The sequence below is a fragment of the Pseudovibrio sp. Ad46 genome, assembly GCF_001623065.1.
GTDB lineage: Bacteria > Pseudomonadota > Alphaproteobacteria > Rhizobiales > Stappiaceae > Pseudovibrio.
This window is the reverse complement of record NZ_LMCG01000046.1, coordinates 343682-386327: the sequence shown is the minus strand read 5'-3', so window position 1 is coordinate 386327 and position 42646 is coordinate 343682. Positions and strand designations below refer to the sequence as shown.

28 protein-coding genes are annotated in these 42646 nt (G+C 50.7%); 9 read left to right on the top strand and 19 right to left on the bottom strand.

The features are described from left to right. The 4 genes from PsAD46_RS12875 to PsAD46_RS12860 all read right to left on the bottom strand — a co-directional run. On the bottom strand, window positions 1-1052 hold a 1052-nt coding region (locus tag PsAD46_RS12875; protein WP_063307050.1), incomplete at its 3' end, for a Gfo/Idh/MocA family oxidoreductase. Next, on the bottom strand, window positions 1052-1834 hold the full coding sequence (locus PsAD46_RS12870) for a ThuA domain-containing protein (RefSeq protein ID WP_057461049.1): 783 nt from the start codon (window positions 1832-1834) through the stop codon (window positions 1052-1054). The genes PsAD46_RS12875 and PsAD46_RS12870, both read right to left, overlap by 1 nt. Window positions 1835-2160: 326 nt before the next feature. After that, on the bottom strand, window positions 2161-4668 hold the full coding sequence (locus PsAD46_RS12865; RefSeq protein ID WP_063293503.1) for a glycoside hydrolase family 95 protein: 2508 nt from the start codon (window positions 4666-4668) through the stop codon (window positions 2161-2163). A gap of 11 nt (window positions 4669-4679) precedes the next feature. Then, window positions 4680-5708, bottom strand: a complete 1029-nt coding sequence (locus PsAD46_RS12860) for a LacI family DNA-binding transcriptional regulator (RefSeq protein WP_063293504.1) — start codon at window positions 5706-5708, stop codon at window positions 4680-4682. Window positions 5709-6101: 393 nt separating this feature from the next. Here PsAD46_RS12860 and PsAD46_RS12855 point away from each other — a divergent pair, with 393 nt between their 5' ends. The 6 genes from PsAD46_RS12855 (at window position 6102) to PsAD46_RS12830 (ending at window position 14712) form a co-directional block, all read left to right on the top strand. Continuing rightward, complete coding sequence (locus tag PsAD46_RS12855; RefSeq protein WP_057461052.1) at window positions 6102-8057, top strand: ABC transporter substrate-binding protein; 1956 nt, start codon at window positions 6102-6104, stop codon at window positions 8055-8057. Between the two features lie 72 nt (window positions 8058-8129). Beyond that, window positions 8130-9134: an ABC transporter permease gene (locus tag PsAD46_RS12850; RefSeq protein WP_063293506.1), complete on the top strand. Its 1005-nt coding sequence runs from the start codon at window positions 8130-8132 to the stop codon at window positions 9132-9134. Next, window positions 9134-10258, top strand: coding sequence for an ABC transporter permease (locus tag PsAD46_RS12845; protein WP_063307049.1), 1125 nt, complete (start codon window positions 9134-9136; stop codon window positions 10256-10258). The genes PsAD46_RS12850 and PsAD46_RS12845 overlap by 1 nt, the downstream gene beginning before the upstream one ends. An 11-nt stretch (window positions 10259-10269) precedes the next feature. After that, window positions 10270-12372 (top strand): ABC transporter ATP-binding protein, encoded by a 2103-nt coding sequence (locus PsAD46_RS12840; RefSeq protein WP_063293508.1) that lies wholly within the window; start codon window positions 10270-10272, stop codon window positions 12370-12372. Between the two features lie 5 nt (window positions 12373-12377). Beyond that, on the top strand, window positions 12378-13439 hold the full coding sequence (locus PsAD46_RS12835) for a LacI family DNA-binding transcriptional regulator (RefSeq protein ID WP_063293509.1): 1062 nt from the start codon (window positions 12378-12380) through the stop codon (window positions 13437-13439). 43 nt (window positions 13440-13482) lie between these two features. Next, complete coding sequence (locus tag PsAD46_RS12830) at window positions 13483-14712, top strand: HAD hydrolase-like protein (RefSeq protein WP_063307069.1); 1230 nt, start codon at window positions 13483-13485, stop codon at window positions 14710-14712. Between the two features lie 106 nt (window positions 14713-14818). On the opposite strand, the gene PsAD46_RS12825 is transcribed toward PsAD46_RS12830, so the two are convergent. From PsAD46_RS12825 to PsAD46_RS12810, 4 genes are all read right to left on the bottom strand, one after another. Next, the gene (locus PsAD46_RS12825; RefSeq protein WP_063307068.1) at window positions 14819-16201 is read right to left on the bottom strand and encodes an FAD-dependent oxidoreductase; all 1383 of its coding nucleotides are present in this window, start codon (window positions 16199-16201) and stop codon (window positions 14819-14821) included. A 224-nt stretch (window positions 16202-16425) separates the two neighbouring features. After that, on the bottom strand, window positions 16426-17385 hold the full coding sequence (locus PsAD46_RS12820; RefSeq protein WP_063307048.1) for an ADP-ribosylglycohydrolase family protein: 960 nt from the start codon (window positions 17383-17385) through the stop codon (window positions 16426-16428). A gap of 147 nt (window positions 17386-17532) precedes the next feature. Next, the gene (locus PsAD46_RS12815; RefSeq protein WP_063307047.1) at window positions 17533-18045 is read right to left on the bottom strand and encodes a GNAT family N-acetyltransferase; all 513 of its coding nucleotides are present in this window, start codon (window positions 18043-18045) and stop codon (window positions 17533-17535) included. A gap of 93 nt (window positions 18046-18138) precedes the next feature. Further along, entirely contained in the window at window positions 18139-19587 is a 1449-nt protein-coding gene (locus tag PsAD46_RS12810; protein WP_208981816.1) for a cytochrome P450, read from the bottom strand. Window positions 19588-19769: 182 nt separating this feature from the next. On the opposite strand from PsAD46_RS12810, the gene PsAD46_RS12805 reads away from it, so the two are divergent. Further along, window positions 19770-20039, top strand: coding sequence for a DUF2798 domain-containing protein (locus tag PsAD46_RS12805; protein ID WP_057461061.1), 270 nt, complete (start codon window positions 19770-19772; stop codon window positions 20037-20039). A gap of 214 nt (window positions 20040-20253) precedes the next feature. Continuing rightward, on the top strand, window positions 20254-21186 hold the full coding sequence (locus PsAD46_RS12800) for a DMT family transporter (protein ID WP_063293512.1): 933 nt from the start codon (window positions 20254-20256) through the stop codon (window positions 21184-21186). Window positions 21187-21210: 24 nt separating this feature from the next. On the opposite strand, the gene PsAD46_RS12795 is transcribed toward PsAD46_RS12800, so the two are convergent. The 7 genes from PsAD46_RS12795 to PsAD46_RS12765 form a co-directional block, all read right to left on the bottom strand. Further along, window positions 21211-21957: a formyltransferase family protein gene (locus PsAD46_RS12795; protein WP_063307045.1), complete on the bottom strand. Its 747-nt coding sequence runs from the start codon at window positions 21955-21957 to the stop codon at window positions 21211-21213. 33 nt (window positions 21958-21990) lie between these two features. Further along, window positions 21991-23289, bottom strand: coding sequence for a capsular biosynthesis protein (locus tag PsAD46_RS12790; RefSeq protein WP_063307044.1), 1299 nt, complete (start codon window positions 23287-23289; stop codon window positions 21991-21993). Then, window positions 23286-24590 carry a capsular biosynthesis protein gene (locus tag PsAD46_RS12785; protein ID WP_063307043.1) on the bottom strand — a complete coding sequence of 435 codons (1305 nt, stop codon included), beginning with the start codon at window positions 24588-24590 and terminating at the stop codon, window positions 23286-23288. Before PsAD46_RS12785 ends, PsAD46_RS12790 begins: the two co-directional genes overlap by 4 nt. A 15-nt stretch (window positions 24591-24605) precedes the next feature. Continuing rightward, window positions 24606-25262 carry an ABC transporter ATP-binding protein gene (locus PsAD46_RS12780; protein WP_063293516.1) on the bottom strand — a complete coding sequence of 219 codons (657 nt, stop codon included), beginning with the start codon at window positions 25260-25262 and terminating at the stop codon, window positions 24606-24608. After that, window positions 25262-26029 (bottom strand): ABC transporter permease, encoded by a 768-nt coding sequence (locus PsAD46_RS12775; RefSeq protein WP_063293517.1) that lies wholly within the window; start codon window positions 26027-26029, stop codon window positions 25262-25264. The genes PsAD46_RS12780 and PsAD46_RS12775 overlap by 1 nt, the downstream gene beginning before the upstream one ends. A 9-nt stretch (window positions 26030-26038) precedes the next feature. Then, on the bottom strand, window positions 26039-27418 hold the full coding sequence (locus tag PsAD46_RS12770) for a hypothetical protein (protein WP_063293518.1): 1380 nt from the start codon (window positions 27416-27418) through the stop codon (window positions 26039-26041). Between the two features lie 173 nt (window positions 27419-27591). Continuing rightward, window positions 27592-28773, bottom strand: a complete 1182-nt coding sequence (locus PsAD46_RS12765; protein ID WP_063293519.1) for a polysaccharide biosynthesis/export family protein — start codon at window positions 28771-28773, stop codon at window positions 27592-27594. A 60-nt stretch (window positions 28774-28833) separates the two neighbouring features. Between PsAD46_RS12765 and PsAD46_RS12760 the strand changes: the two genes are divergently transcribed. Beyond that, complete coding sequence (locus PsAD46_RS12760; protein ID WP_208981815.1) at window positions 28834-29784, top strand: SDR family NAD(P)-dependent oxidoreductase; 951 nt, start codon at window positions 28834-28836, stop codon at window positions 29782-29784. Between the two features lie 19 nt (window positions 29785-29803). On the opposite strand, the gene PsAD46_RS12755 is transcribed toward PsAD46_RS12760, so the two are convergent. From PsAD46_RS12755 to hmgA, 4 genes are all read right to left on the bottom strand, one after another. Further along, window positions 29804-31165 (bottom strand): aminotransferase class I/II-fold pyridoxal phosphate-dependent enzyme, encoded by a 1362-nt coding sequence (locus PsAD46_RS12755; RefSeq protein ID WP_063287687.1) that lies wholly within the window; start codon window positions 31163-31165, stop codon window positions 29804-29806. Then, entirely contained in the window at window positions 31165-38760 is a 7596-nt protein-coding gene (locus PsAD46_RS12750; protein WP_244273207.1) for a type I polyketide synthase, read from the bottom strand. The genes PsAD46_RS12755 and PsAD46_RS12750 overlap by 1 nt, the downstream gene beginning before the upstream one ends. A 335-nt stretch (window positions 38761-39095) precedes the next feature. Beyond that, window positions 39096-40622 carry a Fic family protein gene (locus PsAD46_RS12745; protein ID WP_063307042.1) on the bottom strand — a complete coding sequence of 509 codons (1527 nt, stop codon included), beginning with the start codon at window positions 40620-40622 and terminating at the stop codon, window positions 39096-39098. Between the two features lie 113 nt (window positions 40623-40735). Beyond that, window positions 40736-42100: a homogentisate 1,2-dioxygenase gene (hmgA, locus tag PsAD46_RS12740; RefSeq protein ID WP_063307041.1), complete on the bottom strand. Its 1365-nt coding sequence runs from the start codon at window positions 42098-42100 to the stop codon at window positions 40736-40738. Window positions 42101-42646 lie beyond the last annotated feature (546 nt).

The following is a 42646-nucleotide window of genomic DNA, read 5'->3' as shown; positions in this document are numbered from 1 at the left end:
GCGGTTATCGGGATATCCCGATAACCGCCGGCCGTGCTGCTTTCAACGGCGAGGTCAAGGACTTGCTGAAGATTCGCTGCATGGCGGAAGGTTGGGTGGCCATTCACACCAGATTGCACGGCCTCTGCAAATTTACGGTAGTTGTTTGGTGTTGGAGCAAGCTCAATCTGCTCCCATTCAGCCTTCTCAAGGTTTGGGCCTGAACAGACGAACAACTCACCCAGACCACCCGTGTTGGTGACTTTTATGCCGCCCTTGGTACCATGAACCTGAAGGTGCAGGTCGTTCATATGCCCGGAAGCAAAACGGCTGGCATGAACAACACCAACAGCGCCAGATGTGGTTTCTGCCATCATGGTGAAGCTGTCATTGGCATCCAGTTTGTACTCTCCAATCTGATTGCCCGGTGCTTTGTCAAAGGTCTTCAGGTGGCAGGAGATAGACTGGTACGGCGCGCCAATCGCAAACCCGGCAAAGTCGAGAATGTGAATGCCGACGTCCCCCAAAACGCCCAGTGACCCGTGCGCTTCAGAAAGGCGCCAGAGCCATTTCTCTTCTTTGTCCCAATGACCCCATGCAGGTTGGGTCAGCCAGCTTTGCAGATAAGAGGCCTCGAAATGGCGAACTTCACCAATTTCACCTGCTGCAATCAGCTCATGAGCTTTCTGAAGGGCTGACACGTCGCGATAAGACAGGTTGACCATGTTGATCAGACCGGCTTTTTCGGCTGCAGTTGCCATTTCGTCAGCATCGGCAAAATTGCTTGCCAGTGGCTTTTCGCAGAAGACGTGTTTGCCACCTGCCAGAAGCGGCATTGTGGTTGGGTGGTGGACAGCATCAGGCGTGACGTTTGCTACCGCATCAAATTCGCCCCATGCAAGAGCGTCTTCCAGTGAGGTGAAGCGTTTGGCGATGTTGTGTTCATCACAGAAGGCTGTAAGGCGTTCTTCATTACGGTCAACGCCGCCAACGATTTCAACACCGTCGATTTCACCGAACTTGTTGGCATGGCTGTTTGCCATGCCGCCGGTTCCTACAATAACGAGACGCATCAACGATACCCTTCCTCGCCTGCTTCGTGCAGGCGTGGTCCGCGTTCTTCAATTTTCTCTGGTGCTTCATCTACTGGCACATTTGGAGCCGCATTCGGATCAGCAATGCGCGGTTGCGGGTTGTAGGCCCACTTCACGCCGTTGGCGATGACGCGCTGTACGGTTTCGTTGTGGTATGTTGGATAGGTCTCATGGCCTGGGCGGAAATAGAAAATATTGCCTGCACCGCGCTTGTAAGTCAGGCCGGAACGGAAGACTTCACCGCCCTGGAACCAGCTGATGAAGACAGTTTCCAGCGGCTCTGGCACACCAAATGGCTCGCCATACATTTCTTCGTTTTCCAGCTCAAAGCTGTCTGGAATGCCTGCAGTGATTGGGTGGTTGCGGGATGTAACCCAAAGCCGCTCACGCTCGCCAGCTTCGCGCCATGTCAGGTTACAAGGTGCGCCCATCAAACGCTTGAACGGTTTTGCAAAGTGCGCAGAGTGGAGAAAAATCATGCCCATGCCAGACCAGACACGTTCACATACACGTTCAACGATTTCGTCAGAAACGTCTCCGTGCGCTGCGTGGCCCCACCAGATCAGAACATCTGTGTCTGCAAGACGTTCTTCGGTCAGGCCGTGCTCTGGATCTTGCAAAGTTGCGGAGGTTGCAGAAATTTCTGGATCATTGTTCAAAGCAGCAGCAATGTGATTGTGCATCCCATCAGGATAGATGTCGGCAACAACTTTGTTTTTTTGCTCGTGGACGTTTTCGCCCCAGACAATGGTCTTAATCATTGGCGTATTCCGATAGATGTGGAGTGTCTTGCCTGAGGGCCAGACAAAACGGAGATATGGAAAGGGCCTTCCCCATTGCGAGAAAGACTGCGGACTTGTTCATTTTTGTAGGTGCGATGCTATCGCGTCTTGGGACCGCAGAACGCGGTTGACTTCAACTCTGCTTCAACCTTGGTATGAAATGCCAATGAAATATCAAGAAATTCACCGAAACATTTGTTGCAGTGCAACCGATTTACTGCGAACTGTAGAATCCGTCTAAGTAACGCGAAGTTCTCAGTCGAATTCTACAATTAGTCACTTCATTTTCTAGCAGGTTTTACGGACTAGGAGACCTGTAGGGCTTCGTTAAAGGCCAGTGCCAACGTTTCTCCCGCGACAGTTTTTTGTGTCGCCACATAAAGTTGTAGGGTCTGATCAAAGGTTGATCCCCCAAATGAGGTCTCACAAAGCACAGTCAGGTCGCCTCCCTGATGGCTGGTGACTTGGGCCTGAGTGGGCTTGTTATCTTCCCAGATAAGATCGACCTCAAAACCACCACGCGCACGCAGACCACGAACTTTTCCTTTCGGCCACGCGCTTGGCAAAGCAGGCAAGAGCTGAATGCCGTTGTGGGTCGTGTTCATCAGCATCTCGGCAACGCCGCGTGTGTAACCAAAATTGCCATCGATCTGAAATGGCGGATGCGCGATCATGAGGTTACCATAAAGGCCGCCGTCTTCACTCTTCGGCGCTTCATTCTCCACGCGGTTGAACATGTTATGGATGATCTTGTATGCATGGTCTCCGTCACCAACACGGGCCCAGAGGCAAATCTTCCACCCCATGCTCCACCCGGTTGCCAGATCTCCGCGGATCTCAAGAGCGCGCACGGAAGCTTTCAGTAATTCTGGTGTGTCTTTGCCGATTTGATCACAAGGGAACAAGCCATAGAGGTGAGACAAGTGGCGATGCGTTGGCATGAACTCTTTGAAATCCTGAGACCATTCCAGCACCTGACCTTGTGCTCCGATCTGGTAAGGCAACAACCGTGCAGCCTTTGTCTCTAATGTCTCTGCAAGAACGTCATCAAGTCCCAGTAGTCGGGCTGCAGCGGCGGTGTTGGTGAAGGTCTCCCGAATAATGGCGCAGTCCATGGTGCTGCCCTGATCGACTGTAATGACGTGCCCATCCTCATCCAGATACCGGTTTTCCGGACTGGTGCTGACCTTCGGCACCAGATAACCCTCCTTGTTCTCGCACAGCCACCATTCGTAAAATGCCGTTGCAGATTTCATCAGAGGGTAAGCGCGGTTCTTGAGGAATTCTTTGTCGCCAGTGTAAAGAAAGTGCTCCCACATATGAGAGAGCAACCAGCCCGCCGCCATGGGCCAGAATGCTGAGGCTGGGTCACACGGAGAGGGCACACTGTCACGCCAGATGGTGGTGTTGTGGAATGCACACCATCCAGGAGCATTGAACATTGTCTTGGCCGTGCGTGCTCCTGAGACTGCCAGTTCCTCGATCAGCATGAAGAGCGGCTCATGCAATTCGGAAAGACCTGTGATCACGGCTGGCCAGTAGTTCATCTCCAGATTGATGTTCATCGTATAATTGGAGGACCACTGCGGTCGGCGCAGGTTGTTCCAGATGCCTTGCAGGTTTGGCGGCTGACTGCCTGAACGAGAAGACGCAATCAACAAATAGCGGCCATACTGGAACTGCAACACGGCAAGGGCTGGATCGCCTTTGTCCTGAAACTGCTCTAACCGCGTGCTGGTTGGCAGATCGGGAATGGGATCATTGCCCAGTTTGAGCGATACACGGTCAAACAGCTTCAACACATCATCCATGTGTTTTTGCAGCATGCCCTCATAAGGAATAGAGCCTGCAGCTTCCAGTGCCTCTCTTACGATAAGAGCCGGATCTTTTCCTTCACGGCTAGGGCTTTTGTCCGGTCCGTTGAAGCTGGTTGCCATCGCAATGCGAAGGGTAACGGTTGTTGCGCCTTCCACATGCAGTTCACCGCGTTCTGGCCGGATACTCCCGCCTTCCAACTCAACAGAAAGGCCTGCCTCAAAATACGTGCCTTCCCCCAGGCCATCTTCGCTGTAAACAATACCGCCGCGATGTCCGTCCTGCTCATTCTCAGCAAAGGGACGGAGTTTGCCGTCTGCGCCAAAAATCTCGGGATTCCGGGCCTGTTCCTGATCATTCTCGATGCGCTCAATCACACGGCTGCTGGTAAAGGCGGGAGCTTGGCCGCGAAGATGTAAGCGCGTGTTATCAGCTTCCTGCGTAGTACGGCATGTCGGGTGCGGGCTGTCATAACGCAGACTGAGGGCGAGTGTGCCCGGCTTGTCTGTTGTCAGGCGAACGACAATGACATTATCCGGATAGCTGGCAAAGGTGGTGCGCTCGTATTTCACGCCGCCTTGCTCATAGCTCTCATGATGCAAAGAATGACGAATATCCAGCGCGCGGCAGTAGTTTGATGTTGCACCTTGGTCTTTCATTGTGATGAATAGATTGCCGACTGGTTGGTAGGCTTGCCCTTGCCGTCCTGTCCAGTTCTTGCGCACGAACTCTTGCGCTTCAAAGAGCTTTCCGTCTCTCAAAAGCTTTTCTGCATGCGCAATTTGATTTGCTATTTCCGGCACCGGATAAATACGAGTTGGTTCACCCGAATAAAGCGTATCTTCGTTGAGGTGAATACGGGTGTTTATTGGGCTGCCATAGGCCATCGCGCCAAGACGGCCATTTCCGAGTGGTAAGGCCTCGTTCCAGTGGGCAGCAGGTGTATCGTACCAGAGCGTATGAGCGGGATCAGCGTTTGGAAAAAAATCTGTAATCACGATGAAATGTCCTAGGAAGTACGGGCGGGTCCGGTGCTGTCGCGAACCTTCAAAATGTTGGATATAGAAACGGAGCGAGGTGGGATTGTGGGGTCTTCAATGATGGAAAGCAGCAATTTCCCCGTCGCTTCTCCAAGCGCATCAATGGGTTGGGAAACCGTAGTCAGGCGGGGGTGCATGGATGAGGCGACATAACTGTCGTCATAGCCAATGATCGAAAGATCCGAGGGGACAGACAGGTTCATCTCCTGAGCTGCATGAAGAGCTCCGGCTGCGAGTAGGTCAGTTGTCCCGAAAATTGCAGTGATGTCGGGCGAAGTCTTTAGCAGTGCACGCGTTGCTTCAAATCCAAAGGCGACCTGATCTTTCGCATTGTCCCGTCTGATGTGAAGCTCAACGGGCTCTGGAAACTGAGCTATTGCGCGCTGAACGGCTGCCAAGCGCAAATCATGGGGGCCTTCTGTGTGCCATGGCTCAAACGGCAGCAACATGCCTATGGACCGGTGGCCCAGTTTGAGCAAGTGCTGGATAGCGATGTGCCCACCCTGCACATTGTTGAGATTGGCATGAAACTGCAGCGGATCGACAGGATAGCTTTCCACCAGCACGCAGGCCACATTCGCCTGTTCAAGACGATGGATAAGAGAAGGGATGTGCGAGGTATCTTTAAATGGTCGCAGCAGAATACCGCCAACGCGCATGTCAAGCAGAAATTCAATCTGCTCCTTTTCCATTGCCCGCTCACCATAGGTGTTGCTCATAATCGTAGTAAAGCCATGATTGAAGAGCGTATCTTCCGTAGCATCTGCGAATATTGAGCTGAAATGTGTGCTGTGGTCAGTCTGTAAAATACCGACGATGCGGGTCTCTTTTTGCCGCAAACTGCTTGCCATCTTGTTGGGCCGATAATCCAACTCAAGAATGGCTTGCTGAACTTTTTCGCGGGTTTTGGCATTCACTGGGCCAGTGTTGTTGATGACCCGCGACACCGTGGCCGTGGATACGCCTGCTACCTCAGCTACACGACGAATATCTGTCATGCCAAAAAAGTCCTCGTGAAAATATATTATTATGTAACACTCATAAGAGCGTGGGAGCGGGTCTCTATGAATCAGAGTTTCATAAAACAGTCATGTAAAAATACGACCAAAAACATGTAAACGTTACACTTTGATGTTTCATGGCTGTGATTTATGGGTTTATACTAATTTTCGGGGCGTAACAAGTGAAATTGAAACTCACAACTGTTGCAATTCTGCGAATAATATAGATCACCTAGGGGTGTCGGTATGGGAGGAGACCTGCTGGCAAGCTTCAATATAAGACGCCGATTCGTCATATGAGTGTCATGTGTAGAAGCAAAAAAGTGAAAAGGATTACAGTGATTCCGATTGCTGGTAGTCTTTACACAAAGCTTGCGGAGGAATTTTGCAATGAGTTTGAAACGTAGTCGGCAGATGGTGTTTGGCGGAGCAGTCAGCGCGCTGGCCTTTGTGGCAGCCACAGCAGCAGCTTCTGCCAATCAATGTTCAGTGTATCATCAGGCACCACTTCTGGATCAGATGTCCGGCCTGCCAGCCGTCGCGGATCGCCTGCCGGTTAATCCACTCGTTGTTGAAGGGATTGAGGGTATCGGCACCTATGGCGGTGAGATGACCGATGTATATGCCGGGTCCCGTATCGGTGACTATCGTCGTTATGGATATGACCCGCTAGTGCGCTGGAGTCCGGATGGTTCCGAGGTTCTGCCTAACATCGCTGAGAGCTGGGACATCTCGGCGGATGCGACCACCTACACCTTCAAACTGCGCGAAGGCCTGAAATGGTCTGATGGCAAGCCGTTTTCTGCAAAGGACATCCAGTTCTGGTGGGATCACATTGAAACCAACCGCGAGATCAACCCCAAGGGTCCTCGCAAGATGTTCATCGTCAATGGTGAAGAAGCGAAAGTCGAAGCGCTGGACGACACGACAGTGCGCTTCTCTTGGAGCCAGCCAAACGGTGTCTTTATGCTGGACATGGCTTCACCCTACGGTCAACGTGTCGTCCAGTTTGCTGAGCATTACGTCAAAGACTTCATGAAAGACCTGAACCCGGACGGCGTTGCCAAGATGATGGCAGATGCAGGTGAAGCTGACTTCGGAAAATGGTGGCTTGGCCGCATTGGAACCTACGGTAAAAATGCTGAGCACAACGATCCCAACCGCCCAACCATGCTGGCATGGCGTCCGACTGAAGCGGTTCTGGGCAAAGAGCGTTTCACCTTTGAGCGCAACCCGTATTACTGGAAAGTCGATAGCTCCTGTAACCAGCTGCCTTACATCGACAAACGCACATGGGTACTGGCGAAAGATCCGGAAGTTGCGCTGCTGAAGACTGTTCAGGGTGAGATCGACATCTCTCCGCGCAACATCTCAACGCCGCCAAACCGCTCTGTCTTCTTCGATAATAAAGAGCGGGGTGACTACCGTCTCGTGACGGCAAACAGCTGTAACTACAACAATGCGCAGTTCATGTTCGCCATGAACCATCCTGATCCGGTCAAGGCGCAGGTGTTCCAAAGCAAAGACTTCCGTATCGGTCTCTCTCTTGCAATGGACCGGGACCTGATCATTGATGCCGTGTATCTGGGGCAAGGGGAGCCATATCAGGTCAGCCCGCGTCCTGAATCGCCGTATTACAACGATCAGCTGGCGCGTCAGTACACTGAGTTCGATCCTGATCTGGCAGCAGAGCATCTCGATAAGATCCTGCCAATGGGCCCGGACGGTAAACGTGTTGGTCCTGATGGCAAGCCATTCAAGTTCATTATTCATGTGAACGAAGGCTTCCGCCCGGACTGGGTGGATATGATGCAGATCATCGCGAAAGACTGGCAGGAGCAGGGTCTTGAGGTTGTGGTGAGTGTGGCCAGTGATGAGATCCACATGGCCACATTGGGTCGTGCTGACAAAGAGATCACCATCTGGGTAGGTGAGAATGGTTGCGGCCAGTTCCCGCTGGTGAACCTTGAGCGCCTGACCAACTTCAAAGAGCATGGCAACTGGGAAGGCTGGGATGCATGGCATGACCTGAAAAAGGATGCCAACGCAACCGTTCGTGAAGGTGTTGTACCAACAGAGCCGCCTGCCGGCGTGAAGCGCATGTATGAAATTACTGACCTGGTACCAACCAAGGTGGGTGATGAGCAAACGGCACTGATGGAAGAGTTTATGCAGCTTTCTGCAGACAACTTCCTGTCCATGGGTATTGCGTTGCCGGGCGGTGGTTTCCGCTCCATCAGCAACAAACTGCGCAATGTGCCTGACACGCTGTTGGAAGGCTGGCTGTATCCGGGTCCTGCACCTGTAAACTTCTCCAGCTTCTACATCGATCCTTCCAAGAAGTAATCGATCGCCCGAACCAATCTGCCTCTCCCTGTGTGGAGGGGCAGAGCCTTGCAACTAGGATATCTGCTTTAAATGGGAATGTTTGTTGTCAAACGGGTCCTGCTGATGATCCCAACCTTGCTCGCGATTTCGCTCGTCGCGTTTTTGGTGATCACGCTGCCACCTGGAGACTATATTGACCGACTGGTTTTGGAAGCATCGCTGGATGGAGATTACATCACTGCTGCTGAAGCCGAAGGTCTGCGGAAGATATATGGATTGGATAAATCCGTTCTGGCTCAGTACTTTGACTGGGTCTGGAAAATGGTAGTGCATGGAGACCTCGGGCGCTCTTTCAGTTATGAGTTGCCGGTTGAAGAACTGATCTGGGACCGTCTGGGCATGACGACGCTGCTTTCGATTTGCTCCATGGTCTTCATCTGGACTGTCGCCATTCCCGTTGGCATTTTCTCCGCTGTTCGCAAATATTCCCTCGGTGACTATGTCGCCACCTTCCTCGGTTTTATCGGCCTTGCTGTGCCAAATTTTCTGTTGGCGCTTGTGCTGATGTATGTTTCGTTCCGCTATTTTGGTCAAAATGTCGGTGGGCTGTTCTCACCGGATTACGTCAATGCGCCGTGGTCCTTTGCTCGTGTCGGTGATTTGATGGCCCATATCTGGATTCCCATGATCGTTTTAGGGACTGCTGGAACTGCAAGCGTGATCCGCACCATCAGGGCAAACTTGCTGGACGAATTGCACCGTCCCTATGTGGTCACCGCCCGCGCCAAAGGCATGCCGGAGCACTGGGTGCTCACCAAGTATCCGGTTCGTCATGCGTTAAACCCGTTCGTGTCCAGTCTCAACGAGCTGTTTGTGCAGATCGTGTCTGGCTCCACCATTGTTTCCATTGTGCTTGGTTTGCAAACCACAGGTCCGTTGTTGTTTGATGCGTTGCGTCAGGAGGATATGTACCTGGCTGCTGCTCTTATCATGTTCCTCAGTTTCCTGACTGTGATTGGAACTTTGTTCTCCGACATTCTACTTGCCTGGCTTGATCCGCGTATCCGTCGTCAGTTCAACAATGGGGGGCTGTAATGAGCGCTACTGATTTCGCTGGTGCACCAACAAGTTCACGCGCTTATGAGGGCCAGTGGCGCTTGATGTGGCGCCGATTCCGCAAACATAAACTCGGCATGCTGGGTGGCATCATCACGCTGTTGATCTATCTGATCGCCGTGTTCGTGGAGTTCCTAGCACCGCATGACCCCAATGATTTCAGCGTGCGCAACACCTATGCACCGCCGCAGAGCATTCATTGGTTGCTGGAGACAAAGGACGGCACAGTGTTTCAGCCGCATGTGTTGGGATACCGCTCCAAGATTGACTACAACTCAGGTCGCCGTACCTTTGTTGAAGACCCGCGCCGTGTTGTGAAGCTGGGCTTTTTCGTCAAAGGTAAGCCTTACAATTTGCTTGGCTTCATTCCTGCTGAGCGCCGTTTGTTTGGTCCGGTCAAGAAACGTGATCGCATGTCTTTGCTGGGAGCGGACCGTCTTGGCCGCGATGTGTTGAGCCGCACCATCCACGGCACGCGCGTATCCATGACCATCGGTCTTGTAGGCGTAGCCTTGAGCCTCGTGCTGGGCGTGCTGATCGGCGGTCTTTCCGGCTATTTCGGTGGTTGGGTGGATACGGTCACGCAGCGTGTTGTTGAGTTCCTGCAGTCTTTGCCAAGTATCCCGCTCTGGATCGGCCTCGCCGCTGCAATTCCGCCAGATACTCCGCCTTTACAGACCTACTTGCTGATCACGGTTATTCTGTCGATCATCGGTTGGACAGGGTTGGCCCGCGTGGTGCGCGGCAAGTTTATCTCTCTTAAATCGGAGGACTTCGTAAAAGCCGCTCGTTTGGACGGATGTTCTGTTCCGCGTGTTCTGGTAGGCCATATGGTACCAAGTTTCATCAGTCATATCATTGCGGTGGTGACGCTTGCCATTCCGGGCATGATTGTTGCTGAAACGTCTTTGTCCTTCCTGGGGATTGGCCTGCGCCAGCCTGTGGTCAGCTGGGGTGTTCTGCTGCAGGAAGCGCAGAACATCCGCTCTATTGCTAATGCACCATGGCTGTTCTGGCCGGGCGTGATGGTCGTGATTGCTGTGCTTGCACTCAACTTCTTTGGTGACGGTTTGCGTGATGCTGCCGACCCGTATTCCAAGTGAGGATTGAAACCATGAAACCCATGATTAACGTCACGGATCTCAGTGTTTCCTTCTCAGGAGATGATGGGAAAGTAACCGCGCTGGACAACATCAGTTTTTCCATTCCCGAGGGAAAAACGGTGTGTCTGGTGGGGGAGTCCGGCTGCGGCAAGTCCGTCACCGCAAAGGCGCTGCTGCGTATTCTGGATAACCACGCTGCCATTGAAAGCGGCAGCATAGAATACCAGCGTGCGAGTGGTGATCTGCTTGATCTTGCCCGAGGTCCTGCAAAAGCAAAGCATATTCGTGCCATTCAAGGCAATGAGATCTCCATGATTTATCAGGAGCCGATGACATCGCTGTCTCCGCTCTACACCATTGGTAACCAGATTGTAGAAGTGCTGCGCTGGCATACGAACCTGAGCAAGGAAGAAGCCAAGTTTCAGGCGATTGAGATGTTGCGGCTGGTGGGCATTCCCTCTGCTGCTGACCGGTTCGACAGCTACACCTTTGAACTGTCCGGCGGTATGCGCCAACGTGCCATGATTGCAATGGCCCTGATCTGTAACCCACGCCTTCTTATTGCAGATGAGCCAACGACTGCGCTGGATGTGACCACGCAGGCTATTATTCTGGACCTGATGCGTGATCTGCAGAAGACCCGCAATATGTCCATGTTGTTCATCACCCATGATCTGGGGGTGGTGGCAGATATCGCCGATGAAGTGGTCATCATGTATCTGGGCAATGTGGTGGAGCAGGGGCCTGTTGAGCAGATTCTCACCAACCCGCAACACCCTTATACAAAAGGTCTTTTGGCCTCCCTGCCTCACACAGATGGCAAGCGTCGTGCGCGCCTCAATGCCATTCCGGGCGTTGTGCCAAGCCTTCAGAACCGGCCCAGGGGCTGTCCATTTCAAGAGCGTTGTGACCACTTTGTCACCGGTCTTTGTAATGAAAAACTACCAGAACTGACTACGATCAGTGGGGTGCAAAGCGTCCGCTGTCACGGGTTTGGGGCACAGGCAGAACTTGTCCCACTACATGCGTCGACCTCCCAAGTTGATGACTGCCTGCATGTCTCAAACCCGGTAGACCGCACAGCTGCGCCAATCCTTGAGCTACAGAACGTGAGCAAACACTTCCCGATCCGCTCAGGCTTCTTCAACCGACAGACAGGAACAGTGCGCTCGCTGAATGATGTGTCGCTCAACATCTGGCGCGGCGAAACTCTTGGTCTTGTTGGAGAATCTGGCTGCGGCAAGTCCACACTGGGCCAGACAATTATCGGCCTGCACAAGGCAACCACGGGCAAGGTGGTGTTCCGTCCAAACGAGGAAGACGTTGAGCTGACTGGCAAAACGGACAGTCAGTTGCGTCCATACTGGGCGGATATTCGGATGGTGTTTCAGGACCCGAACTCCTCACTCAACCCTCGCATGGCGGTTTATGATATCATTGCTGAAGTGCTGCGGGTTGGACAGGAGCTGAAGAGCTCAAAGGACATTGAGCATCGTGTGCTTGAGGTGCTTGATAAAATTGGCTTCTCAAAAGAGTTCCTCAAACGCTACCCGCATGCTTTCAGTGGTGGTCAGCGTCAACGTATTGGTATTGCACGTGCTTTGGCTCCTTATCCGAAGGTGATCATTGCGGATGAAGCGGTTTCCGCACTGGATGTTTCCGTACAGGCGCAGATCCTCAACCTGCTGAAAGACCTCCAGGAAGAGCTGAACCTCACCTACCTGTTCATCAGTCATGATCTCAGTGTTGTCGCCCATATCAGTGACCGTGTTGCTGTGATGTATGCAGGGCGGATTGTGGAGCTGGCAGATACGGAGACGATCTTCAACGCGTCAAGGCATCCTTATACCGAAGCGTTGATGAGTGCGATTCTGGAACCGGTGCCGAATGCCCACGCGGATGACACGCGCATCCGTCTGGAAGGCAATGTACCGGACCCGGCCAACTTGCCAAAGGGATGCCCATTCGCGCCGAGATGTCGTTATGCCACAAGCATTTGCGAGAGTTCTGATCCTTCGCTTGGTGAGATCAGCACGGACCATCTGCTTGCTTGCCATCATCCCGATGTGGTGCAAAATACACCAGTAGACCAGCTTGAAGCGATGGCGGGATAGCACTGATGGCAAGTATCCGGGATGTAGCAGAAAAAGCAGGTGTTTCAACGGCAACCGTCTCTCGTGTGTTGAACAAGGATGAGCGAGTAAAGGATGAAACCCGCGCAAAGATTCAGGCTGTCATTGATGAGTTGGGGTATCGCCCCAACCGTCTGGCAACCTCTTTGCGTCGGCAGGATTCCAATCTCGTGGCGTTGTTCTTGGAGAACCAGAAATCCCCGTTCGCAACCATGCTTTATGCCTCCATTGAGAAGACGCTGCATGATGAAGGCTTCAAGGTCCTCTCCTGCTGCACACGGGGAGAAGCGGAGCGGGAGCGCAAGTACACCCAGACCATGATCGAGATGCAGGTGGCGGGGGCAATCGTCCGCCCCTCCAACTCAGCAGCCGAAACGTTGAAGAACGTTAAGCGTTTGCAAGCCAACGATATTCCGACGGTCTACGTGGATATTCTTCCCGGTCGTCGTTCTGAATCCTTTGTGGTTTGTGACAACACGGAAGGGGGACGGATTGGCATGCGCTATCTGGTGGCGTTGGGGCATAAACATATCGGCGTGCTCGCGACCAAAGCCGATCATGATCCGCGCCGCGAGAGCGTTGGCAACCTACGTATGCGCGGCATACTGGAAGTTGCTCGCGAGTATCAGATTGAGAAGTCTGTCTACCTGCCAGAGCCTAATGAGCGTAAGCGTTATGATCTGGGGTATGCAACTGCCAATGAATTGCTGGATCAAAACCCTGAGATTACAGCGCTTTTTGCGATTACGGATACTGCAGCCATTGGTGCAATGCATGCGTGCTTTGACCGTGGTTTGCGTGTGCCAGAGGACATTTCCATTCTCGGGTATGATGGCATCCCGATCAGCAGCATCACCTCACCGCAGCTTTCTACTATCCAGCAACCGATTGCTGAAATGGGCGCGTCTGCCGCCCGCTATATCATTGAAAAGATACGTAATCCTTCCAGTAAGCGTCTGCACGAGACCAAGCCGGTTGAGCTGAAACAGCGGCGTTCCGTTTCCCATCCCCGTAAGGGATCTCTTCCTCTTTCTAAAGGTGCTGCGTAAGGCGCCAACTTTCTTGCAGGACAAGAAGAACAAGGAGTTTCAATTGAACATTTCCGCAGCCCCTCTGTCTTTTTCTGAGGCAACATCGGCAGATATTGCAGAGCTGGTGAAGCAGCATGCGCCTGTTATTCGGTTTGACGACAAAGAACCTTTCCTCCCGTCAGCACTGGGCTATACGCTTTACGATCAGGACGGTGTTTCCGTCTCAAGTGCCCAGAAAATAAAACTAAACGGCGCTGCACTTGCCATTGAGTACGCCATCTGGTGGGACTGGGATATCCAACACCTGTATGAGCTGGAGTACATCTGGGTTTACCTCAGCGAAGCTGGTGAGGTGATGCGTGTTGAAGGCAGTGCGCATGGCTGTGCGGGAGAATTGAGCACCTGGAACCATCAGGTGCCGCTGCAAGAAGGGCGGGTAACTCTTTATTCTGAACCGGGAAAACACGCTTTTGCAGCGAGTTCTGAAGCGCTGCGGGCGAACTTTGCGGTGATTTGCATCTGCTGTGGTGAGCGGGCGGGATCAGGCACCATTCTTGTGCAGGATATGTTTGCCGCAGAGCTGGCTGACTTGAAGCCTTATGATCATCATGTCGCTCGTAAGTATATGGAATCTAAGGCGTTCAAACCGTCTTATCATTTCGATCAAATCTTCGATCTGCGCTCTGTTGAGATGATGCCCTGGGAAGAGTTGAAGGCTTCTGTTCCGTCTCGGGTTCGCTCTGTTTTGGCGCAGTTGCGAAAAGAGGCGAAGGGCGTGAAGGCTGTGTTCCTCGACAGCGGGGATACTTTGATCGACGAAGGCTCTCAGATTTTCGTGGAAGGGGAATTAGTGCTCTCCGCAGAGCCGATCCCGGGAGGGGACAAGCTGGTGGACTGGCTCAAGGAGCGCGGCTACATGGTTGCACTGGTTGCAGATGGTCTGGTGGAGAGCTTCGAGAACGTCCATAAGGCTATGGATTTCTGGCATAAATTCGATGCACGGTCGATCTCTGAAGCCGTTGGTTGCCACAAGCCTGATCCGCGTATGTTCCTTGAAGCTGTTAAGCTACTGGGACTGGAAGAAACGGACCATGCAGGCTGTGTCATGGTGGGGAATAACCTTGAGCGCGATGTGGCAGGGGCCAACCGCTTAGGGATGAAATCTGTCTGGATCAACTGGACACCGCGCTATCCGACAGAGCCGGCGAATGCGGATGAAGAGCCGGATTACACAATTGGCCTTCCGCACCAGCTTCTGGATGTGCTCGAGGAGATCGACGCGAAGGCGTAAGGCACTGTATTAACATAGTAATTCTTGAAAAAGATGAAGCCGCAGGATTACTCTCCTGCGGCTTTTTCAGTGTGTAGACTCAGGATTGCCAGAAAACAGTATTCCTCTACATCATTGTTTCCATTGCGATTTTTGCGGCCTTCTTACCGCTTAGGTGAGCGCCGTGAACGGTTCCGTGGTACTGGAAATTTGTGTGTTCTCCGGCCAAGGTCAGGCACCTGCTGACAGGTTCGGATAACACGTTGAAATCATAGGGATTACAGCCAACTTTGGCGTAGGAGAAAGCACCTTTTGTGTAAGGATCCTGCGACCAGCGGGTTGCGATGTAGTGGCGGGGATCAGGCGTTTCCCAACCGAACATGGTGCGCACGGCTTTCATAGCATCTTCAAGCATATAGTCGTGATCCATGGTCTCTATCATGCGGGAATAGTTACCGAAGCTCAGTGCGGTGAGTACGTTTGCGTCGATAAAGGGCTTATGATTGAGGAAATAATTCCAGCGACCTTGAGTTTGCGTCATTAAGCCAAAATACTGTGTGTTTTCAGGCCAGTGGAGCTCGTCAAATTTCATAGCTACTTTTGTGACATCTCCCATACCAACGCGTTCAATTGCGTTCCTATGTATTTCGGGCAGGGGCGGAATGAACTCGATGTCCTGCGCCTTGAGCACGCCGAGTGGCACCGTAACAATCACGAAATCACTCTCAAAAATTTCCTTGTCCGTTTGGACAAAGACACCAGCGCGATCATGGTACGCGATGCGGCGCACAGGTTTGCGGGTGAGTATTGCGATCCCATGAGTGAGAGGTTCCAAAAGCCTGTCGTACCCGTCTACCAAAACCACATCTTCACCGTGGAACATGTCATCCTGATTAAAGTACATGGCAGAAAGCTCGTTGACCGGACTGCCCGTATCAAACTCGGTGTAAGCGGATGTCATCCATTTGAAGACCGGGTCACGAGACATTTTCGGCGCCATATGCTCCAGCGCCTCGGAAAGGGGCATATCTTTTGTCATGCCGGAGCCAATCAGATCCAACATCTGCCGGTGCTCCTGTCCCATCTCGGAGATCATCTGATTAGAAATTTTCTTGCCTCTGTGGTTGAAGACGGCAAAGTTGGAGTCTTTTGTAACAAAGGTTTTTTGGCCGGATTGCTCCGCAAGTTTCATGATCGGATTGTCTTCTGGCCCATGGATCCAACCGGCCCCTTCCTCGATGGGAACACCGAGCGCCCGGTTGGTGCGGATGCGGCCGCCAATCTTGTTGCTCGCCTCCAGCACCAGCACAGTGTAGCCAGAATCCATCAGCTCGCGGGCCGCTGTCAGGCCCGCAATGCCTGCGCCAATAATGATCACACTCTTGCCGCTGGATGAAACGTTTGGCTTGTTGAGGTTCAGATCAAACAGACCGGCAACAACGACGGAAGAGGCTGAAGTTTTAAGGAAATTCCTGCGGTTAAGGCTGTTATTGCGGGGGCGAAAGACCATTGGAAACACTTTGGTTTGAAAGAGGTGCGCCTGCAACCTTGAGGTGTTTTATCGCAACCCACAAGGGAAACTCAGGGACAGCCCTAACAAACCGAGAAAGCGTTTTGGGACATTCAAGCAGCTAAAAACACACTGCGTTCATACGAATACGCGCAGCATGCATAAATATTCGATGCTGCACTTATTCCACCCAAAAGACCGGAGACGATCTTCGGATTTTGTCCCTAGTTATGCCCGGTTAAGTCGCAACATTCCTGCCAGAGCTCTGCATTGTTCCGGACCTTCAAAATCCATGAAAGTGGAATGCCTTTGTCGGTATTCAGGCCATGTACTGCGCCAAGAACTGCACCGATCAAAATGGAACGGCCAGCGCTGTCTCCACCTGCCAGAATGTTGGCTTCAATCGCTTCACGATAAGAACCTGTGTTCTTGAGGATGTGGAAGCTCAGCGGCACGCCCATGCCAAGGTGACAAGCACGACCCGTGCTCTCACCGTATGCCACGGGGTCCGTTTCTGATGCGGAAAGAGCAGCCAAAAGCTTCTCCTGAATATCAGGATGGGCGGCATCAGCTGCAGCGGACAAGGCGCTTTGCAAGTCTTCACCGTTCACAACACGGTCCAGAAGATCGGCAAACATAAAGCCGTAAGCGACGGATTCTTCATTGTCATTTGTGGAACGGATAACCGCTTCCACCTGATCCTGCATCTGCTCGCTCTGCTCATAGGCGAACAGCACTGCCGGAATTTTGGAGAGTGCAGGGAGCTGATCATCATCTACGCCAGAAGGGGCGAGCTTCTCATTAGCAATGTTTTCCAGCGTGCCCCGTGTTGGGCGGTCAATATAGCCGTTATAGGTGCCACCAGCGCCGAAGTGAGCCGTAAAGGCCTGCTGAAACTCTTCCATCTTCAGGTGTTTGTCGTGAGCCAGCAGATGCTTCAGCACCAGATGCAGGTTTTCACCGTATTGGGTGAACTGGCCGTCCTGCCGATTGGCATGAGCGAAGTAAGCTGGCACGCCCTCAAAGTAAGATGGGGTCAACGGCACGAAAGCAGCAGAGTCATCGTGCTCCTGCGTGACATGATGGATGCGGTCAACATCATAGAGCCAGTGCAGACCCAGCGAGGCGGCGTCCGCAACAAATGCACCAAGAAGGCTATGGGCCTTAAACGCTTGCTGACTCATACAATTCTCCATTCCGATAGGATCGGGTTCAATCATCACTAAAATTTTGATGAGATAATAGGGAGAGGCTCGCCCGTCGAAAAGCCCCTTCAACCCATTGTGATTGATGTTGGCAATGCTCTGCTACGCTTTTGCACCAGCTGTTGGCTAGGTGGTGGAGGCCAGTGCGCTTTGGGTGGAGAAGTGGAGGAAGGTCATCTCTGTTCCTTGATAGTCACCGGAGCGGGTCGTGTGGCTAGCCTGGGTCAGATCAGAGATTGTTTTTGTCCAGAATGCCAGTGCTCCAGTATTTTGGGGCAGCACGCGCACTTGCCAGTCTCCCGGATGCTGTTTCAGGCAGGCTTTCAGGGCCGCTTGTCCCAAGCCTTGTCGTGTGAACTTTCCAAGCACGAAGAACTGGCCCATGTCGATCAGCGTGGTGTCATAGGGATACTGTCGCACCAGCGCAAAACCTGCGATCTCGCCAGCCTGCATTATGAAATAGGGATGATGGGCAGCCTCGCGGAAGTAAGCAAGCACGATGTTCTCATCAAACTCAAACCCACCCGCTGCAGAAACCGGCCAGTGCATGTATTTGGACATGTCATAGAGGTAGAGCTGAAACATATTTTTCAGCACAGGCACATCCGCCAATACCATCGGTTTCAACTCAACAGACATAACCACCCTCACATGTCAGAGCTACTCAGCAGAGCAATGCATTAGCACTGAATGAGGACTGGCGTCGAGCGGTTGTGATGTTGGAATGCCCGACTAAGTGCGGAGTGGTGTGACTTTGCAGACGATGGGGCGGGTGGGTTCGAGGAAGAGGACACCTTCCGGCTCTACTTTGTCGGCGTTGAGGATGTCTATGTCGAACCGGGTAACGAGGTTTGCCAGAATGAGCGTGCCTTGAAGAATGGCGGAGCTTGCGCCGGTGCACATGCGCAGGCCGCGTCCAAAGGGCAGGAAGCTTTTCATGATGATGTGCTGATCTTTGCGCATATAGCGTTCAGGATCAAACCGATCCGGATTGAACCAGTACTGCTGATGTCGGTGCACAATCCATGGGGACACAGTAATCTGCGCGCCTTCCTGCAAGTCCAGTTTTCCCAGTTTGATTGGTCTGCTGGCGCGACGGGTCAGGTGCGGGATAGGCGGGTAGAGCCGCAGGATCTCGCGGAAGACATTGCGGGTGTACCTGAGGCGTGAAAGCTGTTCGAACTGAATGTCGTCCTGCCCACCCACTTTGCTGACCTCTTCGCGGATCTTTTGCTTGGCCTCAGGGCATTGGGAGAGCACAAAGAACGCCCACATCAAAGCTGCGGCAGCCAGCTCCTGACTGTTCAGGATTGTGGTGACGTGGTCCACGATTTGCTTGCGAGTGAAGGGGATATTGGTTTCTGGAGAACGGGCAATGAGAAACTTATGTAAGAAGCTGTGATGGGAAAAGCTGTTGTGCTGGATATTGCCATCAATCAGCATACTGACCAGATATCGCAGTTGCTGGGCCGCATACATGGCTGTTTGGGGCAGCTTGGGCAGCTGCCAGGCAACACCTTGTTCTGCCGTCTCACGGATCACCTGTGAGATGCGTTTCTCAAAGTCACGGGCATGGGAGTTGATCTCGTTGAACACATCTGTCGGCAGTTCGTTAGAAAACAGCATTCTGTAAGCGATGTCTGCATTCAGGCGTCTGAGCAGCAAAGACAGGTCAATCACCCGGTTTTCATTTTGAATTTCTTCGCAATAATCCTCAAACCGATTGATTGAGTTCTGGATGTGCTCAAAATTCACCTGCTGGGTGCGCATGGTGCCGATGGGCCGGATCATATCGCGCTGGTCTACACACCGGTTGTTGCTCGTCACAATCGGATGATCGCCCAGCAACGGGCGCAGCAACTCAATCATCCCCTCGGCTTTGACGAAGATCTCGGGTTTCTCTTCAAAAATAACGGAGATGAGGTCCGGGTCGTTGATCAGGTAATTGGGTTGCTCTGCCGTGGAAATATCAACGATATCTGCTTTGTAAAGTTCTTCCGGGAGGTGCCTCAGGAGGTTTGTCTCAACGCCATCAAAGTCCCCCGTGCCTTCAGTGTATGGGTGAGGTGCCGGAGGGCGATATAAGCTGTTGTTTGTATCCATAGAGCCTGACTCGATTGCATCATGATGGTCACATCGAGGGTCCTCGCGGGAAATGACCCGATCCGCGAGTGTAGGCATTGCCGCTTTAATAATTCGCTGAATTTAATGTCGGATCATACTGAAAATACAATGCAATTACTGGTGGTTTTGGTGAGATGATGAAACCACGGCTCTGCATAACTGCCATGCGCTACGGTATCTTGACAGTTTGACTTGATTTCATATAGTTTGACCTCAAACAAAAAAATAGAGATAAGTGCATGAATGTTTCCCCACGGACCTATGGCTACCTGCTGCGTATCAGCATTTCATTCTTCATGAGCATTATGATGTCATTTGCCATGTTGGTGCTGAACCTCGGGTTTGTCGAAAACTTTATGGCGCTGTGGTTCAAGTCGTTTTCTGTCGCCTTCGCGCTTGCTGTTGTTATCAGTTCGCTGGTCTTTCCCCTGGTGATCGCCCTGCTGTCGAAGCTTGTGAAAGTATGTGACGAGCCTGCCGACCTGCAGGAAGTGACGGAAGGCTGCTAAGCTCCGTTTTTCAAATAACAAAGCACCTGACCTAACTGTGATGCAAAAAGGAGTGTCCCTTGCTTTTTGCATTTGCTTTGTGATGCATCACAGTATACGTGCAGTATTGATGTCGATTGGCATCCAAGAATTCTTTTCAGCACATTTCCTCCCACTGTATTCGCTTTCTGGTTCGCCTCAGTAAGCGGATTTGTGCTGCTAACAAGGACACAAAATGGCTCAGCTCCTCGGCAAGCGAAACATGGGTATCGCGCTTACAATCCTGTCTACGCTCATCTTCGCGATGCAGGATGCGATCACCAAGCAGCTCGTGTCAGACCATCCGGTCTGGTTCATCATGATGGTGCGCTTTTGGGTTTTGCTGGTGATTGCGGTTGGCTGGGCCATGATCAGTGAACAAGGGCTCTATAATGTGGTGCGCACCAAACGTCCGGTGCTTCAGATTATTCGTGGCCTTCTGCTATTTGCTGAAATCTGCCTGATCACCTTCGCCTTCAGCATGCTGGGACTAGCCGATGTAACGGCAATTTTTCAGGCCCATCCATTGATCGTGACAGGGCTTGCGGCTCTCTTCCTTGGCGAGACGGTTGGCTGGCGCCGCATTCTGGCAATGTTCTGCGGTATGGCAGGCTTGCTGGTGATGCTGCAGCCGGACGGCAACATCGGCGGTTGGGGCGCTGTGGTGGCGCTGGCTGCCTCGGTCAGCTTTGCGCTGTATCAGTTGTTTACCCGTGTTGCGAGCCAGGATGACAGCGCGCTCACGTCATTTCTCTATGTTGGCATCGTGGGCACAGTTCTCTCCACCATCATCGGCTCTCAACACATGATGGCGTTTGATGAGGTGGAATGGGCGCTGCTGCTCGGCATTTGCGCAACGGGGACCTCCGCACACTTCCTGCTGATGAAGGCACTTTCGCTGGCACAGGCAAGCGACATTCAGCCGTTCAACTATCTTCAGCTGGTCTGGTCGATCCCAATTGGGTTCCTTGTGTTCTCCGACCTGCCAATCTGGAGCACCATTCTTGGTGCAATCATCGTGGTGGGTGCAGGTCTGTTCTCGCTGTCTCGCCAGCGTATCCGTGCGGCTGAGAAGGAAACGGGAGTTGAACCTGAGACCTCAGAGGAAGTGGCTGCGCGCGCCGACTAACGTGTCGCGTGCCTTCCGTGCGGTTTAAAGCCGGTTGCCGCGGGCCATAAACCTCAGAACATCGCCATTGGTGGGCCAGCTGCGATACCGCGGTGCCCGGTCATCCGGTGCTGGTGGGCAGTCGTTCTTGCTGAGAAAGTGGGAGGCGACGAGCTTCCCTGTCTTGCGGAACAGGTCAAGGTTGGTGCGAAAGAGCGTTCTCTTTTCTGGCACCACAGTCGTTTCCGCCAGCACTTTACCCGCATCAATCTTTTGAATGCTCTCATGCAGGCTGAGGGTGAAAGCCTGTTCATTCTCCAAAATTGCATGAAAGACCGGATCCGGCCCTTTGTAGATCGGCAGTTTACCGGGATGGATGTTGTAGGTCCTGCCAGAAAACCGCTCGTAAAATGCCGCGTTCAAAATCTGCCCCAGATGAACCGTCAGGATCAAATCCGGCTTACAACGCTCGATAAAGTCGAGAGTCTGAGGCGCGCTGGCGTCATTCGTTGGTAAAACAGGACATTGCAGGCTATGAGCCCAGGTCCGCATGCTCTTCCATTTGGGAACATGTGGCATCCGGTAGGCCGGCTTTGTCACGGCGCCCAGGTATCCCGCATAAAGCGGACCGGAGCGGAGCATCAGGTCTTTATAAGCCCGCCAGTCATTGCGCTTGCCAGATACGGCGGTGCACTTCAAAAGGCCGCAGATCTTGATTTCCGGATATGCCAGCAAAGAATGTAAAGCAGCATCAGTGTAAACGCTGGCGTTGGAAACAAGACAGATCTGCATGCGTACTCCCCAATTGCATAAAGTGGTCGTCAACTACATAAAGTAATCGTAGGTGACGCCCATTTTCCGTGCTTTTTCCATCCTTGGCGGCTCTACCCGTTTCAGGCGTTGCTCTGCGTAGGAGGTGGAGAGGATCTTTTCTGCTGTCCCCTTTGCTGCAGCTTCCAGGCCAGCCGCATTGTAAAGCGACCCGCGCACCTGAATGGTGGTTTTCAACGCATCGATAAACTTGCGGAACACATCTGGCTCCGGCGGTGTTGCTGAGCGCCAGAACGTCTCCCAATCGCCCTGATGCGTCAGGCCGTCCATATCGTAAATTGTTGGCAGAATGCAGCAGGTCGGCACACCATATTCAAGCGCTTCAATGCCGGCAGAGCTATTGATAGTCAGCATACCAAGGGATGGTTCAGCAAGTGCTTTGATCGTCTGCCCATGAATGAGCTGCGTGCGTTCTTCAACACCATGTTTCCGGCTGGCCTCAACAATTGCTCGAGACAGCTCTTTGAAGCGATATTCAAGCGGATGGCTCTTGAGCAGCAGCAATGTCCCCTTAGGCGCATTGCGGGCAAAAGAGGCGATGACCTTCTCAATGGCCTCATAAATGCTGGCAAAGGGAGAGTGATCCCGGATCTGAAAATCTCCATTCAGCTGCAAGGCAAAGAGATAATAAGGTGTGTCGCTTTGCTTCAACTGGTCCCAGATAACATCCGCTTCCTGCTTTCGGCGCTTGGCCTGAAGCCGAGCCTTGAGCCAGCCACCATAAACCTGCACACGAGATTCCGTGCGGTGATTGTGGTAATGCGGAAACTTGCGGGCATGAACTGCGTTGTAGAATGTGAAGCCGAGCTCTTGCAGCACAATCTGCTTATAGCTGCCCGGATAAAGGACGGTGGACGTGTCATCCGCCTGCTGTGTCTCCAGCGCCATCAGGTCCTGCTTGTTCTGCGGGAAATGCGAAAGCGCAGAACAGCCACCATACTCGACCGTCATCCAATCCGGACGCAGATAGCCAAGCTCGGTTGCAATTATTGTCACATCCAAACGCTTTGCAACGCCGATGGCGACTTTATGGTAGTAGCGCCGGTCCCCATGAAGCAGAATATCAGTGACCCCGTGCGCAACAATCAAGGCTTCCAGAAAAAGAGCCCAGTTCTCAGCAGGCTCAGAAAAATGGATAGTTTCAGTCTGCTCCCAGTCATGGACATCACTGCCGCAAAAATGGACCTTAAGCGTCCTCGCGCCCAGCTTCTCCAAATGGTGTGCAGTGCGGGCATAGTATTTGGAAAGTGGACCTTGCAGCAGCAAGATGCAGCGCTTGTTTTCTGAAGTCATTTGTCACTCCAGTAACAATTTTCCGGGATGGGAACGCCAGCAGCTTTGGCTTGCGCCAGACGCGGCGGCGTTTCAACAAACGCACCATGTCCGTTGACGCCATCATCCATCATACGTTTCACAAACTCTTGCGCTGCGATCTTCCGACCTTCGGGATTAAAAAAGCTTCCATGCACTTGAATGGTATGCCCCATAAGCTTTTCCAGGTCGTGATAAAGGTCAGCATCCGGTAGAGCTGGTTCCCTCCAAAAATCATCCAGAGACCGCTGGTCCGTCAATCCGGCAATATCATAGACAGCAATACCCATGGCTTTCACTGGTACGCCGCTTTTCAGTGCTTCCATACCAACCGTACTGTTCACCAGCACGCACCCACGCGAATGCCTAAGCAACTGATTTAGATTGCCGCCATCAATAATGATTGTGCGCTCCAAACAACCGAATTCCGCAGCAATCTCGCGAATGACTTTCGGCCAGTTCTCAACGTTGTTGTCAAACGGATGAAGCTTGAACACCAGTTTGCTTGCAGCTGACGCGCTTTGCGAAAACGTGCTGTAAAGCTCGCGAATGAAACCGGACAGATGCTTGTAGTGGGAGTGATGCCTGATCTGATAATCGCCCTGCATTTGCATAGGGACGACAAAATACTCGGCCTGCTCTTTTATGAGCGTGTTGATTGCTTCTTCCGCTTCCTGTCCAAGCCGCTTCTGGCGCATCAAGCGCGGAATATAGCTGAAATAGTCCCTGAACGGATGATAGTAGCGATCTCGCTGATAAAACGGGAATAGATACGGGAAGAAGATCGGAATCAGGTTGCAGATGACCTCATTGGTCGCTTCCTGCAAAAACGCATGCGGAAAACGGCTTGTAGCTGCCAGTTCCGGCAAGTCAGCGGCGCTTTGTCTAATCTGCGCCGGATCATTCGGAAAGTGAGAGTACACTCCCATGCCACCGCGCTCAAGCGTGATCCAATCCGGGCGCATATAACCAAACTCATAGGCAAACGTGTTGATGCCCCGTTGCATAGCAACATCATGCGCTACCCGGTGATATGGTCGCCGATCTGCATAGTACAGAATGTCCGTGATGCCATTCTCATCAATCAGCTGCTCCAACCTGTTTTGCCAGTTCTTCAACTGCCCCCAATAAGATTTCGCGCCCAACCCAATGCGAAAATACCAGTCACTGAGAGAAAAATTAACGATGGTGTACTTGATCTTGCGAGCTTCAAACTCTTCAACAAGCGCCCGACAAAAGGCAGAAGGGTGGGATTGTAAAATAAGAACTGATCGAACTGACATAGTGCCTATACTCAACTACTTAAGCTGATTTTTGCGATGCTGAGCAAGCGCTTCGTTAACAGAATCATACATAGTCAATTCGCCTTCATGCAGCAGACAGGCGGTATCGCAGAGCTTTTTGATTGTCGCTTCTGAGTGCGAGATCATGATGATGTTGGCATGTTTGAGCTTTGTCTCAAAAACTTTATCACATTTTCTTTTGAACCGAGCGTCGCCAACAGCAGTAATCTCATCAATCAGATAGCAATTGAAATTGATGGCCATGCTAACACCAAAAGCGAGGCGTGCTTTCATACCACTGGAATATGTTTGAATGGGTAATGCCATAGACGGGCCAAGTTCAGAGAAATCCTCTACAAACTCAATCATACGCTCAGTGTCTTCGCCATACATTCGAGCAACGAAGCGAACGTTTTCAATGCCTGTCATCTTCCCTGCGAAGCCGCCTCCAAAGCCAAGAGGCCAGGAAACCTTTGCGTTTCTTTTAATCTTGCCGCTATCAGGTAGCTCTGCTCCAGCAATTAACCTCATTAATGTTGATTTACCAGCTCCGTTATGACCGAGAATACCAATATTTCGTCCTCTTGGAAAATTCGTTGTCAGACCACTTAAGACAACCTTTTCGATACCCTTCAACCGATAAGTTTTTCGAACGTTTTGAAATTCAATCATTAGAAGGACTTCTTTCGATACAAGCGTTCTCCAAAAAAGCCAAGCAGAAGTAGAATTATGACGCAAGTCAAAAGATAAGATTTGCTTAGGATTACACTGTTATAATTTCCATAGTATCCTTCCCTAAACCATTCGATCCCATGCAGTATTGGATTCCATGAAAGCATTTTGACAATATGATCCGGGAAATCACTCGGGACATAAAAAATACCTGAAAGAAAGAAGAGTGGTCTGCTGATGATCGATTCTAATTGCTTCCAAGTTGGCCATAATCTGAAAAGAACTGCATTAGTAGTTCCAGCTCCAAGGCCTAAGAGGGAAAGTGTTAGGAAAGCTGTTGCGCATTGCTCAATATATTTAGGTAACTGAGCATCGACACCTAAAATGATTAGTGAAAAAAAGACCGAAATAATCATAATGTAAGTGAGTGTAATGAGAATATACTTGGAAATTATAATATCAGTCTCATTTATAAGTGGGTAACTCAGAAGGCCTCTACTAGAGGTCACTGCTGTCATTAAAGAGCTAGCTAGTTTTGAGTACGTTTGAAATGGTAAAATTCCGGTTGCGAAAAACAACGCAAAACTGGTTCCAAATGCTGGTGATCTTCCTACGCTGGAAAAAATCAGGACTAGCACTAGCGTACTCAAAGCAGGGTTAACGATTGCCCAGAAGTAGCCAAGTTGTGTATTGCCAAAAGCGGTCCTAGTTTCACGCAATACTAATGCGCCAATGACACGTACTTGAATTTTTAAAACACTGTCCATAGAAACCAACTACTTGAGGTGGTCACGAATAGAGTAAACTATGACTGTACCAAGTGACCAAATAGCGGCTAATACAAGGAACAAAATGAAAGAGTTGATTAGACGTCGAGGGTAAATCGCTTCTTGAGGTTTTGAAGGTGGATTAAAGACCGCAAGATATCTTTGCTGTCGATCCGCTTCTGCTCTCGAACGTTCTAACCCAGCCAGCGCAGCAGTATAAGCCTGTTGAGCAAATTCTTGTTCTACTACTAACTCTTCATAATTCGCCAACAGAGCAGATAGAGAAGATAATCGATCTTTACTTTTCGAGGAAGGCTGAATATGAGCTGGACCCCGACCGCTGATTTCGTCTCGCTTGCTAAGAATTTGCTGTATTAATACTTCTTCTTGTTTGCGCAATTGGCGAATTGTCGGAGAACTCTCATCTATTGTTCCTACGAGGGTAGCAAGACGCGATCTAGTATCTAATAATTGTTTTTCTAGACCTGCGATTAGTTCTATTTGTACTTCCGCATTCTTTGTTGGATCGATAGAGCTTTCTGCGCTGCGAAAATCCTTCATTCTCATGCGAATAATCTTTAGCCGTAACTCGGAGCGATGAACTTCTTCTTCGGCAAACCTGACTGCATCTTTTCTAGCGTTTTGAGAAAGCGTATTCACTAACTCTGATCCATAAGTTAGGACATGAGTAGCAATATCTTCGGCCATCTCCGGAGTAAATGCCTGTACTTCTACTTCAATAATGCTAGATGTATTATTAAAACTGGTCGAAATCATTCCCTGCCAATAAGCTACTAATTCCTCTATTGAAATATCAGCGCCTAGCTGATAGATGAAATCTACATTTTCTTCACCAAAATGATCAATTACACCAAGATCTCTATTAAGACGTTCGACAACCTCTCTGCCTTGCAAATAGTCCATCAAGATAAATGAATCAGTAGTTGTTGTACCAACGCTAGCAAGTCCGGTGAGTGCGCCAAGAAAATCGCCTCCGGCAGAGGTGCCGTCCATTCCACGAACAGAAAAGCCAATGGTGGAAGAGTATCTATCAGACGCAATCAACAAAAAGTAAGTTGCGCCTAATATGGTGGGCAAAATAACCATTAGTGCAAAAGAAACTGCTAGTAATTTGCGACGTAAATGCTGCGGCCTTAGTCCCCGAAAGTTGAACAAATTATCAGTTTCAACTAGCTTCAGCGGATTGGGTGTATCTATTGGCAGAGGAACAACCGACGCAACTTTCTTAGATAAAGATTTACCTTTAGTACGAGATGCAGCAGATTTTACTTTAGTTAATTTTTGTTCCTGCTTGCTCGTCTTATCATCTGAAACACTCGTCGATACAGGACGAATTGCGGCCACTTTTGCAGTTGTCCCTTTTTCCATGTTGAGTCTTCACCTTTTAAAACGTGCAGGTTGTCGTCTGGCATGCGCCTGCTTTACTTATCAGAATTAATATTAGCAACCGAGCGAATCATACCACGGTAATCTGAATTGAGAAGGGTGTTTCCTACTTGATACAAATTTAAGATATCATATCTGTTTCAATGCCCTTGCACTTAAAATGAACTTGCTGTTTTCCCAATAGCTAACGTTCCACTTAATATCTTAATAAACTTACTTAATTCAGCACCATATGCGTTTGAAACATAAACAACGTCTTTATCCCGAAGAGAAAAAAGCTGCCCTTTGAAGTAGGATCGTGCATCTCTCATGTTCAAACGATAAATCACAGGAACCTTGCCCGAGCTCGTTCCAAGGTACTCAGACCTCAACTGTGAGATAACTTGTGGATCTTCATAGCGGAAAACAAAGAGACCCTGAGAATTTGCTGCATTCTGATCTAAACCACCGATACGGCCTAATGCTTCGACGAGTGAAACATTGGATGCTTGAATCGGGTGCTCGCCTACCTTAGGCACGGCCCCAAAAGCTGTAAAGGTTTGGGGATCATGTGTAACGAAAATTCTATCTCCTGGTCGAACATAGACATTTTCGTCTGTCGTCTGGAAAACAGTGCTGAGCAGTTGCTTTGCTTGACGTCCGTTGCGCGAAATCGACACATAGCTCTCAGTGGCAGGAGATGCGTTACCGCCTGCGTTTGCGACAACGTCGAGCAAACGCTTGCCGCTTAGATCCAAGGGATATTGACCTGGTTTCTTAACCGCACCATTCACTGTGACCAAACTGCTAGCATTTTGCTTTAATGTAACAATAACCTGTGGGTTAGTAGCTTTGCGATCAAGCGCAACCTGGAGCGCTTCTTGAAGCCGCTCGACAGATTTTCCACGCGCATTTACCTTCCCCACATACGGAATGGTGATTGCACCGCTTTGGTTGACCATGAATGGGCCAAGCTCGACACCGCCAGCTTGTCCATTCGGTGTGAATAAACGGTCGTTGCCCTGCTCCCAAACGACGACTGAAACAGTGTCACCAACGCCAACGATATGCTTTGGCGCCCACTTTCCGCCTGTGAAGACTTTTGACAAGCCATTCGGGTGATAGGCTGAAAGTACTGATACAACCGAATCATCAAGATCAATGAGATGATAGTCAAAGGGTTCCGTGCGTCGATCAGAAGAGGCTGCCTGGATCTCTGAAGACACTGGACCAGCTGAAGGTAGCGCAGCGCAGCCGGACAAAACGCCCAAGACTGGAACAATGACGGCAATGGATTTTATGAAACCTGAAGTTACTTGAGCTGACCGCACCTCAGTCGAATTGGAAAATAAATTCATAAAACGTCTATCCACTTTACCGCCGGATCAAAATACACCTGTCAAAAACATCCAGCTTGAATGAAGAGATTAATATCTCAAATTGAGATAGAATTCAAATTTAGTAATGGAAGCGAGCGCAACTACCTGTTGTTTTCTTTGGAGAAAGTTGGACTTCTGATGAAGTCTGGAGAATCTAGGTTGCACGTTAACTATCTGTTTGCCAAAACATATGAAATACGCGTTGTTTGGAGCCCCTTTATTATGTTTTCTCCGAGATCGATTCTCATCACAGGTGCCAGCTCCGGGTTGGGGAGGGCTTTGGCTATTTCTTATGCAGGTGAAGGCGTAACTCTTTGCTTGACTGGGAGAAATGAGGAGCGGCTGTTTGAGACTGTGCGTGAGGTTGAGCGAGCAGGGGGCATTGTGTTCTGGAAAGCGCTTGATGTTTGTGATGCGGTGGCTCTTCAAAACTGGGTTGAAGAGTTAGAGCGGCACATGCCTCTCGACTTGGTCATCTCTAATGCAGGTATCACAGGGTCACATGAGGTTGATGGCGCTGTCGAGACGGCTGAGACAGCACATGCTCAGATTGCGACTAACTTAGGGGGAGCTGTCAATGTTTTGACAGCGGTAGCACCATTTATGCAGCAGCGTAAAAGCGGTCGAATTGCGTTGATCAGCTCGTTGGCAGGAATGCAGCCGATATCCGATGGGCCTGCCTATGGGGCCTCAAAAGCTGGCGTGATCGCGTATGGTGAAGCGATGCGGGACCACCTTTATAAGTGGGGGGTGTCGGTATCTGTGATTTGTCCGGGATATATTCTGACGCCGATGGCCGATCAATTTAAAAGCTGGCGGCCTTATGAATACACGGCAGAGGAAGCTGCTTCTTCAATAATGAAAGCGATTGCACGGAAAAAGGCGTTTTACGCGTTCCCATGGCAACTGGCGCTGAGTATTCGTATCGGAAAGCTGCTGCCCTGGAAACTGCGCAGATTGGCAAATCAGCGCTTTAATTATCAGCGCTGATTTAATTTCATATCACTAATTAAGCAGACATAACCTGTTGAATTGAAATAGGATTACTATCGTAATTCGCTATTTCTTCGTTCACCAGTTCGATCGCCAGATCTAATTGCTCTTCAGTATGTTCTGACGTGATGAAGAAGCGCAGACGAGCTGATTTTTCTGGAACTGCCGGATAGATAATTGGCAATACATTGAGCCCGCGATCGAGTAAACGCGCAGCCAAAACAGTCGCCTTTAATGAATCGCCCATCATGATCGGAACAACTGCACAGCCTTGGCTGACACCAGTATCAAGACCTGCAGTCTGAGCCTTCTCAAGGAAATATTGCCCGTTTGATTGAGCTGCCTGTACCCGGTGAGGCTCTGCTTCGAGGAGGCGAATGGCTTCACAAACCGCTGCTGCGATTGGTGGGGCAATGCCGACACTGAACACGAAACCTGAGGCTGTGAGTTTGAGATAGTCAACCAAATCACTGCAGCCAGCGATGTAACCGCCGCACCCAGCTAATGTTTTGGAGAACGTGCCCATCCAGATATCAACATCTCTCGGGTCAACCTTAAAGTGCTCGGCGAGGCCGCGGCCTGTCTCTCCGAGAATGCCGATGGAGTGTGCCTCATCGACCATGAGCCAGGCACCGTATTTCTTTTTAATCTCAATCAGACGTGGAAGATCCGGGTAGTCCCCGTCCATTGAATAAACGCCTTCAACCACGATCAGTGTACGCGGGTGTTTATGGGCGCGCAGCTCCAGAATGTTTTCCAGTGCCTCGAAATTGTTATGGGGGAAGGATTGCCGAACAGCACCAGAAAGCTTTGCGCCTGTGACGATGCTGTTGTGAATGTAGCTGTCATGAATGATCAGATCATCCGGCTGCATCAACTGGCCAATGCTGGTGACGTTTGTTGCATGGCCACTGACAAAAGCAACAGAACTTTGAACGCCGTGCATCCGAGCAATGAGCTTTTCAAGCTCGGTATGGATTACACGCTCGCCAGCAACAACCCGGCTGGCACTGGCTGAAATGCCATAGTGGTCGACGGCTGTTTTGGCAGCTTCCTGGACCTTTTCATGCCCATTCAATCCGAGATAATCGTAGGAGGAGAAATTAAGGTAAGTTTCTCCGTCAATCAGTGTCGTTGCCCCTGCGCGTGCGTCATGCGCACGGAAAAAGGGATTGTTGATCTGCAACAGATCCGCCGCTGCTTTCTGAAGACGAATTTCCTTAAACCCCGGAAGGTCAGCAAATTTCGGAGCTATTGCTTTATCAGCTTGAGGTTTGGCAGCCTTCTGCTTTGGAAGCGCAGACTTCGAGCGCCTGACAGCGCTCAAAGCATTCAACCGGTCGTCTTTGCTTAGTTTTTTCTTGTCTGATTTGGCCATTAGTTCAAAAGTCTTGCTGTTTTGTCCTGATGAGTATCTAGGATTTCGCGCACAGTTGATTTTTGAGCGTCATCCAGATCATCGGAAAGGTGTTGGCTGGCCAGAACGTTGTGAGAGCCATCCTCAGCAGAAGCCTCTCCACCTTCGCGTTTGCGAAGCTTCTGTAGGATCTGCGCAGCAAAGTCATCCAAACACGTTCCGCCCGAAATAGATACCAGCGGAATCTCCAGATTGAAGCGTTTCTGAATTCCCATTCTCAGTTCAAGCCCCATCAAGGAGTCCATTCCAAACTCCGCAAGTGGGCGTTGATGAGAAATGTCCTCTGCTGGTAGGCGCAGGATGCGGCCAATTTCACCGGCAAGAATATGAGCGACAATCTCTTTGGCCTCTGTATCCGACTTGCCTTCAATGAGAGACAGAATATCGGTCGCACTGTCGCTGTCTCCATCCGTATCGCTGCGGCCAACGATTTCGCGGAAGAGCGGCTTGCTCAACAATGATAAAGATTGATGAGCTGCTGCCCATGCAAAACGGCCAATATGAACCACTGCACCTGGTGCGGACCCATCATCCTGCTCCATGGCAAGCTTGAGAATATCCAGACCCTCACGAGCCTTAATGGTTGCTTCACCCAGATGCCTGGAAAGCTTGTCGGAAACCTCAGCATTTCTGGCAAGGAAGCCCACATCGCCGATGGCACCCCAGCCGACAGCAATTGCAGGTTTGCCAGCTTTACGGCGGGCTCTTGCAAGTCCTTCGAGATATCCGTTGGCAGCGACGTAATGAGACTGGCCAGGGTTCCCGATCAGGGTGGTTGCAGAGGAGAACAGGATAAACTGGTCCAACTCGTCCTGACGTGTCAGCTCATCCAGCAGACTTGCACCTTGAATTTTTGGCTCAAGCACCTTGCGGAACCGCTTCTCGTCCAGCTGTTGGATAATGCCATCATCCAACACCATCGCAGCATGGGTGATGCTCTTGAGTGGTGCGGACTGGCGCAGTTCGCTCAGCAAGCCGTGAACAGCTGTTCTATCTGTGACATCGCAGCTCACCGCGGAGACAGTTACGCCTTTTTCCGCCAAGGTCTCAAACAGTTTTTCGTGTTGCTCGCTCACCTTTGCAGACCGGCTTGTGAGTGTAATACGCCGTGCGCCATTATCAGCCAACCAGCGGCAGATTTCCAAGCCAAAGCCACCAAGACCGCCGATCACCACATGATGACCATCCTGAGCAAATTTGAGAGAGGTACGCTCTTGCGGAACTTTAACTTCTTCAGGTTTTGGTGGCGTGATCAGGATCTTGCCGATGTGCCCGGACCGTTGCATGAGCCGGAAGGCATCCTGAACATTGCGACCCTCAAACACGCGGTGAGGCAATGGCGTGAAAGTACCGTCTTTGATCAGCTCAAAGACATCTTCAATGAGCTTGCGTGCCAGATCACTATCATGCAGCAGGATCTGATCCAGATCGATCCCAAAGTAAGAGACATTGCGACGGAACGGGCGCAAACCGATCTTGGTGTTTGCGTAATAGTCTCGTTTGCCAAGCTCAAGGAACCGGCCAAACGGGCGTACAATATTGATGCTTGCTTCCATCGCTTCGCCTGCAAGCGAGTTCAAGACTGAATGTACGCCTTTTCCATCAGTAAGTTCCATGACCTTGTCAGGGAACTGCAAACTGCGAGAATCAAGAATATGATCGGCACCGAGCAGACGAAGGATCTCTCGTTTTTCTTCAGACCCAGCGGTGGCAATGACCTTAGCGCCCACATGCTTTGCAATTTGTAGTGCTGCAAGACCAACGCCGCCTGCGCCACCGTGAATGAGAACCCATTGATCTTCTTTGAGTTCACCAAGATGGATGAGCGAGTAATAAGCAGTCAGGAATGCAACTGGATAAGTCGCAGCAGAGACAAGATCCTGACTTTGGTCCAGTTTCGCCACCGCAAATTTAGGACAGGTGACATAGGAAGAGTATCCACCAGACGTAAACGCAACTACTTTGTCACCAACGGACAGGTCGCCAGCATTCTCACCAGTACGTGTAACAGTACCTGAAATTTCCAAGCCAAGATTAGGCCCGCCATAACCGTCCTCAAGTGCTTCTTCTGGAAGCATGCCCAAAGTCCACATAACATCACGGAAGTTCAAACCAGTCGCGGCGACTTTAATCTCAACATGGTCCTCAGATGGCTCAGTACGTTGCTGTCCACGCCAGTTCAGATGGTTGAGAGAACCTGCCTCTGAGAAGTTTAGTTCAACATTCTCTGCAGGTTTCCAGGTGGATTGACCAAACCCGGATTTAACACGTGAAACTACTCGGCTTTTTTGCGGCTGATGGAGTTCATTCTCCATATTCTGATATAGAACGGCCTCCAATATGTCGAAGGCAATGCCTTCGGCACCTTTTTCAATGCAAACATCAAGGGTAAGAGGTGTCAGTTCCGGAGCCTCATTGCCAAGAACCCGTGCAAACGTCCAGGCGGCACTTTGTGCGGGAGCTTCGAGTTCAGCGTTATGACCGCTGCCACCTGGAGCAACAAGTGCGAGTTGACCGGCTAAACCTGGATAAGCCTTTACGAGGCCAACACAAGTTGCACAGCGCTTCATGACTTGGTCTACAGGGGCATCACCGGCCTCTGCCAGACCATACAGATGGATGATGGTTTTGAGTTCAGCATCAAGGAAAGCAGAACCAGCAAGCGCGGACTTCCAACCGCTGGCTTCATTTAGGTCGAACTGCCCACTATCTGCATCCAGAAGCTTGATATTACAGGCTACTAATCTCTCATCACTCTGCATAGCCTTCGCAATTTCCTGCTCCAGCTTTGAGTTACCTGCCAGAATGACCATGGCCTTGCTCTCAGGCAAATCGGCCTTTGGATCAAGCTGCTGACTTACGTCTACAGGTTTTGCAGTCGCATTCAGCAGAACAATTGACGCTCCTTCTTTGAGTGCCTCAATTGCGATCGGAGCATTAAATGATGTTGAGGTAAACTGATTCAGCCAGTCATTGCTTGTTTTCAGCGGACCGACTGGATACTCGTCGGAAATTGAGCTGGCAAACCAATCTTCAGACAGACCAAAGGCTACATCATGGAAGACATCTGAAAGCGGTTCGATCGCAAGGAACTGTCCGCCTTCTGTCAGTGATTGCCCGAGCTTTTCGAAAAGGTTTGCTTCGCTCTGACATGCTTCGTGAAGAAGACCTGATGATACAATTACATCGAATGGTCCCTGTTCTAACGCAGCATCCCAAGTGTGATTACTATCCAGATTGCTCGTATCAAATACAGTGATGTTAGGTTCATCCAAAACACTGGCAGACAAACGCGCGGCGCTTTTGTGATTGCTGTCAGCGATCGAAACTTTTGTTACTTGGCTAGGGAGTATCTGCTGAATATCTTTTGCCAGATTCAGCCCTGAACCGCTTAGATCCAGTACATGAAGCGGTGTGTCTGTGTCCCAGGTTGCAAGCGCGGCTCTGAGCCATTCAGAGATGCTTTGGCTGCGTATTTGTGCTTCCGGAGAGGAGTACCAGTATTGCTCGAGCATCGCACTGGAATGCTCAAAATCATTGCCCTCAAAACTATCAAGATCAAGGCTATCGAGAACGAATTTGCGTGTGGTTGCAAGAATGGTTGCAGCGGCGATGTCTTGCGGGCTTTCTTCCAGCACACTCTCAACCAGAAGATCGAAATCAGGAAGCTCAAAATCGCTATTCAATTCAAAGCGATTTACCCCGCATTCCGTCGCTGCTCCAGCTTCCTGAAGGATCGTCAAAAGAGTGACGAAATACCGACGATGATTATTTGGTAAGTCCTCAACCGAAACAGTCTGTTCGCCATCCGCAAACTTTGAGATAATATCAAAGGCTGTTCGTTGTGCCGCCGCATTTAGTAGCAGATAAGCTTCACGCTCAGCTTCATCTTCAACAGTACGGAACTTTTCAGCAACGTAGTCTTCAATTGCCGGGAAGTTATGGTTGAGTTTTGCAACTGTGGTCGCTGGGTTTCGCTGCAGCTCTGCTTCGACGCGATAGATCAGGTCAGACGGGTTGTCTTTGCGGCCCAGTTCAGTTGCACGGAAGCGGCCTCCGGAAATCGCGATAATGACGTTGTCATCTTCATCGAAAATCTGGAAGTCTGCTAAAATAGAGAGTTCAGAAGCACGTTTGACCTGAATGCGAACATAGGCTGGGGACGCGCCTGATTGATACTGGCGAACCTTATCAAAGAAAATTGGAACATACGCTTTTGGGCGACTGTTCTGGGATGTTGTCTCCCTGAACAGCGAGAGCAAGCCATGGAAACATCCATCAAGTTCAGCAGGATGAATGCCAAAGGAAGAAACCTGCTCGTCATGTTCAAGTGCAGACAGGTGGACGATGAATGTACCCTCATCTACCTGAGAGACATTTTGGGTGCGTTGGAAACGTGGCCCAAATTCAAGTCCGTATGTGAGTGCCGCTTTGTAAATCTCCTCACCTGTATTGATGAGTTGGGCCGCTTCAAAGTTGAGTTGAATGTTTGGTGCAGGGGTCTCCAGTTTTGCAACCCTGCCGACGGCATGCAGCGTCCAGTCATCTCCGCTCAGGCGCATGCGGCTGGAAATTTTAACAGTCCCTGTTTCCTCGGAGATTTCGGTTTGAACTTCGGTCAGATATTCGTCGCTCAATACGAGCGCCTGCAAAATATCCATAGATCGCAGTTCTACAGCGACACTTCCATAAAGAGCGGAACCGGCAGCAAGAGCCATTTCAACATAGCCAGCCCCAGGGAAAATCATTTGTCCGTTAATGACGTGATCTTCTAGAAATGGAACCGTGAAGCGGTCTAGATGAGTGGTCCAGACGTTATAGGTGGCGTTAGGGCGCCAACCTAAAAGCGGATGATCTCCACCCCTAAATATGCCCATATTGGCCTCACCGCTGTTTTCAAAGCGGAAGCTTTTATTTTGCCAAGGGAGGGGGAGCAGATTAACGGGTTCATCCGGGTTCTTACCGAAGAGTTTATCCGTATCAACATTGATGCCTGCAACAAAAGCACGGGCGACGAGATTGATAATTGGGTCTGTTCCACCAAGTTGCTCGTTCGAAAGGCTGGAAAGTACAGATCCTTTCCCGCCTTTTTCAGCAGCGACCTGGCGTAGATAACTTTGCAGGATCGGTTTTGGGCCAATCTCGATAATCGTTTCAGCGCCAAGATCAAGAGCAGTTGCAACGGCCTTGGAGAACAATACTGGCTTGCGAAGGTTCCGCCACCAATAGTCCGCATTGAGGTCCTTGCCATCTGAGACTGCCCCAGAAACGGTCGAGATAAATGGCACCTGCGCAGACTTGGCAGTCACAGTCCCGACTGCATTACGGAATGGATGTTCAACGGGCTCAATTAGCTGGCTGTGGAAGGGGTAATTCAGCGCGACTTTTCTAAAGGCGACATGGTTGGCCCGTGCAAACTTCGCAAACCCGTCTATGTCTTCTTTTGTACCAGATAAGCTGACGGATTTCGGACTGTTCTCCGCGGCAACTTCAAGGGATTCAAATCCACTTTTGGAGATGAGTTGAAGAGCCTCATCAGCAGGGAGGACGAGCGCTGCCATGGTTCCGTGGCCCGCGACGACTTCCTGTTCTGCTGAACGATGATAGACCAACGCTACAGCAGCATCCAGCGTGAGGGCGCCTGCGACATGTGCTGCTGCAACTTCGCCAATACTGTGACCCAGAACCATATCTGGTTTTAATGCGTAGTCCTCAAGCGCCTGACAAAGAGCAACCTGGACTGCAAACAACAATGGCTGCGCAATGCTCGTCTTTTTCAAAGCATCTTCAAGTGTCTCACTGAAGAGTTCGGTTTTTAGGGACCAGCCAGAAAGATTTGTGAAGAGCTCATCAACCTTCTCAAAAGCAAACTTGAAGGTCTGGTTGGAAACATAGGCGTCGCGGCCCATGCCAGCCCACTGTGCTCCGTTGCCAGAAAACGCGAAGGCGCACTTGCCTGGGCTTGTCGCTTTATTGGAGTAAATGACGTTTGCATTCTTCTGACCGGATGCAAAGTCAGACAAGGTAGCCTTAAGAATCTCAACATCGGAACTAGAAAACACTGCTTTTTCCGGAAAAATCCGTTTGCGATGAAAGGCCGCCGCACAAATCTTCTGGTTGCTTTGCTCTGTCAGAACTCCATCACGCGCATAACCACCTGCAAGCTCAACCAGTGCTTCCTTTGTCGGTGCTGATAAAAACAATGAGCTTACGGTTTTTGGCTGAGTGAGTTGCTCGACATTATCTGTCTTGATTTCCGGATCTTTGAGAATGACGTGCGCGTTCGTTCCGCCAAAGCCAAACGAGTTCACTCCGGCATATCTCGGGCTCTCACTACGTGGTAGCTCAACACCTTCGCTCGCGACATGTATGTTGAGCGCGTCGAAGTCGATGTCTGGGTTTGGTTCGTTAAAGTGGAGACTTGCCGGGAAATGATTGTTCTGAAGTGCCAGTACAGACTTTGCCAGTCCCACCAGCCCTGAAGCTGGTTCCAGGTGGCCTACATTGGTTTTAACTGAGCCGATCGGAAGCGGTGCGCGTCGCTTCTGCGCAATAGTGCGACCAATCGATACCGCTTCTGCAGGATCTCCAACACGGGTCCCAGTGCCATGAGCTTCGACAAATGCAAGCTGATTAGGGTCGATTCCATGTGCCTTGTAAACACGGTCGAGAAGATTTGCCTGCTCGACATCCGATGGAAGCGACATGCCCACGGTACGACCATCTGAATTTACATCGACGGCAACAATATCTGCGTGGGAGCGTTGACCTTTCCAGCGCGGTGCGTCTTTTCGTTTGATGACAAGTACAACACCACCTTCTGAGCGTACATAGCCATTGCCACCCGCATCGAAAGCTTTGCATTGCCCATCAGGAGACAGCATAGTTGCCTGCGCGAAACCTACGAAAGGAAAAGGGCTGGCAAGCACGTTGACACCTGCGACAATGGCACAGTCAATTCTTCCAGAGTTCAACGCACGATAGGCTTCGTGGAGTGCAACTAGAGAAGACGAGCAAGCAGTATCGACAGTAAAACTTGGGCCTTTAAGGTCGAATATATAAGAGAGGCGGTTTGAAATAATAGAAAGCGTATTGCCAGTCATAAAATGACCGGTTGCTACATTAGGGTCGAACAGGCTTTCGTTGGCATAATCAAGCGCAGATGCCCCAACATAGACGCCCACATGATCACCAGCTATTGTATCTGGCGAAATGCCTGCGTCTTCAATAGCTTCCCAAGTGAGCTGCAGCAAAATACGCTGCTGAGGATCCATTTGTTCTGCTTCTCGGGGCGAAATGCCAAAAGCTGTAGGATCAAAGTCCCACAAATTATCTAGGACACCTGCTTTAAAAGTATACGCTTTGCCGGGTTCTGAAATGCGCGGATGCAGATATCTAAAGTGTGACCAGCGATCAGCAGGGATTTCGGAGATGCTATTCCGCTTTGAACACAGCAGATTCCACAACTCTTCCTTGCTTGAAGCTCCAGGAACACGAACAGATAGGCCAACAATTTCCAACACGCAGCAAAACTCACTCAAATTAGGGAACAACATCCAGAAGTGTGATGTTTGTATCTAAACTTAAAGTTCCATATATAACTTAGAGAGGAATGTACTTTCAAAAAAAAATGCTTCAACAGATATTTTTGGAGGAGTTAATGTAAGAGTGAGAATTGTTACCTCTGTGCTGTCGTTTTGTAAATTGTCGTTGCTTGGATCTTTAGTGTTTTGGTTTCTTAGATGTAGTTTATTTGTACTTTATATTTACTGTTCATTGAGCGTTTCAATGAAGCGTCATAGGTTTAAGGTTGTTGCGCTTGTATGTTGTGTAGTTTGAGTTGCTAAAATTTTTGACTTTATTTAGATTTTTTGGAAGTATGTTCAAATTATTACGCAAAACATCTTTCATAAATATCTTCAATTCTCTTCGTTTCTTCATCTGTAAGCGCTGCGAATTCTTTGTCCTTGGCTCGGTGTGAGAGTTTTCCGTTATTTTGATTCAGGAATCGGAAGAGTAAATCTGCAAGGCGGGTAGGCATGTCTACGACTTGGTTTAGTTCGCGTTGAAAGTGGTCATGGTTCTGCAAGAAGCGCGCTTCCTCCGGTAAGTCGTGTTCAACCGTACGTTTTACACAGGCGTAGAGGAATTCTGCGTGGGCGGTGGCGTCAAAGAATCGGTAGAAGTCGGCTGTTTCGTTCGTCACGGTCAGGTTGCCATGCGCTGTAGGTTGCCAGTCAATCTTGCCAAGAAGGCGGGAGGAGTAGTCCTCCAGCACCTGTCTGTAAGTATCGATCCGCTCCAAAATAACCGAAGATACCGGGAAGACAACGCCGGGTGGGTTGAAGCCGCGTTGTGCCAGTGCGTGGTGGATCAGGTAGCGGTGCAACCTTCCGTTGCCATCCTCAAATGGATGCACATAAACGAAACCGAAGGCGAGAACAGCAGCGGCGAGAACCGGGTCCAGATGCTTGGCGTAGTCCTGTGCAAAGTCGATCATGCCTTTCATCAGACTTCTCAAGTCTTCCGGTTTGGCACTGATATGGTCTGGCACTGGCATGCGGGTCTCGCGGTCATGCATACCAACGAAGCCACCTTCCTCTCGTAAGCCCATATGTACGAAGCGGTCATCGCCGATCACAACGCGTTGCAGGCGGAGAAACTCCTCAATACTCAGTGGTGTTTTTCCGGCGTCAGCAATGGCGCGGCCCCAACGCTGGATACGGTCATGGGCAGGGCGCTCGCCTTCAATGGCAAAGCTGGATTTGCTGTCCTTCAAAAGCAGGAAGGCCGCAGTGCGGGCGAGCAGATCTTTAGGGACGGATGCCGCCGCATCCATGGCTTTTTCTTGCAGTTTAGCCTGCTGAAAGCCCTCCAAATCTTTATTGCGAAAGATGAGAGGGCAAAATTGCGGTGTGCCGGGCAGGTTGTTGCGCACGCGGTGACGTGGAGAAGGTACTGTGCTGCCGCCAAATTGCTTTGTTGTATCAAGCGCATCCACATATGCGCCAGTTTCAACATCTGGCAAGTCCAGCAGCTCACCCAAAAGCCATTCATAGAGAAACCAGATGCGTCTTGTATAACGGCCCGTCGGGCGAGATCTTACCAACTCCTCAACAGGCTCAGGCCCGCATGCAAGGAACAGGCGCTTCAATACTGCGAGGTCCAGCCCTTCGTTTTTCAAGGCAAAAGTGAGGTGACCCAGTAATGTTGGTTCTGGTGCGTGACGAGGTGTGAAGATCCGCCAGCCGTCCTGCTCTATGATCTTGTGGCGATCGCCAATGGCGCATAGAGTGTGCGGGATCGGCACTCTCAAATCGTATGCATCAATAAGTGCTGAATAGCCCGCCGGAGTTGCGGGCACAGGAAGCCAGCTTTCGTGAAAAACTGTTACAGCCTGTGAAAAAGGCTTATTCATGCACTATCTCCGTGAAAAACTATCACGAAATATAGCGCAATAAATAAGCTCTGTGAATACTTGTCATTTTTTAGTGTAAATCCTGAAAAACCGACAGAGCTCATGAAAAAACGCTATTTTAAGCCAGCTGTGCCATCAAACTTGCGCTCTAAGCCAGACCAGCAATCCACATAATCGTCCTGTAGCGGAGCTTCCTTGCCTGCAAACTCAGTGAGTTGCTGCGGAAAGCGAGTTTCGAACATAAAACTCATGGTGTCTTTCAGCTTCACTGGGTCCCAGCTGTTGTGAGAAGCTTGCTCAAAAGCTTCGTGATCCGGGCCATGGGGCAGCATGCAATTGTGGAGGCTGATGCCCCCGGGAACAAAGCCATGTGGTTTAGCGTCGTACTGCCCGTAAATATTGCCCATCAGCTCTGACATGATGTTCTTGTGGTACCAGGGCGGGCGAAAGGTGTCTTCCTGCGGCAGCCAGCGAGGTGGGAAAATCACGAAGTCGATGTTGGCCGTACCTTCTTCCGCTGTGGGAGCTGTAAGGACGGTGAAGATTGATGGATCCGGGTGGTCAAAACTGATGGCACCTACAGGAGCGAAGTGGCGTAAGTCATATTTATAGGGGGCGTAGTTGCCGTGCCATGCGACCACGTCCAGCGGTGAATGATCAATAGTCGTTCGGTGGAACTCGCCGCACCACTTTATAGTTACATGACATGGGCGTTCAATGTCTTCAAACTGCGCGACTGGTGTCTTGAAATCTCTTGGGTTTGCAAGGCAATTGGCGCCGATTGGTCCACGGTTGGGAAGGGTAAATTTGGCACCATAATTCTCGCAGATGAAACCTCTGGCTTGGCCGTCAGGCAAGCTCACTTTAAACACCATACCACGTGGCAAAATACAGATTTCAAGCGGTTCAAGATCAATCACGCCAAATTCGGTTGCGATCTTTAATCGCCCGATCTGAGGCACAACCAGCAGTTCTCCATCGGCGCTGTAGAAGTACTCGTCCTCCATGTCTGTATTGGCGAGATACACATGCGCGGCCATGCCCATTTGTAGGCCCACATCTCCGGCTGTTGTCATGGTGCGGATGCCGTCAATGAAAGTGAGGATTTGGTCCTCAGGGAAAGGTGCTGGATCCCACCGGTACTGGCCGAGTGAAACAACATCCGGGACTTTGTTGGGTGCGGTCATCCAGTAAGGATGATTGACTTTCTGCAAACGGTCCAAGTGCTTAACCGATGGGCGAATGCGGTAAAGCCAGGATCGTTCGAGCGTTGCATGAGGGGCGGTAAAGGGCGAACCGGAGAGCTGCTCAGCATATAATCCGTATTCAACGCGTTGCGGAGAATTGCGTCCCTGAGGCAGTGCGCCTTTTAAAGCCTCGGTCTCAAAATCATTTCCGAACCCAACCATATATCCTGGCTGAGTTCCGTAGCGACTGTCATGGGTGGTTGCTGTGTTTTGATCTGTCGGATTTTCCATGTTTCACTCCAAAACGTCACCAACGAGTTTTAAAGAGGGCTGCGCCGCAGTATCTCTGGACCTGGGTTGGGTGGAGGCATCAGACCATAGAACCGGATCGGCGCAATCAACGCGATCTGAGGGAGGTAATTCATCTCCTGAAAACTACGTGACGATAATGGCAGGGCCATGAGCCTTTACTGATTTACCTGCTAACAATCCTGACCCTTCAAACTGCGGCACCCATGATCCGTGGATTGGCTAAATCCTCAGTGGCAGTAGGGTGATAGCCAGCAACCGGGCAGCTTGTCTGATGAAGCTGACAGCAGGATGTCATTCACCTCGTAAGGAGCAGGTGTGCCTTTTATCGCCTGTTTTTATGCAAAGGGTGTGGATCCTGCAGCTGGATCGGCTTCGGCTTTTTGGAGATCAGGGTTTCCCGGTTGTTTCAGATAAAGGAGGCGATGCTTCCGTTTAGGTCCGTTTTCAGGTTGAGTTGGGCGCGTAAAAACGTTGGTGAGTGGGGGCTTGCCATCGTGGTTGTCAGCCTGAAGACGGGCCTTCCAC

What these genes read in the sequence shown, in the direction of transcription:
- PsAD46_RS12870 (WP_057461049.1), bottom strand. Translation starts at nt 1,834, where the DNA reads ATGATTAAGACCATTGTCTGGGGCGAAAACGTCCACGAGCAAAAAAAC.
- PsAD46_RS12860 (WP_063293504.1), bottom strand. Translation starts at nt 5,708, where the DNA reads ATGACAGATATTCGTCGTGTAGCTGAGGTAGCAGGCGTATCCACGGCC.
- PsAD46_RS12855 (WP_057461052.1), top strand. Translation starts at nt 6,102, where the DNA reads ATGAGTTTGAAACGTAGTCGGCAGATGGTGTTTGGCGGAGCAGTCAGC.
- PsAD46_RS12850 (WP_063293506.1), top strand. Translation starts at nt 8,130, where the DNA reads ATGGGAATGTTTGTTGTCAAACGGGTCCTGCTGATGATCCCAACCTTG.
- PsAD46_RS12845 (WP_063307049.1), top strand. Translation starts at nt 9,134, where the DNA reads ATGAGCGCTACTGATTTCGCTGGTGCACCAACAAGTTCACGCGCTTAT.
- PsAD46_RS12840 (WP_063293508.1), top strand. Translation starts at nt 10,270, where the DNA reads ATGAAACCCATGATTAACGTCACGGATCTCAGTGTTTCCTTCTCAGGA.
- PsAD46_RS12835 (WP_063293509.1), top strand. Translation starts at nt 12,378, where the DNA reads ATGGCAAGTATCCGGGATGTAGCAGAAAAAGCAGGTGTTTCAACGGCA.
- PsAD46_RS12825 (WP_063307068.1), bottom strand. Translation starts at nt 16,201, where the DNA reads ATGGTCTTTCGCCCCCGCAATAACAGCCTTAACCGCAGGAATTTCCTT.
- PsAD46_RS12820 (WP_063307048.1), bottom strand. Translation starts at nt 17,385, where the DNA reads ATGAGTCAGCAAGCGTTTAAGGCCCATAGCCTTCTTGGTGCATTTGTT.
- PsAD46_RS12815 (WP_063307047.1), bottom strand. Translation starts at nt 18,045, where the DNA reads ATGTCTGTTGAGTTGAAACCGATGGTATTGGCGGATGTGCCTGTGCTG.
- PsAD46_RS12810 (WP_208981816.1), bottom strand. Translation starts at nt 19,587, where the DNA reads ATGCCTACACTCGCGGATCGGGTCATTTCCCGCGAGGACCCTCGATGT.
- PsAD46_RS12805 (WP_057461061.1), top strand. Translation starts at nt 19,770, where the DNA reads ATGAATGTTTCCCCACGGACCTATGGCTACCTGCTGCGTATCAGCATT.
- PsAD46_RS12800 (WP_063293512.1), top strand. Translation starts at nt 20,254, where the DNA reads ATGGCTCAGCTCCTCGGCAAGCGAAACATGGGTATCGCGCTTACAATC.
- PsAD46_RS12795 (WP_063307045.1), bottom strand. Translation starts at nt 21,957, where the DNA reads ATGCAGATCTGTCTTGTTTCCAACGCCAGCGTTTACACTGATGCTGCT.
- PsAD46_RS12790 (WP_063307044.1), bottom strand. Translation starts at nt 23,289, where the DNA reads ATGACTTCAGAAAACAAGCGCTGCATCTTGCTGCTGCAAGGTCCACTT.
- PsAD46_RS12785 (WP_063307043.1), bottom strand. Translation starts at nt 24,590, where the DNA reads ATGTCAGTTCGATCAGTTCTTATTTTACAATCCCACCCTTCTGCCTTT.
- PsAD46_RS12780 (WP_063293516.1), bottom strand. Translation starts at nt 25,262, where the DNA reads ATGATTGAATTTCAAAACGTTCGAAAAACTTATCGGTTGAAGGGTATC.
- PsAD46_RS12775 (WP_063293517.1), bottom strand. Translation starts at nt 26,029, where the DNA reads ATGGACAGTGTTTTAAAAATTCAAGTACGTGTCATTGGCGCATTAGTA.
- PsAD46_RS12770 (WP_063293518.1), bottom strand. Translation starts at nt 27,418, where the DNA reads ATGGAAAAAGGGACAACTGCAAAAGTGGCCGCAATTCGTCCTGTATCG.
- PsAD46_RS12765 (WP_063293519.1), bottom strand. Translation starts at nt 28,773, where the DNA reads ATGAATTTATTTTCCAATTCGACTGAGGTGCGGTCAGCTCAAGTAACT.
- PsAD46_RS12760 (WP_208981815.1), top strand. Translation starts at nt 28,834, where the DNA reads ATGAAGAGATTAATATCTCAAATTGAGATAGAATTCAAATTTAGTAAT.
- PsAD46_RS12755 (WP_063287687.1), bottom strand. Translation starts at nt 31,165, where the DNA reads ATGGCCAAATCAGACAAGAAAAAACTAAGCAAAGACGACCGGTTGAAT.
- PsAD46_RS12750 (WP_244273207.1), bottom strand. Translation starts at nt 38,760, where the DNA reads ATGTTGTTCCCTAATTTGAGTGAGTTTTGCTGCGTGTTGGAAATTGTT.
- PsAD46_RS12745 (WP_063307042.1), bottom strand. Translation starts at nt 40,622, where the DNA reads ATGAATAAGCCTTTTTCACAGGCTGTAACAGTTTTTCACGAAAGCTGG.
- hmgA (WP_063307041.1), bottom strand. Translation starts at nt 42,100, where the DNA reads ATGGAAAATCCGACAGATCAAAACACAGCAACCACCCATGACAGTCGC.